Here is a 56,298-nt window from a genome sequence, read left to right on the forward strand (position 1 = left end):
TTTATCTGTTCTGGTGGTTTAATACTGTTTTAGCGATGGGCATTGCACTTCCGCTTAAGTTTACTGGTCCCCATGCCTTTGCTGTTTTGATCAGTACAGGTGCTGTCGGTGCTGTTTCCTATTTTGTGATGGTAACGACGGTCATGCGGGCATGGAAACTTTCGTGGCCAGGAATTAAGCCCCAATTTGGTTGGGGATTCAGCTGGATCGTGTTAGCAATTTTGATTATTGCTGACCTATGGTTTACAGTTTGGAATGCTTACGGAACTGGTGACCGTTGGCAAACAATTGTAACGTCATATCACTTAGTATGGAAACGACCAACCGGAACCTTTACGATGCAGGCTTTTGAAGCCGCAGTTGGTGAAGAAACACTGTGTCGGTTTGGATTTCTAGGTTGTTCATTGTATGCATTTCGTAAATTCACCAACCGGATCCCATATGCGGTCGTGTTGAGTTCCGCGTTATTTGCTTTAATTCACTATTTTAATTTGTTTGGTCAAAGTTTTTCAATGACCACGGTTCAGGTGCTCAGTGCTTTTTCATTAGGACTCTTTTATGCGGTGGTTTATCTTTATACTGGTCAACTGTGGATTCCGATGCTGATGCATTTTCTTTTGGATTGGACTAGTTTTACAGCTTCAAATTCAACCATGATGAGTGGAAATGCTGGGGCGATGGATAGGCTTACGTTAGTGCTTCAAATGATTCTCTTTATCGCAATCACTGTTTGGATGATGTTCGGAAAGCGTCGTCACGTGATGAAACGTCATGCAGACCGGCTGATCGGCGAAAATCAACATTTTGGTTTTCGACTTGAATTTAATTAAAAAACAACCTTCAGACTTGTGAAGCCTGGAGGTTGTTTTTAGTTATAAAAGAGTAAGCGGATTACATGGTTTCGCCCATTTTCTTGTATGAATCCATTCCGCCTAACCATAGTTGATCCATTGAAACACCACGTTCTTCCGCAAAGGCCTTCATTAAGGTCATATGGTTCATGAGGTGGTATTGTTTATCAGGATTCTTTGGATCGATGACCTTAATTTGTGCCATCATCCCGCCATCTTCATGTTCAATGATATGGCAGTGATACATGAAGACACCAGGAACATTGAACCAAACTTTAATGCGGACGTGTTCTTGAGGATTGACCACTACCGTATCTTTAAGTCCTGTTTCGTTTGGCAATGGGGCATGCCCATTTCTGGAAATTACTGTAAATGCACAACCGTGCATGTGATATGGGTGAATCATTCCGGGACGGTCATTAGTATTTTCAATGTCCCAGATTTGCACCTTATTCATCGGCATTTCATAGTCAATTCGATCCATCTTAAATTTCTTGCCATTCATCGCTACTGATTCATCACAACCATCAAGGGTTACATAGTGAATTCCGAGGTCTGGGTCCACTGCAGGGTCAGGAGTAGTGAAGAGCTGATTTGGAATTTTAGTATTGTCTGGTGTAAATTGGTGAATCCGGAAATGGATAAGTGGGGTATCATCACTGTACAAGATAACTTCATCACCTGGTTGATAGTTACCAAAGTCCACCACGATTTCTTGCCGTTCCGCTGCGGTAATCATTAGTTTGTTCATTTTAACTGGGTGGGGAAGGAGACTAAGATCACCAGCAATTTGGGTAAATGGTAAGTCATCAGAAAAGTGGAGTCGCCATTCACGACGGTTGGCTCCATCAAGAAAACGAAGGCGTACTTTCTGTGTTGTAACGTCAAAATAGGGATTAATTGTACCATTGATCATCGGGGTGGGACCCATTACGCCATCGGGATCATAATCTGCACGATAGTTCCACTGATTATCTTCGTGAAAACGGCGATCTTGGAGAATCACCGGAATATCATCAATACCATAATTTCGTGGTAATGGTAAGGAAGCTTCATGATCATCTTGAACAATCGCGGCAGCTGCGAGACCATGCCAGACTTGTTCCGCTGTGGATGGACATGGGTGGGCATGTAGCCAAACCATCGCTGCTGGTTGGTTGATTTTAAAGGTGATATCGCGACTTTCACCAGGGTAGACCGGTGCATGACAACCACCATCTTCAATTGGCCCTGGAATGGCTAATCCATGCCAGTGGAAAGTAGTTACTTCCGGTAGGTGGTTGACAAGGTGCATATGAATGGTTTTGCCCTTTTTGAAAATGACGGTTTTACCTAGTAAGGGAGCATTATATCCCCACGTTTTGGTTTTAGTGCCTGGTAACAGTTGGACAGCTCCGGTTTGTGCGGTAATCGTGTAGTACATATCGGTGGCAGTTTCCTGGTCAGGCTGCAGAATTTCTGGAATATTTAATGGCTGTTGTGGTGTCGTAGGTTCTTCTAGTGGAACGTAGCCACCATCGTGATAGTCATAGGCAGGTTCATCATAAAAATATTGATCAATAATTTGGTGTGCCATTTAAATTCCTCCTTAGATGATTACAAATTTATCATACTACGATTCAGGGGATTTGTTAGAATTATTTTGTGCTTTTTAAAAAAGGTTTAGGCAGTGCTAAAAAATATCATTTACAAAACGAAAATAAGTAGTAGTATGGTTATTGAAAACATGTTGAAATCGGTTGATTGCAATAATGGTCAGACTGATTTGTGAAGAGAGGGGAAAACAACGATGTTTGAAATTAAGCCAAAGACGTTTAAAAAAATCCTGGTAGGGGTTGATGATGCTCCTGATGCGCGTGCAGCATTCTCATATGCCGTTGATAAGGCTAAGCGGGACGGTGCCGAATTAGGGATTGTTTCAGTTTATGAAACCAATGATGTGAATGTTTACCAGGTCTTAGATAAAGACTATGTTCACTCTAGTCGTGAAGAATTAAAACAACGCATCAATGAATATGTTGAAGCCGCCATTGATTACGGAGTCGATCCAAAGAAGATTACCGCAATTATTGATGAAGGCGACCGTCCGGCTGAACGGATTTGTAATCACGTTATTCCCGAATTTCACCCGGATCTCTTAATTGTTGGTTCCATTGGTAAACCAGGTAACCGGCACACAGTGGGCTCACAAGCTTCCTATATGGTTAAGCATTCTGGAACCTCTGTTTTTGTGATTAGAACCGATTCAGAAGAATAATAGTTAAATTGATCAGTGATAAAAAACGTTGTCGCAGTGCAGACAACGTTTTTTATATGCAATCATAATTTAAAACTGTTCTAAAATATTTTGGCTTTTAATTCAAAAAACTTTATTTTTCTAAATGTTTAAATTATAATGATTCTAAAAACATTTTAAGGGAGTTAGAAAAATGGCAAAGAAATTGTCATTGTCACAAAAGATTAACGTTCTACGGGCGACAGTAATGGGAGCCAATGATGGCATTATTTCCGTTGCGGCGATTGTCATTGGGGTGGCAGCCGCTACTAATAATAGCTATTCAATCCTCATTGCGGGACTATCAGGAAGCCTTGCGGGAACAATATCGATGTGTATGGGTGAGTATGTTTCGGTTAGCAGTGAAAAGGATTCACAAAGGAAAGCTATTGCTGAAGAAAAAGAGCGTTTGAAGCTGAACTTTGCTGGTGAATATGACTATGTCAAACAAAAATACCTGGATCAAGATATTGATCCCAAACTAGCTGAACAGGCGACTAAAGAATTAATGGATAAGGATGCATTAGCAACCGGTGTTCAGGAGCGGTATGGTTTTAATCCGCGTGAATTTACAAGTCCCTATGCAGCAGCCATTTCATCTTTCATTTCATTTCCACTAGGGTCCATTTTACCGATGCTTGCCGTAACTCTCTTTCCACCCAAGCAACGAATTGTGGCCACGGTGATCGCGGTTACGATTGCACTAGTTATTACTGGTTATTTAGCGGCGGTTTTGAGTGATAATCCACGGCGAACCAAGTCGGTGGTGCGAAATACCATTTCAGGATTATTGACAATGGGAGTAACGTTCCTGATTGGAATGCTCTTAAAACGCTAGTGGAGGAATAATGAGCAATGGATATTAAAAAAACGAAGAAGCAAAAGCAGACCATGCAAGAAAAGTTGAATACCCTTCGTGCGGGAGTGCTAGGATCGAATGATGGTATTTTAACGGTTGTTGGAGTGCTTGTTTCGGCAGCGGCGGCCACAACTGACAAGTTTACAATTTTTATTGCGGGCTTATCTGACTTATTAGCCTGTGCCTTTTCAATGGCGTGTGGTGAGTATGCTTCAGTTAGTACTCAAAAGGATACTGAAACCTCAGCTGTGGATCGGGAAAGCCAACTATTAAAGACGGCATATCAAGATGAATTGGACGCAGTTACTCGCCATTACATGAATAAGGGAGTTTCGCAAAAAACTTCTACAGCGATTGCCAAGGATTTATTGGATAAAAAGCCATTAGAAACGATGGTGCGGGTGAAGTATGATATTGAACTAGGACATTATTTAAATCCATGGGATGCAGCTTTTGCATCCTTGTTTGCGGCTGCAGCAGGGGGATTATTACCATTAATGGCGATGACTTTTGTTCCAGGAACAGTTGCCAAATGGTCAATGACAATTTTAGCAGTGGCTTTAACTAGTGCACTGACCGGATTTATCAGTTCTAAATTAGGTAACGGACTGGTTAAATTAGCAGTTATTCGTAACATTGTGATTGGTTTGATCACCATTACGATTCACTATGGGGTCGGTAAATTATTCTAATAGTAAAAGGCGGTTGGCTTTATTGACATAGATGAATTTCATCATCGTTAGTATCAAACAGCTCTTCATTTTGTCCCCGTTTGCATTCCGCTTGCAGGGTAACATGACTAATGTTGTATTTATTTGTTAGCAGTTTTTCAATTTGATGATAGATCTGTTCACATTCACTAATTTTCATGTCTTGACAATTAATGTGTGCTGAAAAGATAATCCGGTGTTCATCCATTGACCAGGCATGAATATGGTGAATGTTTTCTACACCATCGATGGCCAAAATGTCCTTTTCAATTGCTGCATAATCAAGCTTTGGTGCGGACTGCATTAAGATTTCGATGGTCTTTTTAATAATGGGCCATGCTTCAAATGCGATGTAAAGAGCTACGGCAATCGTCAGCAGTGGGTCCAGCCACGGAACATTAATGTACATTAAAATAATGGCACCAATAATGACAGCAACCGAGGAAAGACTATCACTCAGGACATGGAGATAAGTAGCCTTGATATTGAGGCTATCATGGCTACCCTCATGCAACAGGACTGCCGATAATAGATTGGCGATTAAGCCGACAACGGCAACAATTAACATTACTCTACCATTAATATGAGTAGGTTTTTCTAAGCGCTGAATCGCTTCAACAATTAAAAAAATCGACATTACAATTAAAAAGAGGGCGTTGAGAAACGCCGAGAGAATTTCAGCCCGTCGGTATCCGAAAGTTCGCCGACTATTTTCCGGCCGTCCTGAAATGGTTTGGGCCACATAGCCCATCACAATGGATAGCGAGTCGCCAAGATTATGAAAAGCATCTGATAACAGTGCAAGGCTACCGGAAACGACTCCCCCAATGATTTCCACGACCGTAATGGTGGCATTTAGTAACGTCACAGCTAAGAACCGGCGACCATTAATTTCCCGTTTATTCATGAATGATGGCTCCTTCAATTAAATTTATAACAAAAAAGTTAGGTTCTCCAAACTTGCTGCCTTAATAATATGATATAATCATTTTGTGTTCAACTAAAAAAGTAAATTAAAACGAAAGAAGGCTGATGGCGATAAATGACGCCAATGAAAGAGGATTATCTCAAAATTATCTTTGAACTTGGCGGAGGCAAAAAGAAAGTCTCCAACAAAGATATTTCACTTGGTTTAGGAATTGCTGCGGGTTCCGTTACCGAAATGATTACTAAATTGTCTGATGAAGGCTTAGTAGCGCATGAACCTTATGCGGGGATTTCGTTAACTCCCAAGGGAACTCAATTAGCTGCAGAATTAGTCCGCAAACACCGCCTTTGGGAAACCTTCCTGGTTGATAAATTGGGTTATGATGTTGCGGACGTCCATCCTGAAGCGGAGGTCTTAGAACATAAAACGAGTGATCGCTTGGCAACGGCTCTTGATGATTTCTTGGGACATCCTGAAAATTGTCCGCATGGTGGGGTTATTCCATCTGCGGCTGGAGATTTTTCTGACGTTAGTCACCGCTTGTTAGCCGATGGTAAAGATGGCGAAGAAGTTGTGATTGAACGCTTCTTAGATAACCATGAGTTGTTGACATATTTAGCAGACTTGGGATTGAATTTGCATGATCATTTGAAAATTATTAAACATGAGCCTTTCGAAGGGCCAATTGTTGTGGAACGAGTCAATGATCAACGCCAAATTATGGTTTCATTTAAGGCTTCTCACAATATTTTTATTAACGAAGTTAAGTGATGGGGTCCTAAGCATAGGTACATCAACAATAAAGCATTATGAAGGGGGCGGCATTATTCCGCTCCTTTTTATTAGATAAAGCTATCATTTTACAAATAAAACGGGCATAATGAATGGTGGTTAAAAGAAAGGTGGTTGTAAGATGGCGTATAATCCAAAGCAATTGGCGGTTAACTGTTCACTATTGGCAGGGCAATTATTAATTGAAAATGGTGCAAACATGGAGCGGGTGAACGATACAATGTATCGAATTGCAGAAAATGCAGGATTACACGCTTTTCAAGCTTTTACAACTGTAACGGGGATTGTAGTTTCTGCCGAACATGAGTCAAATGCCCAAACGGTTGATATTCGGGCACGCCATAATGATTTAAGCAAAGTGGCCCGGGTAAATGAAATTTCGCGCTTGTTTGCCACCAAAAAAATTAGTTTAAGTGAAATGTATACTCAATTGAAGAAGGTTGATAAAGGAACTCCTCAGTTATCAATTACGACCCAATGTTTAGGGGCAGCAGTTTTAAGCTTAACGCTAATGATTGTTTTTACTGGTGATGTGAAGGATAGTTGGGCGGCCTTTTTAATCGGTGGTGCCTGTTATTGGATCTACCTTTACCTATTGCGTAAATTCAAGATTAAGTATATTGGTGAATTTGTTGCTTCCCTATTGATTGGCTTTCTAGCAGTCTTAACTACCAAGCTAGGCTGGACCGGAAATTTAAACGACATCATTATTGGTAGCGTGATGCCATTAGTTCCGGGAGTACCATTAACTAACGCGGCGCGGGATCTGGTGTCGGGTAATTTAATTAGTGGCCCGACGCGTGCCCTGGAGGCGATTATTACTGCAATGGCAATTGGTTGCGCAATTGTGATCGTTTTACGCTATGCATAGGAGGAATCTGTGATGGTTTTACATTTGATTTTAGAATTTCTCTTAGCTGATGTAGCGACGATTTGTTTTGGAATATTAATGAACATCCCTAAAAAAGCCTATCTTCCGGGAGGAATCATTGGTGGTGCTGTCTGGATCTTTTATATTATTATGTATTACCATCTTCACCTGGGACTGGCGATGAGCAATTTGCTATCTGCAATTGCTATTTCTATTTTGAGTTTAATGGCGGCTCGCCGTTTCCGTTTACCGATGATTATTTTTAATGTTCCAGCCTTGGTTTCTTTTGTGCCCGGCGGACAATCATATCAAGTGGTACGAAATTTTGTATTGGGAAATAATGGAGCAGCCATGTCATACTTGTATCAAGTAATTGTGATTGCTGGAGCGATCACACTCGGCTTTGGATTAGGGGACGTCATTAATGCAGCATTACATTATCGACCTAAAAAATGGAAAAATCGGTAATGATCTATTTAAGAACTACTTAGCTTTATTGGATTTGTGGTATACTCAACAAGACAAACTCAACAGGAGACGAAGTTATAATTATGTTAATTGAAAATGATTCCGGACGATGGAAACGCCTGGTTGTTAGTGGTGTATTATTCATCGTTGTTGCTGCAATGATTTATAAGAATTCAATGCTCAGTGGGACGATTGATACGGTTTTGCAGGCATTGTTTGCTAGTACTCATCCAAACGTTCATAGTGGTGGACGTTCTTTAATGGTCTTGATTAGCTTCTTAGGGAGCCCCAAGATGGACCTGGTTTGGACTTTTATTATTGCCTTTTTCTTATGGGGATTTAAGTATAAGATTCCGGCTCTGTGGGCCATTTGTACCGTCATCGGCGGTGATGTATTAGGGTTCATCGTGAAACACATCGTTAAGCGGGCACGTCCTGCGCAACACATGGCTAAAGACGATGGGTACAGTTTCCCTAGTGGACATGTTTTAGGATTTTTCTTAGTTGCCGCAGTTCTTTTCTTAGTTGTGATTCCGTTATTCCGGAGTGCAGCCTTACGGGTAATTTGTCAATTGCTATTAATTATCTTTGTAGCATTATTGGCTGTATCACGGGTGTATTTATTGGCTCATTATCCATTTGATACGATTGGAGCGATGCTGCTAGGTTACACTTGGTTACAAATTGCTGAATACCTGTATGTTGCATTTGCACCACGAATTAGTAGTTGGCGGATTGTTCATCATTCATATTATTAAAAAAGTCGGGGCCATCCCGACTTTTTTAATAATTTAGTAGCCACTCGTTGGCTAGCGTGACCCAATGGGCAACATGGGGTTGATCACCGTCTGGATGGTGTGCCACCAATTGATTTGCAATATCCATTCCATGGGGACCATGAGCAAAGATATGTATTTCCTGGGAAATATTATTTTTTTGAAGCATCATAGAATAATTAAACGCATTTTGGACGGGGACGAATGGGTCGTCCAATGTGTGCCAGATAAAAGTCGGGACGTTTGCTGCGTTAACATGATAACTGGCCGAGTATTTTCTGGGATTATCAGTCCATTGCGGTATGATTTTTTCATCAGGAAAGCCAGCATTGAGGTCGATAACTGGATAGCCAAGAACAATCTTGGTAGGCCGCATTTCTTCATTGGTAATTCCGCAAAGCTGGCTTAACCAAGAAGTTGACCAATAATCATTGTATAGGGCAGTAATATGACCGCCAGCTGAGAAGCCAAGGATAAAAAGACGTTTGTCGATAGACCATTCAACACGGTGATTCTTGACTAACTGTACAGCGGTTGCAAGATCTAATAATGGCTTTGGATAAAGTGGTTCGGCTTCATTCAAAAATGTATAGCGGAGGATAAAGACTTGGTAACCGTGTGCAGCAAAGGCAATCGCTGTTTTTTCGGATTCTGCGACTGGAATGTGGGTCATTGATCCGCCAGGGACGATAATAAGAGCGGGAAATTTTTGAAGCGGACTACCAGGAGTGGGTGTTTGCAGATAAGCAGTTAAAGTTGCTTTTGTGGAATAATTAGGATTATTCAGTTGGTATTGGGTTATTTTCATAAAAATTGACCTTTCACAGTTTGATAATTACAGGTAATTATAATGGAAAAACAACAGAATTTAAAATTGATCATCCATGCGAAACGATTAACGACTAAAGACATAACTGAGGTATTGAAGCTCCTTAATACTAGCGATGCAGCAAAAAATGCTGGGTTAAAGTTAATGGGAAATTCTACCGTTCAACGATGGGCATTAAACAATTGGTTAACTGATGATGAACTCTATGGGATTTTTGATGATCAAAAATTAATGGGAATCATTGCAATTTTTGGTAATGATGATGACGGAGAACTGGGGTACTTCATTGAACCGGGTTACCAAAATCGCCATATTATGACGAGAATGCTAAGCAAGGTGCTGCAGCGGACAGACTACCAAACGCTCTTTGCTCAAACAGCGATTGATAATCGAGCCTCCCAACAAGTACTAGAGAATAATCATTTCCAAAAAGAAAATGTTGAATTAACATCGGTTCAGTATCGATGGGTAAATGACTAAGGGTTGCTAGAAAAGTAAATTCATGTATAATATGAATGTTAAATGTAGAAGAGGATGCAGCTGTCATGAGTAATCATCGTTAATATTGGGCAAACAGTGACGATGAGTGAAAGGGGCGACTGCCGAAACCATAACTAGTTTGTCCTAGTTAAAGGTTGGGACGTAATGCGAAAGCTTGCGGACTGTCGTAAGAAGACTTACGGGGCGCTTCAAGAATTCCAGTTAAATATGGTCTTCTTTTGAGCGTACTCAAGAGAAGATTTTTTTTGTTTGGAGGATTATTGTGGCAAAAAATCAACAATCAACCGGTCAAGTTCACCGTTCATTAAAGACGCGTCACCTATCCATGATTGCGTTGGGAGGCTCAATTGGGACCGGACTTTTTATTGCAAGTGGGTCGGCGATTACTTCTGCTGGTCCTGGTGGGGCTTTAATTGCGTACACCATTATGGGAATCATGGTGTATTTCTTAATGACCAGTTTGGCAGAAATGGCGACGTATATTCCATTAACGGGTTCATTTGCTGCTTATGCAAGCAAGTTTGTAAGTCCGGCATTAGGTTTTGCACTGGGCTGGAATTATTGGCTGAATTGTGCCATTACTGTTCCTGTCGAGGCGACAACGGTTGGCTTGGTAATGAACTTTTGGTTTCCTCATATTCCCTCATGGGTGTTTAGCGGAATCACGTTTGCATTAATTTTTTTAATTAATTATTTATCAGTTAAGTCGTATGGCGAAACAGAGTTTTGGCTTGCGTTAGTTAAGGTTATCACGGTAGTGGTTTTCCTAATTGTGGGGGTATTAGTAATTCTTGGAATTATGGGTGGCCGCGGTCCTGTAGATTTGCAAAACTTTACGTATAAAAAGGCGCCGTTTGTCCATGGCATTTCTGGAATTGTGAATGTTTTTCTGGTTGCTGGTTTTTCTTTCCAAGGAACAGAAATGATTGGAATTGCTGCTGGGGAATCGGAAAATCCAGAAAAGAGTGTTCCTGAAGCAATTAAATCAACGTTTTGGCGGATCTTATTATTCTATATCTGCACCATTTTTGTAATTGCATGTATCCTGCCCTATACTGATAAAAATCTGCTCAGCTCAGATGTGACGGATATTGTAACCAGTCCATTTACGTTAGTCTTTAAGCGGGCGGGATTAGCTGCGGCAGCCAGTGTTATGAACACGGTTATTTTAGTCGCTGTACTTTCATCCGCTAATTCATGGATGTATGCTTCAACACGGATGTTATTCTCTCAAGCACGTGAAGGTTTTGCATGGCGGATGTTTGGCTATGTCAATAAGCGCGGAATTCCAATTTATGGCTTAGTTGGAACGACTGTGATTGGTTTACTGATTTGGTTTACTCAATTTATTGGCCCGCAAGCTTACAACTACTTGATTGGTGCTTCTGGGTTATCCGGTTTTATTGCTTGGCTCGGGATTGCCATTAGTCATTTCCGTTTCCGACGGGCGTTTATTAAGCAAGGTCACGACGTGAGTGAATTAACTTATCATGCTGCATTATTCCCGTTTGGGCCACTTTTTGCTTTTGGGTTATGTATTGTTGTCATTCTGTGCCAAAATCTAGATGCCTTTGTCAAGTTTGATTGGCAAAGCATTGCGGTTACTTACATGACAATTCCAGTATTTATCGTTCTATATTTGTACTACAAACTAAAGTATGGCAGCCATTTGATTCCGTTAGAAGAAGTAGATCTTTCACGGAAGACAAAGGGTGAAAGCTATGAAACGGAAGATAAATAAAGAGGTTGAAAATTTTATTTTCAACCTCTTTATTTTATAGGTGAACCTGGAACAAGGATAGCTTTTTGATGAACCATCGTCTGATTAATAAGTAAATATTTTTCAGCGCAGCGCATAAATTAATGATACAATGGTGCTTGTCGTTTTATAGAATTCAAATGGAGGAGCTATTCATTATGATCGTCTTAGCTGGAACAATTGGTGCAGGTAAAACAAGCTTAACTAAGCTACTTTCCCAACATTTAAATAGTCAGCCATTCTTTGAATCGGTTGATGATAATCCAATTTTGCCATTGTTTTATAAAGATCCACAAAAGTATGGCTTTCTTTTACAGATTTACTTTTTAAACCGACGTTTAGACGAAATTAAGGGTTCCTTTGATAATGACTTAAATGTATTAGACCGTTCGATTTTTGAAGATTCTTTGCTATTTAGGTTGAATGCTGATTTGGGCCGAGCCACACATACGGAATCGGATATTTATACTTCATTGCTTGATAAATATGATGGAAGAGTTACCTGACGAGCGTCATCAAAAGGCGCCAAATCTTTTAATTCATATTCAAGTGTCGTTTGAAACGATGCTGGATAGAATTAAGAAGCGTGGTCGTTCATTTGAACAGGTTGATACGGACCCCAGCCTATTTAATTATTATAAGGAACTTAATGCACGTTACCAAAAGTGGTATGACGAGTATGATCTAAGTCCGAAGATGGTAATTAATGGCGATCAGTATGACTTTGTTGAAGATTCGACAGCAGCAGATGAGGTTTTACAATTAATCGACCATAAGCTCGAATAGTTGAATCTTAAATAATGCTTGACGAGTAAAGTGAAGTAGCTTAAACTAACTAAAGTTACTTTTGTTTTGGAGGATTAGCTCAGTTGGGAGAGCATCTGCCTTACAAGCAGAGGGTCACAGGTTCGAGCCCTGTATCCTCCATTGATGCGGATATGGCGGAACTGGCAGACGCGCAAGATTTAGGTTCTTGTGTCTTTATGGCGTGGAGGTTCGAATCCTCTTATCCGCATTGGAAGGGAGTTACCGGAGGGTAGCTCTTTTTTATTGCAGTTTTATAATAAATTTTTGGTTTTATTATTGACGCCAATCAATAAAACTAGTATCATTAAAAACTGTTGAAAGAGATTAATACTTTATGCGGAAGTAGTTCAGTGGTAGAACATCACCTTGCCATGGTGGGGGTCGCGGGTTCGAATCCCGTCTTCCGCTTTTTTGCACCCATAGCGCAATTGGATAGAGTGTCTGACTACGAATCAGAAGGTTGCAGATTCGATTCCTGCTGGGTGCATTGTCTTATGCGTGGCAGAATTCTTAAAAGAATTTGCTACGCTTATTTTGTAAGACATCACCTTAATTTCGGAAATTAGCTCAGCTTGGTAGAGCGCTGCGTTCGGGACGCAGAGGTCGCAAGTTCGAATCTTGTATTTCCGATTTATACATAGTAAGAGCTGTTATAGAAAGGTAAAACCTTGATATAACAGCTTTTTTATTTAGTACATTTAAACGATTGAATTATTGCAAATGTTCGGGTAAAATAAAACATGTGTTCGCCAAGACGCTTTTATTGAGAAATAGGGAGCTGAATGAATTGTTCTATGTTGTTTATCAGTCACAAGCGGGAAATAAATGGTTTTGGACATTGGACAAGACTTTTTCTAAATCGAAACAAAGATTAATGAAGTATCAATCGAAAAAAGTGGCACTGCGGGCATTGAAAAACGCCTTAAAAAAATACCCTACTAAGTTTCGGACGCACCCTCTCCATAATTGTAAGATTGTAAATTCCGCTGATCCGACAGTTTCCTATTCACCATTGACAGATCTTGCATTGCCGGTTAGTTATTGCCTAGGAAGACGGTTAGGAGCAAATGATCCCTGGTTATTTTTAACTTCCAAGGGTACTTTTGCAGCATTTAATAACAATAAGAAATCCGTTTTTAATCATCTTGAAGACTGTCGAGCTAAGGCACTAGCTTATTACAAATCCGGAGAAGCCCAATTAGCAATTTTTGATGCTAATCAAGATAAATTAATTGAAACGATTCAACTAACGACTGCAATAAGTACTAAGTCAGAAGTGTCCAAAAAGGAAGTTATGGACGCATTGGATGTTTTACTGAGAGCAAGCAATTATGCTAAACAGCTAACTCAACAGGTTTTTATAATTGATCATTCGGAAATGATTGACTTAATGCATTTTATCGAATTCAGTCAACTCACCGATCAACAAAAGGTTCAATTAATTGATAAGATTCATTCCATTCGTCAAGAACGCAGAAAAATGAAAGATTTACTGGTCTTTTTAAAGGCAATCCGCGAAAATATTGACTTTAATAAGATTCTTAAGGAAATTGATGAAAGCAAAGTGTTGTTAGGGGATGAGCGTAGTTATACATTTCGAGATTCAAATTAAAAAAATGGTTAGACACCCTAAATAATGTATCGACTGAAAAAGTTTAATAAATTTTCTTTGATGGTGATTTAATGTAAAATAATAAAAAATATTTACTAGTGAGGAATATTAGATGAAGATCACTAAGAAAACTCGCGTGCGAGTTCTAAATACGACACTCCTTGGAATGTCAATATTGTCGTTTGCCTGGCTAATAATTACGCTAGGAGTTGCAATGGGCGAATTAGTTGCGGTAGGCCATGTTAATGATGTCGAAAATTTTTATTCGGATCATCTCATTGAGCGGTGGCTATTTGCAGTTCTTTTATGGGCGGTGACCACGGTCGCATATGTAATCCACAGTACAATGACTATTTGGTCATTGACCCAAAAAGACAAATCAGCCGCTTTAAATGATCATCAGCCAATGTTAAAGCCCAAACATGCTCGTGATGTTGAAGAACTTTGACAAACCGCTGTAATCATGGGAAAATGCATCCAGATTTGTTAACGGGAGGATTAAAATGAAAAAAAATAGTTACAGTGATTGGAACTTTTACACTGAGTATCTTGTTAGTTGCTTGTGGAAATCAAAATAATTCTGCTAATAATCACAGTCAAACGACAACTAGTTCACAATCTTCATCTAATCATAAGAGTGAGGATGCACAAAGCAGTAGCAGTACTAATCGTACTAACAAAAATCGAACGGTTGGTAGTTCGAGTCAACAGGCTGGTCAACAAAGTCAGAAAAATAAAGTAATGACTACCGAACAAGTAGTAGCTCGAGTTGCACAACTCAAAAATGTTAATTTAAACGGTGGCGACAAAATTTATGTAACGCCAACTAATACGCCCAATGTTTTTAAGATTTATATCAAAGGGGCTAATCAAGATCCGCAAGTAGATAGTATTGTGGATCACTATGTATATAATGGAAACACGGATGTGCTTTCACAAGCCACAGAACGTTAAAATAATCTTTGAGGATGTGAGCGAAGTTCTTGATTGCTTCGCCATCACGTCCTCATTTTATTTATAGTGAGAGTGAACGATCAGCCGAATAATTAATGGTATCTTATTAACAAAATTAACTATCTCGTCTTTTTAAAGCGTTTGCAAAATGATAAAATGAAGACGAACGCAAGTGAAAAGAGGGATTGTTATGGCCGTGAAGCAGCGTAGAGAAATTTTAGAAACTATCAAAAGAATTTGGATCGCCTTGGTTTATGGGATAATGTCAGCAGTTGGAATCAATATGTTTTTAATGCATGCGAATTCTTATTCATCTGGGTTGCTGGGATTATCGCAATTGCTACAAACGGTTTTCATGCTGTTTCATATTCACGTGAGCATGAGTCTGTTAATGGCAATCTTTAACATTCCGCTGTTTATTTTTGCTTGGCGGGTTTTTGGCATCCGGTACATTCTTTTCTTCGGATTAGCAGTCTTAGCAAATATTATCTTTTTAGCGGTTATTCCAAAAGTATCGCTAGTAACTGAACCGTTAACGAATACATTAGTGGGGGCATCACTAATTGGGATGAGCGTTGGATGGTGTTTTAATAATGGCTTTACAACTGGCGGGGTGGATATTCTCGTTACTTACTGTCAAAAAAGATTTCACAAAAATGTCGGAATGTTTGCAAATGTTATTAACGGCTTTATTTTACTGGGTGCAGTAATCTTTTTTGGCCCCGGACGGATAGTTTATAGTTTAATTGGCATGTTAGTTACCAATGGTTTGATGGACTACATGTACGTTTCACAAACGGATGTTAGTGTAACAATCTATACTAAACATGCAGCAAAGTTGATTAAGCCACTACAGGGATTTGCTCACGGAGCAACACTACTTCACGGTATTGGTACTTATACGGGTGAGCCAACGGATGTTATCTTAGTCGTTACTCCACGCGGCCAATTAGCATTTATTAAAAAAATGGTAAAGTCGTTAGACCCAGAAGGCTTTATCAGCATTCAACGCTCGGACGTGGAATTAGGTAAGTATCGTCATTATTCTATGTAAAAAAGCCGTATGAAAAGTGCCCTACAATCGTTAGACAAGAAATCTAACGATTGTAGGGCACATCACTTCGCTACGACTTTTTTCATTTAAGCATTAAAGTATTTATTATGTTCCCAACTAGAGACATTTGTTTTGTAAGCTAACAGTTCGCTCTTCTTAGAATTAACGAAGAAATCAACGAAGGTGTTTCCTAAGGCATTTACTAGGATGTCATCATTTTCCAGGTTAGCAATGGCTTGGTCTAGTGACCCAGGTAATTCAGTGATTTGTGCTTCATCCCGTTCGGCTGCATTCATTTTATAAATGTTTCGTTCGACTGGTGCGGGGGCCGCTAATTCATTTTCAATACCATCGGCACCAGCTGCCAAAATTGCGGCAATGAAAATGTAAGGGTTAGCAGATGGATCACCGGAGCGTAATTCTAGCCGAGCTACCTTTCCCCGACCGGCTGGAATACGAACAAGTGGGGTTCGGTTATCAGTTGCCCAAGCAATGTAAGTTGGTGCTTCATAGCCAGGAACCAATCGCTTATAGCTGTTAATAGTCGGGTTAGCAACTGCGGTAAATGCAGGCGCATGCTTTAAGAGTCCAGCGAGATAATGCAGGGCGGTTGATGATAATCCCTTTGTTCCTTCTGGATCATCAAAAGCGTTTTCGCTGCCTTTGAATAGTGATTGGTTGAAGTGCATTCCCGAACCATTGATCCCAGTAATAGGTTTTGGCATGAAGGTAGCAGCTAGGCCATGTTTTTTAGCAATTTCGCGGACTACTAATTTGAAGTATTGAATTTTGTCTGCGGTATGCAATGCATCGTCAAAGCGAAAATCGATTTCGTGTTGACCAGCCGCAGCTTCGTGGTGGGAAGCTTCAATAGAAAATCCCATCGCCATTAAAACGTTTGTGATGTCTCGGCGACATGCTTCACCTTCGTCTTTTGGTTCTGTGTCAAAGTAGAAGGCATCATCGTTAACGGTCATGGTTGGATGACCGTTTTCGTCCCGTTTAAATAAGAAGAATTCTGGTTCAGCACCGATATTTAAAGTGTCAAAGCCCATCTTTTTAACTTCAGCCAGATTCTTTTTCAGGATGCCTCGTGGATCACCAGCATAAGGGGTACCGTCAACATTGTAAACGTCACAAATGAGTGCGGCAGTTTTGTTAACGCCATCTGTCCATGGGTAAATCACAAACGTCGATGGATCTGGATATAGATACATGTCAGCGTGTTCGATGGGTAAGAAACCGTCAATGGAGGAACCATCAATTTTAATTTTGTTATTTAAGGCATCATCTAAAAGTGTAATTGGAATTTCAATATTTTTAAAAGCACCATCGGCATCGGAAAAGCTCATCCGAAGGTAGCGTACATCTTCATCCTTGGCGATCTTTTTTACATCATTTGCTGTTAACATAGTTTAATCTCCCTTATGCTTAAATTGGTCTAACAAAAAGTATGGTGCAATACTAATACGAAATTCGGCGACTGTGAATAGATGTGAAGAAAGCAAGTAAATCTTAAAGTGAAAGCGGTCTACCTAATTAAGATAATAATTTATCCACGGGAGTGGGGTTAATTAAATAAAGAACGAAAAAAAACAGCAAGGCGGAGATTGGGACCTTACTGGTTTAAAGGAGAAATGTATGATTGTGTAATCAGAACGGATCATTTGTAGGAGTAAAGAGTTACAATGCGTTAATTAGTTATCAAAATATTGCTTGTGTTCCCAATCGGTAACGTTGGTTCTGTAATCGTTAATTTCTTGTTGTTTGAGTGCTGTAAATTTATTAACGAAGTAGCTACCTAAGGCGTTCTTAATAACCTCATCATCATTCAAATCTTTAATCGCTTCACTAAGGGAACCTGGCAGTTCAGTGATGTTAGCGTCCTTCCGTTCTTGAGCGGTCATCTTGTAGATGTTTCGTTCAACCGGATCTGGTGCCATAATCTTGTTATTGATTCCATCAATCCCAGCAGCCAGTGCAGCGGCAATTGCAATGTATGGGTTAGCCGTTGGATCACCAGAGCGTAGTTCTAGCCGGGTCAGTTTACCCCGTCCAGCTGGCACCCGTACTAATGGAGTCCGGTTAGACGTTGACCAAGCAACGTATGTTGGTGCTTCATAGCCAGGAACGAGTCGTTTGAAACTATTGATTGTTGGGTTGGCAACGGCGGTAATCGCCTTAGCGTGAGCTAATACACCACCTAAGAAGTACAATGCTGTTTCAGAGAGTCCCTTCAAACCATCTGGATCGTCAAACATATTTTGACCATTCTTGAATAACGACATGTTGAGGTGCATTCCGGAACCATTAATTCCAGTAATTGGCTTTGGCATGAAGGTTGCACAGAGACCAAAGTCTTGAGCAATCCGTCGAATTGTCAGCTTGAAGTATTGAACGTTATCAGCAGTGTAGAGAGCTTTATCATATTTAAAGTCGATTTCGTGTTGACCAGCCGCAGCTTCGTGGTGATCAGCTTCAACTTCAAAACCCATTTGGGTTAACGTATTTGCGGTTTCGCGCCGGCAGGCTTCACCTAAGTCCTTTGGTTCAAGGTCAAAGTAGAAACCATCATCGTTAACTTTCATGGTTGGGTTACCATTCTCATCCGCCTTAAACAAGAAGTACTCTGGTTCTGCCCCAATGTCGAAGGTATCGAAGCCCATTTCTTTAACGGCATCGAGTTCCCGCCGCAGGATGCTCCGCGGATCGCCAATAAATGGGGTACCATCAACATTATGAACGTCACAGATCATCGATGCAGTCTTGTTTTTCTCGGCAACCCAAGGATAGATTTTCCACGTATTGGTATCAGGGTAGAGGTACATATCCGCATCTTCGATTGGTAAGAATCCTTTGATAGAAGATCCATCAATTTTAATCTTGTTATTTAATGCATCATCTAAGAGCGCAATTGGAATTTCGATGTTTTTCAGTGCTCCTAAAGCGTCTGAAAAGGTCATCCGTAAGTAACGAACGTTTTCTTCTTTAGCGAGTTTCCGAACGTCATCAGCTGTAATCATAATAAGTTACCTCCCCAATTAATTACTTATTTTCTTGAGTAAGCGTTTTATCTTCTTCCTTTAGGTACTGAGCAACTTCTTTACTCCACTTATCGTGATAGCGGTACATAATCAATGGCAAAATTCCAACGATTACAACCATAATTATGAGGGTAATTACATAAGTGGAACGAAGATGAGCAGGAGTTCCTTCGGCGGGGATGAAGGTAATGAAGAAGGCCATTAAAGTAATGAAAAAGCCAATTACTGCAACCACAATACTAAAAGTTCGACTATTACTCATTCGATAAGTTCGATGCAGATTTTCGTATTTATTCTTTAAAACAATGTATGCAACAATCATCATTAGGTAAACCATCAGGTATTGTGCGGTGGTTGCGGCCATGGAAACATTGAAGGCAAAATCTGCATTTTCACCACTATCGAAAGTGATCATTAATGCGGTAATGGTAACCACAATTGCTTGTAAAACGACAATCCGCATTGGGACGCCACGCTTGTTTGGTTTAGCAAAATACTTTGGCATGTATCCTTGACGAGCAGCAACAAATAAGCCTTGATTTGGACCAGCCAACCAATTACTTAATTCGCCAATAATGCCACAAGCGAGAAGGACGCCGACGATTTTACCAAGCAAATCACCAGGCAAGCCAATTGATGAAAGAAGATGTCCATAGGTGTAGACAAAGCCTGTACTATTTTGAATATCAGCTTTTGGCACTGTCATTGCAATGGAAAACGCACCAATTACGAAGTACATCATGGTGTCCATTCTGACAGTGATGTGAATCCATTGGTAGAACATTGCAGTCCAACCAGATTTTTCTCCAAGGGTACCTTTGACCCAGGTAAAAATACCGCCATCACCCCAACCATCAATTGAAGCCATTTCCCCAGTTTCTTGAGTAATTGGTAAAAACCAGAGAATGCCGGCGATAAGTAACCAGAATAATGAGGTTGCTCCGGCTTTGCCAAATGGGGCGAATTCGTCAACTGAGATCACAACAGAACATGACATGGCAAAGAGCTTGAGACCAGTTAACTGGTTATATTGCTTTGTACTATTATCTAATGTTTTGTCGTGGCTGAAATGCGGTCCGCTATGCGGACCAATAGCTGGAACATCAGCCATTATCACCATCTCCCACTAGAATTAAACACTAATGGTTTTCCCATTAGTAAAGGTGAAAACAAATCTTTTACTGTGTAAATCAAAACTGTCTTGAAAGGACCTTTCACCTTCAATTATTGACAAAAAACGTTAAATGTCACTATACATAATCTAAAATATGTCCATAAATCTAAACTTTTTCAAGCTGTAATGTCTAATATCTTAATTTTGTTAAGGAATATAGGCAGCTAACGAAGAAAAATAAAATATGATTAATTAATCACGACAGTAGATATTTTCACTTATAAAATCAATGTAACCGGTTACTTCCAATGGGTTCGACTTTTTTTGCAGAAATGAAATTAAGCATTATATGTAAAATAATTTTACAAAAAAGAAAAGTGTAAATTTAACATGAAACAACTATCGCTGCTTTATTTAAGTAAGTGAAAATGGTAACAAAAATTATTTGTTTTGGTTTTAACGTTCATGTCAAGCGTGGTCTGAAGTCAGGGGCGATTCTTAACTAATGGTCCATAATAATTTACAAAGAATGTTCAATATTTCACTTTATTTTTGCCGAAATTCTGCTATGATAATAGACGTAAACGATTTCAAACAAGGAAAAAGGAGATTTTTGCACTATGAAAGCTGCTGTTATTAATGATCCAGTAGACGGTTACGTTACTGTTAAAGATGTTCAATTACGTGATTTGAAGCCCGGCGAAGCATTAGTCGACATGGAATACTGTGGACTTTGCCACACTGACCTTCACTGTGCTGCTGGTGACTTCGGTAAGAAGCCTGGTCGGATTATTGGACATGAAGGGGTTGGTCGTGTATCAAAGGTCGCTCCTGGTGTTACAAGCCTTAAAGTTGGTGATCGGGTTTCAATCGCTTGGTTCTTCAAGGGCTGTGGCCATTGTGAATATTGTTTGACTGGTCGTGAAACTCTTTGTCGGAACGTTTTGAACGCTGGATACACTGCTGATGGTGCGATGGCTGAACAATGTATTGTTCCTGCTGATTACGCTGTTAAGGTTCCAGAAGGACTTGATCCAGTTGAAGCTACTTCATTAACTTGTGCTGGTGTTACTATGTACAAGGCTTTGAAGGTTGCCGACATTAAGCCTGGTCAATGGGTATCAATTGTTGGTGCCGGTGGTTTAGGTAACCTCGGAATTCAATTTGCCCACAACGTTTTTGGTGCACATGTAATTGCCGTTGATGGTAACCCTGACAAACTGAAGGCTGCTAAAGAAAATGGTGCTGAAATCTGCATTAACCGTCATGACAATAATGTTGATGAACAAATTCAAGAAAAGGTTGGCGGGGTTCATGCAGCTGTTGTTACTGCTGTTACCACTGCTGCCTTTGACCAAGCAGTTAACTCACTTCGTCCAGATGGTAAGCTAGTTGCCGTTGCCCTTCCACAAGGTGATATGAAACTAAATATTGCCAAGACTGTTCTTGATGGAATCATCGTTGCTGGTTCATTGGTTGGTACTCGTCAAGACTTAGCTGAATGTTTCCAATTTGGTGCCGAAGGTAAGGTTCACCCAATTGTTAAGACTCGGAAGCTTTCAGAAATTAACGACATGATTCAAGAATTGAAGGACAATAAAGTTGTTGGTCGGAACGTTGTTGACTTTGTTCACAACAAGGACTAATATTTAAAACAATTTAAAAACAGTTCGCAATGATAGATTGCGGGCTGTTTTTGTTGTCTTAAATATGACTCAATGATGAATTGGAATTGCTCTTTCATTGAAAAAGCTGTGTCTGTTATAATGTTATTAAGATTAAGGTCAATATTAGTCAGAGATGGGGATGAGAAAATGGAAGAGAAAAGTATCTCAGATATTATTGAGAAGTATTTAAAATCGATTTTAGCAGATGATGAAAAAGTAGAAATTCGTCGTTCTGAGATTGCTAATCATTTTGACGTTGTTCCATCGCAGATTAATTACGTCATCAAAACACGCTTTACATTGCAAAATGGTTATTTAGTACAAAGTAAGCGGGGTGGCGGTGGTTATATCCGGATTGAACGGGTTAATCTGATTGATGATGTTGATGTACTAGATATGCTCATCAATACAATTGGCCAATCGCTAACGGAAAATGATGCGTTTACGATTGTTCAAACATTGTATGCAGAAAAGGTTATCTCACGGCGAGAGGGTGACTTAATGTTAGCGGCGCTCTCAAAAGACACCCTTGGTGTAACTGCACGGCAAAATGCAGATCGACTGCGTGCTCGGGTGCTTATCGCTTTTTTAAATCGTCTTCGTTATGAAAGTTAACTGAAAGGAGAACGCTTATGGCAGATTATTTGTATACTCCTAATGCACAATCAGCTTTGAATATTGCTCAAGAACAGGCGCGTTACTTCAAACATCAAGCAGTTGGGACCGAACACCTATTACTGGCGTTGAGTTTAGAAAAGAATGGGGTTGCTGCAAATTTATTACGGCAGTTAAATGTTACAACGGATGATCTTCGGGAAGAAATTGAACGTTTTACAGGCTATGGAACGATGACTAATATGACTGCCGATAGCTATTTGCCATACTCTCCTAAAATGCGAGAGGTGCTCTCGGTAGCTGGCCAGTTAGCTCAACAGTTAGGCACTAACCAAATTGGAACCGAGCATTTGATGTTAGCCTTGCTCGGCGACAGTAATATTTTATCTTCGCGGATTTTAAATAGCCTGAACGTAGATGTTCCGCAAGCTCGCCGGACTCTTCTACGTCGGTTAGGGGTTAATAATGCTAAACAACGGTTTAATAATCAACCAAATAGTTCTCAAAGAAATGGCCGTAAGACTCCAACCCTCGATAAACTGGCACGTGATTTGACTAAAATGGCCCGTGATGAAGATCCGGATCCGGTGGTAGGCCGTGATCGTGAAATTAAGCGGGTCGTCCAAATTTTAAGTCGCCGGACTAAAAACAACCCAGTCTTAGTTGGTGAACCGGGTGTTGGCAAGACGGCGATTGTTGAAGGGCTGGCGCAGTTAATTGTTAAAGAAGAAGTTCCAGCTAATTTAATTGGTAGTCGACTAATGATGTTAGATATGGGGTCATTAGTTGCAGAAACTAAATATCGTGGTGAATTTGAAGATCGTCTAAAGAAAATCATTAATGAAATTTACCAGGACGGTAATGTGATCCTATTTATTGATGAATTACACACACTAGTTGGTGCTGGTGGTGCTGAAGGCGCGATTGATGCTTCTAATATTTTAAAGCCGGCGTTAGCACGTGGTGAATTGCAGTTAATTGGTGCGACAACATTAGATGAGTATCAAAAGCACATAGAATCTGATTCAGCACTTGAACGCCGCTTCGCAACTGTCACGGTCGACGAACCGACAAAAAAGGCTTCAGTGGAGATCTTACGGGGGATTCGGCCAAAATATGAAAAGTATCACCATCTAAAGATTACTGATCAGGCCTTAGAGGCGGCGGTAACATTGTCGGATCGGTATATTACTAACCGTTTTCTTCCAGATAAGGCAATTGACTTAATGGATGAAGCGGCTGCAATGAAACGGATTGATGGTCAAGGGCGAAATACTGCGTTTGCTAAGCAAATTCGTCAGCTGGATGAGTTACGTGATCAAAAAGAATTGGCAATCGAACAACAAGACTTTGATCAGGCGGCAAAATTGCGACAGCAAGAACTAAAACTAAAGGATAAGGTTGATCGTGAGCGGGATCACCGGCAAAAAATGGAAGCTCAAGATGAGTATTCACTACAAATTGACGATAATGATATTGCACAGGTGGTTTCAGAGTGGACGGGTGTGCCACTAACACAATTGAAGAAAAAAGAAAGCGATCGACTGGTGCACTTAGAAAAAGGACTTCATCAACGGGTGATTGGCCAAGATGAAGCCGTAACAGCTTTAGCACGGGCTATTCGTCGAGCACGGAGCGGGTTGAAGGATTCTCACCGACCAATTGGTTCGTTCATGTTCCTAGGCCCAACTGGTGTTGGTAAGACGGAACTAGCTAAGGCGTTAGCAGAAGAAATGTTTGGTTCGGAAGACAACATGATTCGTATCGACATGTCAGAATACCAAGAACGGTACAGTGCTAGTCGGTTAGTTGGAGCTGCTCCGGGATATGTTGGTTATGAAGAAGGTGGCCAATTAACGGAGAAAGTTCGGCAACATCCATATTCTGTCGTGCTGCTGGATGAGGTCGAGAAAGCAAATGTTGATATTTTTAATTTACTATTGCAAGTGTTAGATGATGGTTTCTTGACTGATTCGAAGGGTCGTAAAGTCGATTTTAGAAATACGATTTTAATTATGACTTCTAATTTAGGAGCTACCCAGCTTCGAGATGAAAAGACAGTTGGTTTTGGTGCTAAGGATCTTCAAGATAACTATGCAGCGATGGAAGCAGCTATTCAGGAACAGCTAAAGTTACATTTCCGGCCTGAATTTTTGAACCGGATTGATGAAACGATTGTTTTCCATTCTTTGACAAAGAATGATCTCCATCAAATTGTCAAATTACTATTAAAGGATTTAACCCAGCGGGTGGCAGAGCAAAATGTCACATTGAAATTTACTCCCGCCGCAATTAATCTGATAGCCCAAGATGGTTATAATCCAGAGTATGGTGCTCGACCACTACGTCGTTCCATTCAAACATTAGTAGAAGATCCACTTAGCTTAGCATTGCTTTCTGTTGAAATTGAGAATGCTGCTACGGTCACGGTGGGTGCTCGTCAAGGAAAACTAACTTTTACTAGTCAAAAAGCTGGTAGGAAACATCCGTTGGCTGTTCAATGATAAAGAACAGTAGATTTGATTAGGAAATAAAGTTCGCGAAAATTTATTGAAAAAATGAGTAAATAATGTACAATTATTTTGGCAAACTAAAATAGTTGGTATTTGGTTAAACTGAATATGAGAAAGGCTCGTTTGAAATATGAGAAGATCTGAACAATTAGCAAAAACCAGGACAGCAATTATGAAGACGGCAACTAAGTTGTTCTTGAATAATGGCTTTGGGGGGACGTCCACCCGTGATATTGCTAAAGAAATCGGAATTACCCAGCCCGCTTTATATCACCACTTTAACGATAAGGAAGTACTCTTTTTAGATGTAATGACTAGTCATGGAAGTCGGGTTCGTCAAGAAGTAAATAAGGTGATGCGGGAAAGCGAACTAAAAGGTGAAGAACGTTTATGGGAGTTAGCTAAGACCCTGTTGCGTCTGCATCCAAAAGATATCTATGAACAGTGGCAAAGCGCGGGGGATTTGCTTAGCCAAAGTTCAAAGCGAAAATTAAATGTAATTTTTATGATTGATTACATTGAGCCAGTTTCTGAATTCTTTAAGCAACCTGACATCAAGATGCGACCAGATGTGTTGCCGAAAGAAGCTGCGGAGCTATTTATTGCTAGTCTTAGTCCAATGTTTAATTCATTTCAAAAGTTTGGTGGCCGTTCTATTACGCAAGAACAACGTAACCGGATTATTTTAGATATCTTTATGAACGGATTGAATCAGCGTTAAGAAATCACGTTCAGATAAAAGAGGTTAGTTAATGAGCTAACCTCTTTTTTAGTGTCGCAACGGTTGACTTAGTCAGAAAAAACGATTATACTTTGAAAGTATTTAACTGTAAGTTCAACGGTTGTGATGATCTATTGTCCATTGCAATCCTTATAAATCCCAAAGGTAGTTGCCAGCTGCTTTTGGATTTTTTTTGCCCAAAAGTTGCATTTTATCCAAAATGTAATCAAAATGTAATATTTCGCAAGTTGAACTTACCCAACAAATTAGAGAGGTGAATACTTTGGCCGGACATTTAGTAAAATACGGTAAACACCGTACCAGTCGTAGTTATTCTCGGATTAAGGAAGTTCTTGATCTACCGAACCTGATTGAGATCCAAACTAATTCATATAATTGGTTTATGGATAAGGGTATCCGGGAAATGTTTAATGACATTATGCCAATCGATGATTTCCAAGGGAAACTTTCTTTGGAATTCGTTGATTATCAACTTATGGAACCTAAGTATACAGTTGATGAAGCACGTGAACATGACGCTAACTATTCAGCACCACTCCACGTCACATTACGCTTAACCAACCACGAAACTGGTGAAATTAAGTCACAAGATGTGTTCTTTGGTGATTTCCCACTAATGACTGATCAAGGGACTTTCATTATTAATGGTGCAGAACGGGTAATTGTTTCTCAATTAGTTCGTTCACCAGGGGTCTATTATAATGAAGAAACTGACAAGAATGGTCGGCCAAGTTATGGTGCCAACTTCATTCCTAACCGTGGTGCATGGTTGGAATACGAAACGGATGCTAAGGGAATTTCATATGTGCGGATTGACCGGACACGGAAATTACCATTAACAGAGTTAGTTCGTGCGCTGGGCTTTGGTTCAGATGATGAAATCATTGAAATGCTTGGTGGTAATTCTGACTCACTGAGCGCAACTCTGGATAAGGATGTTCATAAAGATGCTGAAGACTCCCGTGTTGAAGAAGCATTGAAAGATATTTATGAACGGTTACGTCCAGGTGAACCGAAGACTGCGGATTCTGCACGGAGTCTTTTGACCGCGCGTTTCTTTGATCCAAAGCGCTATGATATGGCACCAGTTGGACGTTACAAGACAAATAAGAAGCTTAAGATGAAGTATCGTTTGTTGGGACAAACCTTGGCTGAAACCTTGGCTGACCCAGAAACTGGTGAAATTTTAGCTAATAAGGGCGATGTAGTTACTAAAGAAGTCCTTAAAAAGTTAGAACCAGCTCTTGAAAGCGATGACTTTAAGATGGTGACGTACACACCTTCCGATGAAGCTGTAGTAACTGCACCAGTTAAGCTCCAAAAGATTCTGGTCTATTCTAAGAAGGACCCAGAACGAGTTGTGCCAATCGTTTCCAACGGCCATATTCCATTGGAACTCAAGCACATTCAACCGGCTGATATTATTGCTTCAGTAAACTACTTCTTTAATCTCCCAGAAGGAATTGGTTCAACTGATGATATTGACCACTTAGGTAACCGGCGGATTCGTTCTGTTGGTGAATTATTACAAAACCAATTCCGCATTGGTTTGGCACGGATGGAACGGGTTGTTCGTGAACGGATGTCAATCCAAGATATCAATACGGTTACTCCACAACAATTAATTAACATTCGTCCAGTTGTAGCTTCCATCAAGGAATTCTTTGGTTCATCTCAACTTTCACAATTCATGGACCAAACTAACCCACTGGGAGAATTGACTCATAAGCGGCGTCTTTCTGCCCTTGGACCTGGTGGTTTAACTCGTGATCGTGCTGGATATGAAGTTCGGGACGTTCACTATACGCACTATGGTCGGATGTGTCCAATCGAAACTCCTGAAGGACCAAACATTGGATTGATCAACAGTTTATCATCTTACGCACGAGTAAATAAGTATGGCTTTATTGAAACGCCTTACCGGCGGGTTTCTTGGGAAACTCATAAAGTTACGGATAAGATTGACTACTTAACAGCGGATGAAGAAGATAACTACATCATTGCGCAAGCTAACACTAAGCTAAATGATGATGGTTCATTTGCCGAAGATGAAATTATGTGTCGTGATAAAGATGACTATATTTCAACTACCGCTGAAAACGTTGATTACATGGACGTTTCTCCTAAACAAGTAGTTTCTGTTGCTTCTGCATGTATTCCATTCTTGGAAAACGATGACTCTAACCGTGCGTTGATGGGGGCCAACATGCAGCGGCAAGCTGTTCCGCTTATTAATCCTCATGCTCCTCTGATTGGAACGGGGATTGAATATAAGGCTGCTCATGACTCTGGGGTTGCCTTAATTGCTAAGTACTCTGGAACTGTTGAATATGTTGATGCACGTGAAATTCGTGTTCGTCGTGATGATGACACTCTTGATACTTACAAACTAATGAAATTCCGTCGTTCAAATGGTGGTAAGAACTATAACCAACGTCCAATTGTTACAGTTGGTGAACATGTAGATGCTGACGATATTTTGGCTGATGGTCCATCAATGGAACAAGGTGAATTGGCATTAGGACAAAATCCACTGATTGCATTCATGACTTGGCAAGGTTATAACTTCGAAGATGCCATCGCAATTTCTGAACGATTAGTGAAGGATGATGTTTATACATCAATTCATATCGAATCTTACGAATCAGAAGCTCGTGAAACTAAGCTAGGACCCGAAGAAATGACTCGCGAAATTCCAAATGTTGGTGCTGATGCATTAAAGAATTTGGATGAAAATGGTGTCGTTCGGGTTGGTGCTGAAGTTCATGATGGTGACATCTTGGTTGGTAAGGTAACACCAAAAGGGGTTACTGAATTATCAGCAGAAGAGCGTTTACTGCATGCGATCTTTGGTGAAAAGTCTCGTGAAGTACGTGATACTTCACTTCGGGTTCCTCATGGTGGTGGCGGAATTATCCAAGACGTTAAAGTCTTCACTCGTGAAAACGGGGATGAACTGTCACCTGGTGTAAACAAGATGGTCCGGGTCTACATTGCCCAAAAGCGGAAGATCCAGGTCGGGGATAAGATGTCCGGTCGGCATGGTAACAAAGGGACGGTTTCGATCGTTGTTCCTGAAGAGGACATGCCATACATGCCAGATGGAACACCAATCGATATCATGTTAAGCCCAATGGGTGTGCCATCACGAATGAACATTGGTCAGGTTATCGAATTACACTTGGGGATGGCAGCCCGTGAATTAGGGATTCACATTGCTACTCCAGTCTTCGATGGGGCCACTGATCAAGACGTTTGGGATGCTGTTAAGGAAGCCGGTTTGCCATCAGATGGGAAGACAATCCTTTATGATGGACGGACTGGTGAACCATTTGAACAACGAGTTGCCGTTGGTGTTATGCACTATCTGAAATTAGCTCACATGGTTGATGATAAGATCCACGCACGTTCAATTGGACCTTACTCATTAGTTACCCAACAACCACTTGGTGGTAAAGCCCAATTTGGGGGCCAGCGGTTCGGTGAAATGGAAGTTTGGGCCCTTGAAGCATATGGTGCATCTTACACCTTGCAAGAAATCTTGACTTACAAGTCAGATGACGTTGTTGGACGGGTTAATACTTATGATGCCATTATTAATGGTGATCAGATTCCAAAACCAGGTGTTCCAGAATCATTCCGGGTATTGGTTAAGGAACTTCAATCTCTTGGTTTGGACATGAAAGTGCTCGACAATAACCATGAAGAAGTACAACTTAAAAACATGGACGAAGATGTGATTGATGTTCGTAAATCAGCGCAACACGCCCAACAAAAACAACAAGAAACGGCAAATGCTGATCAATCAACGTCAGCTGAACCAAATGAAGCTAAGCAAGACTAAAAAAGGAGGACAGCCCTTTGATTGACGTCAATAATTTTGAAAGTATGCAGATCGGGTTGGCTTCACCTAACAAGATTCGTAGTTGGTCATACGGTGAAGTAAAGAAGCCAGAAACGATTAACTACCGGACTTTGAAGCCTGAAAAAGAAGGTCTGTTTGACGAACGAATCTTTGGTCCAACCAAAGATTATGAATGTGCTTGTGGTAAGTACAAGCGAGTTCGTTTTAAGGGATTAGTGTGTGACCGTTGTGGAGTTGAAGTTACTAGTTCTAAAGTTCGCCGTGAACGGATGGGACACATTGAATTAGCTGCTCCAGTATCACATATCTGGTATTTCAAGGGGATTCCATCACGGATGGGTCTCGTTTTGGACATGAGTCCACGGGCTTTGGAAGAAGTAATTTACTTTGCATCTTATGTTGTTCTGGACCCAGGTGACACTCCTTTAGAAAAGAAACAACTTTTGACGGAAGCAGAGTATCGTGATAAGAAGGCCGAATATGGTGACCGTTTCACCGCAGAAATGGGTGCAGAAGCGGTTCAGAAGCTCTTGAAGGATGTTGATCTTCAAAAAAAAGCTGACGAATTAAAGGCTGAATTGAAGGATGCAACCGGTCAAAAGCGGACACGAGCAGTTCGGCGTCTAGATATTTTGGAAGCATTCATTAAGTCTGGCAACAAGCCTGAATGGATGGTAATGGATGTTATTCCAGTTATGCCACCTGATTTACGGCCGATGGTTCAGCTAGAAGGTGGACGTTTTGCTACCTCTGATCTGAACGATTTATACCGGCGGGTTATTAACCGTAACAATCGTTTGAAGCGTTTATTAGAGTTAAATGCACCAGGTATCATTGTTCAAAATGAAAAGCGGATGCTCCAAGAAGCGGTCGATGCATTAATTGATAATGGTCGTCGTGGGCGTCCAGTTGCCGGACCAGGTAATCGTCCACTGAAATCTCTTTCACACTTGCTAAAGGGTAAGCAAGGACGTTTCCGTCAAAACTTGCTTGGTAAGCGGGTTGACTACTCTGGACGTTCAGTTATCGATGTTGGTCCATCATTAAAGATGAATCAAATGGGACTGCCAATTCCAATGGCGCTAGAACTATTTAAGCCATTTATCATGCACGAATTAACTAAACGTAACTTAGTTAATAACGTTAAGGCAGCCAAGCGTATGATTGATAAGCGTGATGATAAGGTATTTGATGTTCTGGAAGATGTTATTAAGGAACACCCAGTTCTTTTGAACCGGGCACCTACATTGCACCGTTTGGGTATCCAAGCCTTTGAACCAATTTTGGTTTCTGGTAAGTCCATGCGGTTACACCCATTAGTATGTACAGCCTACAATGCGGACTTTGATGGTGACCAAATGGCCATCCACGTTCCGCTTTCTGATGAAGCACGAGCCGAAGCTCGTTTGTTAATGTTAGCTGCCCATCATATTCTATCTCCTCGTGATGGGGAACCAATTGTGGCGCCTTCACAAGATATGGTTATTGGTAACTACTACATGACCACTGAAGATAAGGGTCGTGAAGGTGAAGGAATGATCTTCAAGGATGCTGATGAAGCAGAAATGGCTTATCGGAACGGTTATGTTGCATTACAAACTCGTGTTGGGGTGCAAGTGGCTGCTTACCCTGAAAAGCCATTTACGGATGATCAACGTAATAAGATCATGGTAACAAGTGTTGGTAAGCTGATTTTCAACAAGATCTTGCCAAAAGATTACACTTACATTAATGAACCAACTGATGATAACTTACAAAATGGGGTTCCTGATAAGTACTTCTTGGATAAAGGTGAAGACATTCATGATTACCTTGAAAATGCTCCACTTGTTCCACCATTCAAGAAGGGCTTCCTTTCAGATATCATTGCGGAAATCTACAAGATTTACAAAGTGACGGAAACATCTGAATTCCTAGATCGAATTAAGGATCTTGGTTATTATGAATCAACCATTTCTGGGTTAACGGTTGGGGTTGCCGATATTACCGACTTAAAGGAAAAGCCTGAAATTATTGAAAAAGCTCATAAGCAGGTTGCCTTAATTACTAAGCAATTCCGTCGTGGTTTAATCACTGATAATGAACGTTATGAACGGGTTATTGGTGTTTGGAACGACGCTAAGGATGAAGTTCAAGAAAAACTGATTGAGCATATGGATATCCATAACCCAATTAACATGATGTCCGACTCTGGGGCACGTGGTAACATTTCTAACTTTACTCAGCTTGCTGGGATGCGTGGACTGATGGCTTCACCATCTGGTAAGATCATGGAATTGCCAATTCTTTCTAACTTCCGTGAAGGATTGTCAGTGCTGGAAATGTTTATTTCCTCCCACGGTGCTCGTAAAGGGATGACTGATACGGCGCTGAAGACTGCCAACTCTGGTTACTTGACCCGGCGGTTAGTTGACGTTGCCCAAGACGTTATTGTACGAGAAGAAGATTGTGGAACTGACCGTGGCTTGGACGTTTCTGCAATTACCAATGGTAATGAAATGATTGAACCATTGTATGACCGAATCTTAGGTCGTTACACCATGAAGTCAGTCTTTGATCCTTCAACGGGTGAACGGATTGTTGGTAAGAATGTGCTGATTGATGAAGCAATGGCTCAAAAGATTGTTGATGCCGGGGTTAAGACGGTTACGATTCGTTCCGCCTTCACTTGTAACACTGAACACGGGGTTTGTGAACGGTGTTATGGTCGGAATGCCGCAACTGGTGACAAGGTTGAAGCAGGGGAAGCAATTGGTACAGTTGCTGCCCAATCAATTGGTGAACCTGGTACTCAATTGACTCTTCGGAACTTCCACACTGGTGGGGTTGCCGGAAATGAAGATATTACTCAGGGGCTTCCTCGTGTGCAAGAAATTGTTGAAGCGCGGAATCCAAAAGGTAAAGCAACGATTTCTGAAGTTACCGGTGAAGTTGAATCAATTGAAGAAAACCCAGCTGAACAAACTAAGGACATTACTGTTAAGGGTGAAAATGATACGCGGACTTACACTCTGCCAATCACGGCTCGTTTGCGTGTTGCTGAAGGCGACTTTATTCATCGTGGGGCTGCCCTTAACGAAGGTTCAATTGATCCGAAGGAATTAATTCGGGTTCGTGATGTTCTTTCCACGGAAACATACTTGCTGGCCCAAGTTCAAGGTGTTTACCGGATGCAAGGGATTGATCTGTTAGATAAGCACGTTGAAATTATGATTCGTCAAATGATGCGTAAGGTTCGGGTCATGGATCCTGGTGATACTGATGTTCTTCCAGGCGAATTAATGGATATTAGTCAATTCCGTGATGCTAACTACAAGACATTAATTTCAGGTGGCATTCCAGCAACTGCCCGTCCGGTAATTCTTGGGATCACGAAAGCCGCACTTGAAACGAACAGTTTCTTATCTGCGGCGTCCTTCCAAGAAACGACGCGGGTTCTTACCGATGCTGCTATTCGTGGCAAGGAAGATCCACTTGTCGGTCTGAAGGAAAATGTTATTATTGGTAAGATTATTCCGGCTGGTACAGGTATGAGTGCTTACCGAAACATCAAGCCAAAGGAAGTTAGTGTTGGAGCAACTGCCGATAGTGCAGTGACTACAATGCCAAATGGTTCTATCCGTGAAATGGAAGAGCAAATGAAAGAAAATGACAATCAGTAATTTTCTTTAAATATCGATAAGACGTGAGTCAAGATGGCTCACGTCTTATTTTTTGCTTGTGTTTTCCTTAATAAAAGTGCTAATGTTATAAAGTTAATAGTGGGAGGAGATCAATTGGAAAAATATCAGATTGAAATTCCAAAATCAGCGGTGAAACAGCTAGAATTAGATGGAACAGAGTATTCAATGCGGCTAGAGCATAATTCGATTTTGGTCCGGCCGGCCAATGTTGCTGATTTAATTCCGCAGATTCATTTTTGGTGGTATGGAAGCTTAGCATTTTTATCTGCCGCTTGTTTTTTATTTTATATGCTTAATCAGCATTATCATGTGGTGCCTTTGAGCGGAAATTATTCAATTGCTACGGCATCGATTTTGCTAAATGCGATCTGTGGCACATTAGTATTTGCGATTACATTCATTATGCAGAAAATTCGGGGTACCGGGCCTGCCCGGTCCTTTTCTTGGCGAAGTTTACCCCCACTAATTGTTGCATGTTCAATGATTATTGTATTTATTATGCAGGCCGTATATTGGTTATTTGGCGAACTTTTTAAGGGGCTAATGCTTGATATATATACATCGACAGTGTTGGTGTTTATTGCTGAAGCAGTCGTTAATTATTTAATGATTAACTTAGCAATGACGATTTCACCGGGGATCATTACTAATTTGATGACCATTATGATTGTTGGTGGTGTCGGTTTTTCAATGTTGACTAATTCAACCAAAAATTGGTGGCGCCATAATTTTAGCTTTTTGGGAACTAACCAGAATAATACTCACTTTTCGTTTAATATCACGTTAGTTTTTTCAGGATTATTATTGATAATTTTGATCGATTATCTTTTCGTTAATTTAAACCATAAATATCATGGGTGGAAAGTTAACACATTGCGTGGCTTATTGTACGCGCTTGGTGGTTGTATTGGTTGCATTGGTCTTTTTCCTAATAATCCACAGTTCCACGTATTTCATGATCGAATTGCAATGTGGCTTGTGTACTTATTATTAATTTTGATTGCTACCGTGCGTTGGATTCTACCAGAAGTAACCAAAGAGTTCTTAAAAGTTTCTTATATGATTGGTGGGGTAATTGCGGTTGACTACATTGTCTTCGAAGCCTTTACTTATTTGTCATTAACCGCTTTTGAATTGATTGCATTTATTTTGGCGTTTGCTTGGGTTTTGTTATTACTTCAATATATTGAAAACTTGGTTAATAATAACGTCCAGATTTTTCCCGTTACCATTAAAGTGGTCGATGCTCAATCTGAAAAATAGTTGTATTAATTTAACACGTCCTAAAGCAGGGCGTGTTTTTTTATAATGAGGCTTAAAAATAGTCCTAACCAAAGAAAGGGAAGAAGTGGGATCGGAGCATGGCGATAGAGTTTGGGATGAAAGATGGAAAAGAGACAAGCGAAAAGGACTGCCTGTGTAGAAATATATGGTCCACAACTTAAGGTGGTCATGATAATAAAATCAATATCACCATTACCAATTTGAGAGTAAAAATATCCCATCATCCAAAAAAGAGCGTAAAGGAGGACGGTGATATGACTAGGATTAATAACGTTTAAGTAATGAAGTAGCCAGATACTAAGTATCAAGTAACCATTAAATTCGTGGGTAAACCAATCCTGAGTACACGTAATAATCATGCATGAATCAACAATTAAAAAAATGATTAAATCTTGTATGGAAAAAATGGGGAACTCAGCCCAGAAAAATGCTCCAACCACCTCACATATAAACCAATAGTAATTAATCCGTTTTCCGCAGTAGTGACACTTACCAAGTTGAAGTAGGTAACCGATAAGTGGAATCAAATAGTACCAGCTAATTTTGTTTCGACAATGATCGCAAACGGAATAGGAACCTAAAGTAGAATTCAGATCGAAAATATTACGCCAGGTCCACGTCGTTAAAAATGAAGACCAGCAGGTACCAAATAATAGTAAAATGATAATCATGATGTCACCTCATTTTTAAATTACGAAAAAGGACCACTAATTCATGAAAAATCCTCGCGAATATCATTTGACAACGGGCACACCACATGTTAAATTAGTCAAGGTGCTTTTGTTAGCAGCGATTGTGTCTGTCGTTGGACAGACGAACGTCCGCGATAGCACAAATTAAATAACCATCCATTTTTTATAACCAAAAAAGAACCACCTGGATGTGTGGACTTAAATCAAAGAAAGGGGATTAATTATGCCTACAATTAATCAACTGGTTCGTAAGGGCCGGAAGAGCCACAAGGACAAGTCAAAATCACCTGCCTTGGGCTTTGTTTACAACAGTTTCAAGAAGGAAGAAGTTAAGACACCATCACCACAAAAGCGTGGGGTCGCCACTCGTGTTGGTACAATGACACCAAAGAAGCCTAACTCAGCTTTGCGGAAGTATGCCCGTGTTCGTCTTTCAAACTTGATTGAAGTAACGGCTTACATTCCTGGGATCGGTCACAACCTTCAAGAACACTCAGTTGTTTTAATTCGTGGTGGTCGTGTTAAGGACTTGCCAGGGGTTCGTTACCACATTATCCGTGGGACACTTGATACCGCCGGTGTTGAAGGTCGTCGTCAAAGCCGTTCTAAGTACGGTGCTAAGAAGCCTAAGGACTAATCTGCAAAGGGAGGAAATAGGAAATGCCTCGTAAAGGACATATTGCAAAACCAGAAGTATTACCAGATCCAATTTACAACTCAAAGCTGGTAACTAGTATGATTAACCACTTGATGTTAGACGGTAAGCGTGGTACTGCTTCCAAGATCTTATATCAAGCATTTAACGAAATTAAAGATCAAACTGGTAATGATCCAGTTGAAGTATTTGAACAAGCAATTGAAAATGTTCAACCAGCACTTGAAGTTAAGGCACGGCGGATTGGTGGTTCTAACTACCAAGTTCCAATTGAAGTTCGTCCAGACCGTCAACGGACACTGGCTCTTCGTTGGTTAACTCAATTCGCACGTCTTCGTGGTGAACACACCATGGTTCAACGGTTAGCTGCTGAAATTATTGATGCATCTAACAATGCTGGAGCCTCCATCAAGAAGAAGGAAGATACACTGCGGATGGCCGAAGCAAACCGGGCATTTGCACATTACCGCTGGTAATAAATTGAAACTGGTCGTCGACCAAGTTTCGCTGAGGGCGACGCAATATACTAATAACGTCACCCTTTTTTTAAAGAAAGATTTGAAGGGAGATACACAAAAAGATGGCTAACAAACGTGAATATCCACTTGGCAAGACCCGTAACATTGGTATCATGGCTCACATTGATGCCGGTAAGACCACAGCTACTGAACGGATCCTTTACTACACTGGTAAGATTCACAAGATTGGTGAAACCCATGATGGTGCTTCACAAATGGACTGGATGGATGAAGAAAAGGAACGTGGTATTACGATCACTTCTGCTGCTACTACGGCGGTTTGGAAGGATAATCGGATTAACATCATTGATACCCCAGGACACGTTGACTTTACTGTCGAAGTTGAACGGGCATTGCGGGTTCTTGATGGTGCCGTAACGGTTTTGGATGCTCAAGCAGGGGTTGAACCACAAACAGAAACTGTTTGGCGTCAAGCGGATGACTTTGATGTTCCACGGATTGTTTTTGCAAACAAGATGGACAAGATGGGTGCTAACTTTGATTATTCTGTTCAAACTATTAAAGATCGTTTGAACGTTACCCCATTGCCAATTCAATTGCCAATTGGTGCTGAAGATGACTTCGCAGGTGTAGTTGACCTTGTTAAGATGGTTGCCTATGTTTATGACGAAGATAAATTAGGTGCTAACTGGGATACTGTTGACATTCCTGATGATCTCAAGGATGAAGCTGAAAAGCGTCATGATGAAATGCTTGAAACATTAGCTGATGTTGATGACAACATCATGGAAAAGTACCTTGATGGTGCTGATATTTCTGTTGATGAAATTAAGGCTGCTATCCGTAAGGCAACCCTTTCACAAGAGTTATTCCCTGTTTTAGCTGGTTCAGCATACAAGGATAAGGGTATCCAAATGATGCTTGATGCAGTTATCGATTACTTGCCATCACCATTGGATGTTAAGCCATTTGTTGCCCATGATGCGGATGGCAACGAAGTTGAATTAACAGCTGGTGATGACAAGCCATTTGCTGCTTTAGCATTTAAGATTGCAACTGACCCATTTGTTGGTCGTTTGACATTCTTACGGGTTTACACCGGTTCACTTCAATCAGGTTCATATGTTTTGAACGCAACTAAGGATAAGCGTGAACGGATTGGTCGTTTGCTTCAAATGCACTCTAACCAACAACACGAAATTCCTGAAGTGTTCTCTGGTGATATTGCAGCAGCAATTGGTTTGAAGAACACCACAACTGGTGACTCATTAACTGATCCAGATCATCCATTACAACTTGAATCAATGGACTTCCCAGAACCTGTTATTCAGGTGTCTGTGGAACCTAAGTCCAAGGCCGACCAAGACAAGATGGATAAGGGGCTGCAAAAGCTTGCTGAAGAAGACCCAACGTTCAAGACGGAAACCAACCCTGAAACCGGTGAAACTTTGATTGCTGGGATGGGTGAATTACACTTGGACATCATTGTTGAACGTCTTCGTCGTGAATTCCATGCTGAAGTAACGGTTGGTAAGCCACAAGTTTCTTACCGTGAAGCATTCACTAAGCAAGCTAGTGCTCAAGGTAAGTTCGTTCGTCAATCTGGTGGTAAAGGTCAATACGGTGATGTATGGATCGAATTTACACCACTTGAAGAAGGTAAGGGCTTTGAATTTGAAGATGCCATCGTTGGTGGGGTTGTTCCTCGTGAATACATTCCAGCCGTTGAACAAGGATTGAAGGAAGCCATGGAAAACGGTGTTCTTGCCGGTTACCCATTAGTTGACATGCATGCTAAGCTCTATGATGGTAGTTACCACGAAGTCGACTCTTCTGAAGCGGCATTTAAGGTTGCTGCATCACTTGCTTTGAAGAATGCTGCTAAGAAGGCTGATCCAGTAATCCTTGAACCAATCATGAAGGTTGACATTGTTACTCCAGAAGATAATCTGGGTGACGTTATGGGTCACGTTACTGCTCGTCGTGGTTCTATTGATGGAATGGAAGAACGTGGGAATGCTCAACTTGTTCATGCCTTTGTCCCATTATCAGAAATGTTTGGTTATGCCACTACGCTTCGTTCAGCAACTCAAGGTCGGGGTACATTCACAATGACCTTTGATCACTACTCAGCTGTTCCAAAGTCTGTTCAAGAAGATATTATCTCCAAGAATGGTGGCAACAACTAATAATTTGATTTAAAAAGTTCGTACAAATCGTACGGGCTTTTTTTGTATCCAAAATTTTGTAACAGTTTTTTAACACAAAAATTGAAATTAATTATGCAAAACCCTTGCGGCGTCAATGATTCTCTAGTATTATGGTTAAGTGCTTGAATTTACCAAGGGAGTAGTATGCTCTAGAGTGTAAGTTTAAGATCACAGGCGATGAAGTGGAAGGTTGCGACACACCCGGCCGCTTTGCCACAGGATGTGGCGGTAATTTCCATGGAGCTAGTCAAATTTTAAATCTGACGAAGGAGGGAACATAATGGCAAAACAAAAGATTCGTATTCGTTTAAAGGCTTATGAACACCAAGTTTTAGACCAATCAGCTGATAAAATCGTTGAAACTGCTAAGCGTACTGGTGCTCAAATTTCAGGCCCAATTCCGTTACCAACTGAACGGACTTTATACACGGTGCTTCGTTCACCACACAAGTTCAAGAAGTCACGGGAACAATTTGAAATGCGGACCCACAAGCGTTTGATTGACATCGTTGATCCTACGCCTAAGACGGTTGACTCATTAATGAAGCTTGACCTGCCTAGTGGTGTTGACATTGAAATTAAGCTTTAATTAAAGCGTTAAACGACAAAATAAATCAAAATAAATTGGAGGTGTACTCATGACCAAAGGAATCTTAGGTAAAAAAGTCGGAATGACTCAAGTATTCACTGACAATGGTGAACTAGTTCCTGTTACTGTAATCGACGTTACACCAAACGTTGTTATGCAAATTAAGACTGTCGAAAATGATGGTTACAATGCTGTACAACTTGGTTTCGATGACAAACGGGAAATCTTGAGTAACAAGGCTGAACAAGGTCATGCAGCAAAAGCAAACACGGCTCCTAAGCGCTTCATCGGTGAAATCCGCGACGCTGAATTAGGAGACGACATTAAAGTTAGAGACGAAGTTAAGGCGGACATTTTCGCCGAAGGTGAAACAGTTGATGTAACTGGTATCACTAAGGGTCATGGTTACCAAGGTAACATCCATAAGGATGGTCAATCTCGTGGACCTATGGCACACGGTTCTCGTTACCACCGTCGTCCTGGTTCATTAGGTGCAATTATTAACCACGTTTTCAAGGGTAAGAAGCTCCCAGGTCGTATGGGTGGCAATACTCGTACTATGCAACACTTACAGGTTGTAAAGGTTGATACTGAAAACAATGTATTGCTCATTAAGGGTAATGTCCCAGGTGCCAACAAATCATACGTAACTATTAAAAACTCAGTTAAGGCTAACACTAAGAAGAGCCTTAGCAAGCAACACAATAATTAAGAAAGGAGGAAGTAAATTATGACTAGCGTTGCATTATTCAACCAAGATGGTAGCCAAAATGGCAATATTGATTTAAACGATGCAATTTTTGGTGTTGAAGTTAACGAAAATGCAGAATATGAAGCAATTATTCGTCAACGTGCTTCACTTCGCCAAGGGACACACGCAGTTAAGAACCGTTCAGCAGTTCGCGGTGGTGGTAAGAAGCCATGGCGTCAAAAGGGTACTGGACGTGCTCGTCAAGGTTCTATCCGTTCACCACAATTCCGTGGTGGTGGAATTGTATTTGGGCCTACTCCACGTTCATACAACTACCGTTTACCTCGCAAGGTTCGTCAACTTGCTATTAAATCAGCTCTTTCTCAAAAGGTTGCAGATGATAAGTTTGTTGTAGTTGATTCAATTAACTTTGATGCACCAAAGACGAAAGAATTTGCTAGTGTATTAGACAACTTAAAGGTCAACGAAAAAGTGTTGATCGTTGTAACTGACGATGATAAGAATGCGGAATTATCAGCACGGAACCTGTCAAAGGTTAATGTCGTTACACCTGCTGGTGTGAACATTTTAAACGTTGTTGACGCTCAAAAGATCGTCATTACTAAGTCAGCTCTTTCTCAAGTAGAGGAGGTGCTCGCATAATGGAAGCACGCGATATTATCTTACGTCCTGTTATTACAGAAGCATCTACTGCTGCAATGGACGATAAGCGTTACACATTTGATGTTGATTTACGAGCAACTAAGACACAAGTTAAGAATGCTGTCGAAGAAATCTTCGATGTTAAAGTTGTCAAAGTTAACATTATGAACATTAAGGGGAAGCAAAAGCGTCAAGGCCGTTACGTTGGCTACACTAAGCGTCGTCGTAAGGCTATTGTTCAACTTTCTGCTGACTCAAAGGAAATTAAGTTGTTTGCAGAAGACAACAACTAAACTTAAAAGTTAGGAGGAAAAAATAGTGGGAATTCGTAAATATAAAGGAACCACTAACGGTCGCCGTAACATGAACGGATTTGACTTCGCTAACATTACGAAGACTACTCCAGAAAAGTCATTGTTAGCACCTTTAAAGCATACCGCAGGCCGTAACAGTCAAGGTAAAATGACTGTTCGTCACCGTGGTGGTGGTACAAAGCGTCAATACCGTATCATTGACTTTAAGCGGAACAAGGATAACGTTCCAGCAACTGTTAAAGCAATTGAATATGATCCAAATCGTACTGCTAACATTGCATTGTTAGTATATGCTGACGGAACCAAGTCATACATTTTGGCACCTAAGGGACTTGAAGTTGGTATGACTGTAGAGTCTGGTCCAGAAGCAGATATTAAGGTTGGTAATGCTCTTCCATTGAAGAACATTCCGGTTGGTACTGTTATTCATAACATTGAATTGAAACCAGGAAAGGGTGGACAATTAACTCGTTCCGCTGGTGCTTCAGCTCAATTACTTGGTAAGGAAGAAAAGTATGTTTTAGTACGTCTTTCTTCTGGTGAAGTTCGGATGGTATTAGCAACTTGCCGTGCTACTATCGGTTCAATTGGCAATGAAGAACGTGCTTTGCTTATTAAGGGTAAGGCAGGACGTAACCGTTATGCGGGTCGTCGTCCACATGTTCGTGGTTCTGTTATGAACCCTAATGATCACCCACATGGTGGTGGTGAAGGTAAGCAACCAGTTGGTTTACCATCTCCACTTTCTCCATGGGGTAAGAAGACTGTTGGTAAGAAGACGCGTTCACACAAGGCTCGTTCCAACAAGTTCATCATTCGTGGTCGCAAGCGTGGTCCACATACTCGTTAATTTTAATTTGATAATACCTGAGAGGAGGTACAAATATGGCTCGTAGTTTGAAAAAAGGACCTTTTGCTGACGCATCATTGCTAAAAAAGGTCGAAGCACAAGCCGATAACGAAAAGAAATCAGTTATCAAAACCTGGTCTCGTCGTTCTACGATTTTCCCAAGCTTCATTGGATACACCTTTGCTGTTTATGATGGTCGTAAGCATGTGCCAGTTTACGTGCAAGAAGATATGGTTGGTCACAAGCTTGGTGAATTTGTTCCAACACGGACTTTCCATGGTCATGTATCTGATGACAAGAAGACTAAAGCTAAGTAATTAAGGAGGGAATTGAGTAATGGCTGAAAACGTTACTTCAGCTAAGGCAACTGCTAAGATGGTCCGTGTATCATCTCGGAAGGTTCGTTTAGTTTTAGATACTATTCGTAATAAGAGCGTTGCTGAAGCATTTGCTATTCTGAAGTTCACTCCTAATGGTGCTGCTTCAGATGTTGAAAAAGTATTGAAATCTGCTGTTGCAAACGCTGAAAATAATTTTGACCTTGATCGTGCTTCATTGGTTGTTTCAGAAGCTTTTGCAAACGAAGGACCAACCCTTAAGCGGTTCCGTCCACGTGCTAAAGGTTCTGCTTCTCCAATTAATAAGCGGACAAGTCATATTACAGTGGTTGTTACAGAAAAATAGGAGGAATGAATAGTGGGTCAAAAGATTAATCCTAATGGTTTCCGTGTTGGGGTCATTCGTCCATGGAGTGCTAAGTGGTACGCTGACAAAAAGCACTACGCTGAATACCTAAACGAAGACCTTCGGATCCGTAAATATATCGAAAAGCGACTTGCTGATGCCTCTGTCTCAACCATCGAAATTGAACGTGCCGCAAATCGCGTTAACGTTTCAATCCATACCGCTCGTCCTGGGATGGTAATCGGTAAAGGTGGTTCAGAAGTTGAAGCACTTCGCCTTGAATTAAACAAACTAACTGGTAAGCGTGTTCACATCAATGTTGTTGAAATTAAGAAGCCTGATTTGGACGCTCACTTGGTTGGTGAAAACGTCGCACAACAACTTGAAAATCGAATTGCCTTCCGTCGTGCAATGCGTGGAGCTATGCAACGCGCAATGCGTGCTGGTGCAAAGGGTATTAAGATCCAAGTTGCTGGTCGTTTAAATGGTGCAGACATGTCACGTGTTGAATCATACTCTGATGGTACTGTTCCATTGCATACACTTCGTGCAGATATTGATTACTCATGGGATGAAGCTCGTACTACCTATGGTGCTTTAGGTATTAAGACCTGGATCTACCGTGGTGAGGTTCTTCCTGAAAAGAAGAATAATTCAAAAGGAGGGAAGTAAAACATGCTAGTACCAAAGCGAGTTAAACACCGTAAGGTTCAACGTGGTCACCTTCGTGGTGAAGCCAAGGGTGGTAAGACGGTCGCTTTCGGTGAATACGGTTTGCAAGCATTGGATTCACATTGGATTTCAAACCGTCAAATCGAAGCTGGTCGTATCGCAATTACCCGTTACATGAAGCGTGGTGGTAAGGTATGGATTAAGATCTTCCCACACCTGTCATACACTAGCAAGGGTGTTGGTGTCCGGATGGGTAATGGTAAAGGTGCTCCCGAAGGTTGGGTTGCCCCTGTTAAGCGTGGCAAGGTATTGTTTGAAGTTGCAGGTGTTTCTGAGGAAGTTGCACGTGAAGCTTTACGCCTTGCCGGTACCAAGATGCCAGTTCGTACTAAGATTATCAAACGTGAGGAAGTAGGTGGACAATCTCATGAAGAGTAAAGATTTTGTAAAAGAACTGAATGGATTAACCACTGATCAATTGCTTAGCCGTGAAAAGGAATTGAAGGAACAATTGTTTAACTTACGTTTCCAATTAGCAACCGGCCAGTTGGAAAACACTGCAAGTCTTAAGAACGTTCGCAAGGACATTGCTCGGGTTAAGACAGTTCTTCGCCAACAAGAATTAAATAAATAAGAATACGAAAAGGAGGATTAGCGCATGAGTGACGAACGTAATGCACGTAAGGTGTACCAGGGTCACGTTGTTTCAGATAAGATGGACAAGACCATTGTTGTCTCAGTTGATACTTACAAGAGTGCTCCAATTTATGGTAAGCGTGTAAAGTACTCAAAGAAATTTTATGCCCATGATGAAAACAATGAAGCTCACACTGGTGACACCGTTCAAATCATGGAAACTCGGCCGCTTTCTGCAAAGAAGCGTTTCCGGCTTGTTAAGGTTGTCAAGAAGGCAGTTATTCTTTAGTGCTTTCTATTGCAATCCAATTTAATTCGTATTCTAATTCTTATAAAAAGATGGAAGGAGGACATTAACCGTGATTCAACAAGAAAGTCGGTTGAAGGTCGCTGATAACTCTGGTGCCCGTGAGATTTTAGTAATCAAGATTCTTGGCGGTTCCCGAGTTAAGACCGGTAATATTGGTGATATTATTGTTGCTACTGTTAAACAAGCAACACCAGGTGGCGTTGTCAAAAAGGGTGACGTTGTCAAAGCTGTTGTTGTACGGACTAAACATGGTCTGCACCGTAAGGATGGTTCATACATCAAGTTTGATGAAAACGCTGCTGTTTTGATTAACAACGACAAGAGCCCTAAGGGTACCCGTATTTTTGGCCCAATCGCTCGTGAGTTACGTGATGACGACTTCATGAAGATCGTTTCACTGGCCCCAGAAGTTCTTTAAGATTACCCAAAATAAGGAGGTGCACTACCACATGTTTTTAAAGACAGGTGACAAAGTTCGCGTCATTACCGGTAAGGACAAGGGTAAGGAAGGTACTATCAAGAAGACCCTTGCTAAAGAAAACCGTGTAATCGTTGAAGGAATTAACAAAATTAAAAAACACCAGAAGCCAAGTAATTCTAACCCAAATGGTGGGATTGTTGACACTGAGGCGCCAATTCAAGCATCAAATGTGATGTTAATTGATCCATCAACTAACGAACCAACTCGTGTTGGCTTCAAAGTTGTTGACGGCAAGAAAGTTCGGATTGCCAAGAAGTCTGGTAAGCAAATCGATTAATATAAAAAGAAAGGAGGAAAATATTTCTCATGGAAAACCGTTTAAAGGCTAAGTACGAAAATGAAGTTCGTCCATCATTAATTGAAAAGTTTAATTACTCTTCTGTAATGGCTGCTCCTAAGATCGAAAAGATCGTTCTTAACATGGGTGTTGGTGATGCAACTCAAAACTCAAAGAACCTTGATGAAGCAGTTGAAGAATTAGGTTTAATCGCTGGTCAAAAGCCTATGATTACTAAGGCAAAGAAGTCCATTGCCGGTTTCCGTTTACGTGAAGGTATGAAGATTGGTGCCAAGGTTACATTACGTGGTGAACGTATGTATGACTTCTTGGACAAGTTAGTTAACGTTTCACTTCCTCGTGTTCGTGACTTCCATGGTGTTTCAAATAATTCATTTGATGGTCGTGGTAATTACACACTTGGTGTACGTGAACAATTAATTTTCCCAGAAATTAATTATGATAACGTTAAGCGTGTTCGTGGTTTAGATATTGTTATTGTTACAACCGCAAACACCGATGAGGAATCACATGAATTATTGGCACAATTGGGTATGCCATTCGCTAAGTAAAAGGGAGGTTTCACAAAAGTGGCTAAAAAATCAATGATTGCTAAGTGCAAGCGTCCAGCTAAGTTCTCATCACGTGAATATACACGTTGTGAGCGTTGCGGCCGTCCGCACTCAGTTTACCGTAAATTCCACCTATGCCGGCTTTGCTTACGCGACCTTGCCCATGAAGGTAAAATCCCTGGCATGAAGAAGGCTAGTTGGTAAACAATTCGACAAAAGGAGGAAAAACATCGATGTCTATGAGTGATCCAATTGCAGATTTCTTAACTCGTATTCGTAATGCTAACATGGCACACCACGAAACAGTTGAAGCACCTGCATCAAAGATGAAGAAGGACATTGCTGAAATCTTAAAACAAGAAGGTTTTGTACGCGATGTTGAATATGTTGATGACAACAAGCAAGGCATCATCCGTGTATTCTTAAAGTATGGTCAAGATGGCGAACAAGTAATTTCTGGCTTGAAGCGTATTTCTAAGCCAGGTCTACGGACTTACGTTAAGGCTGACGCGGTACCAAAGGTTCTGAATGGTTTAGGCATTGCTATCATCTCAACATCAAATGGTGTTGTTACTGATAAAGTTGCTCGTGCCAAGAAGGTCGGCGGCGAAGTTATTGCTTACGTTTGGTAAAAAGAATAGTCGATAGGAGGTGTATTTATGAGTCGTATTGGTTACAAGGAAATTGACTTGCCAGAAGGCGTTGAGGTTTCACAAAAGGGTAGTGTTGTTACTGTTAAGGGACCAAAGGGGACTTTAACTCGTGAAATTTCACCACTAATTACGATGACCGTTGATGGCAACGTCGTAAAGTTCGACCGTTCCAGTGATGATAACCGTAACCGTTCATTACATGGTACTACCCGAGCTAATGTTAATAACATGGTTGAAGGGGTTGTTAATGGTTACTCCAAGACCTTGAAGCTTGTTGGAGTTGGTTACCGTGCACAAATGAAGGGTAAGACATTAGTTTTAACTGTTGGCTATTCCAACCCTGTTGAAGTTGATGTTCCTGAAGATCTTGAAGTAAAAGTTCCTAACAATACTACTATTGAAATTAGTGGTATTAATAAAGAAGAACTTGGAGAATTTGCGGCTTATGTACGTTCAATTCGTTCACCAGAACCTTACAAGGGTAAGGGGATTCGTTACGAAAATGAACACATTATCCGTAAGGAAGGTAAGACTGGTAAGTAATAACTTATTAGTTAGACAATCATATATAATATAGAGGTGACAGTTGTGATTTCAAAACCAGATAAGAACAAAGTCCGTCAACGTCGTCATAAGCGCGTTCGCGGCAAAATCTCTGGTACTGCAGAGCGCCCACGTTTAAGTGTTTACCGTTCTAACAAAAACATTTACGCTCAAGTTATTGATGACGTAAAGGGTGTGACGCTCGCAAGTGCCTCAACTTTAGACAGTGAAGTTAGCGGCAAGACTAAGTCAGAAAAGGCTGCAGGTGTTGGTGCATTAGTTGCAAAGCGTGCTAATGAAAAGAATATCACTAACGTCGTATTTGATCGTGGGGGTTACCTTTACCATGGTCGTGTTCAAGCCTTGGCTGAAGCTGCTCGTGAAAACGGACTGCAATTCTAAAAGAAGGAGGAAAAACCCGTAATGGCTAAATCAACTTATATTGACCCAGCTAAATTAGACCTTGATGATCAAGTTGTAGCTATCAACCGGATTACTAAGGTTGTTAAAGGTGGTCGTCGGATGCGGTTTGCTGCCTTAGTCGTTGTCGGTGATCGGAATGGTCACGTTGGCTTCGGTACTGGTAAGGCGCAAGAAGTTCCTGAAGCAATTCGTAAGGCTTCTGCTGCGGCTCAAAAGAACTTGATTGAAGTACCAAAGGTTGGTACAACAATTCCACACGAAGTTATTGGTACTTTTGGCGGTGGTAAGATTATGCTTAAGCCTGCTGTTGAAGGTTCTGGGGTAGCTGCTGGTGGTGCCGTACGTAACGTTATGGAACTAGCTGGTATTGATGATGTTACTTCAAAGCGTTTGGGCTCTAATACGCCAATTAATGTTGTGCGTGCAACGTTTGAAGGCTTGAAGTCATTGAAGAGTGCCGATGAAGTTGCTAAGCTTCGTGGTGTTTCAGCTGAACACCTCGATGAATAATAGGAGGACAAAATAATGGCTAAAGTTAAAGTTACTTTAATCCGGAGTGCTGCCCACCGTGAACCAACTCAACGTCGGACAGTTAAGGCATTAGGCCTCGGTAAGTTACACAGCTCCGTTATTCTCCCAGATAACGCAGCTACTCGTGGTGCAATTTTTAAAGTTGCTCACCTGGTTTCAATTGAAGAAGTTAAGTAATACATTTTTATACAAGGAGGTGCAACCTAATGAAATTAAATGAATTAAAGCCTTCTGAAGGTTCCCGTTTTAAGCGTCTTCGTAAGGGACGTGGGTTATCATCAGGTCATGGTTTTACTTCTGGTCGTGGTACTAAAGGTCAAAAGGCTCACGGCAAGACCCGTCTTGGATTTGAAGGGGGTCAAATGCCTCTGTACCGGCAAAAACCAAAGCGTGGTTTTACTAGTATGAATCATAAGGACTATGCTTTAGTTAACTTAGCAGCGCTTAATAAGTTTGATGATGGTGCTGAAGTTACTCCTGACACATTAGTTGAAGCTGGTATTGTTAAGAACGCTAAGAATGGTGTTAAGGTTCTTGGTAGTGGTAAGTTGGCTAAGAAGCTAAATGTAAAAGCTAACAAGTTCTCTGCTTCAGCTGTAGAGGCAATTGAAGCTGCTGGTGGTAAGACTGAGGTGATCTAATGTTCACAACCGTCAAAAATGCATTTAAGGTTAAGGAAATTCGAAGTAAAATTCTGTTTACCTTATTTGTATTGATTGTTTATCGGTTAGGTGCATCCATCACTGTTCCAGGTGTTAATGCTGCTGCATTAGCGCAAATTTCCTCAACTGGATTAGCTTCAATTTTGAATACGTTTAGTGGTGGTGGATTGGAAAATTATTCCGTCTTTGCAATGGGAGTTTCTCCTTATATCACTGCACAAATTGTTGTTCAGTTGTTGCAAATGGACATCGTGCCAAAATTTGTTGAATGGAGTAAGCAAGGGGAAGTTGGTCGTCGGAAACTGAATCAGGCAACAAGATGGTTAACAATCCTTTTAGGTTTCATCCAGTCAATCGGAATTACGGCCGGATTCAATGCATTAAGCACTATTAAATTGGTGAACAATCCGGGTGTGAGAACATATTTAACAATTGGTTTGATTTTAACTGCCGGGACAATGTTTGCTACGTGGCTTGGTGATATGATTACCGAGCGGGGGTTAGGAAACGGTGTTTCGATGTTAATCTTTGCCGGAATTGTTGCACAATTTCCGAAGGGATTACAGCAGTTATGGGATGACCAAATTGTTGGCGAATCCGGATCAGCATTATGGGCTGGAATTGGTTTTATTGCAGTGGTCGCACTTTGTTTGTTGATCATCGTTGCTTTTGTAACGTGGGTTCAACAAGCAGAACGGCGTTTACCAATTCAATATACAAGAAGGACGACTACTTTGCCAAAAAGTAGTTATTTACCGTTGAAAATCAACGTTTCTGGAGTGATTCCGGTTATCTTTGCTGGATCATTTATTTCGACTCCACAGACGATTTTAATGGCTTTTCAACGAACACACGGTGGCGATTCTTGGTATCAAATAATGACGAATATTTTTAATATGCAGTCAGGGCCAGGGATTACATTGTATACATTACTTATTATCATTTTCACTTTCTTCTATGCTTTTGTGCAGGTTAACCCTGAAAAGTTAGCTGAGAATTTACAGAAACAAGGAAGTTATATTTCTGGTGTTTGGCCAGGTAAGGGAACACAGACTTTTGTTTCCCACCTGTTAATGCGGCTTTCAACAGTCGGCTCCCTTTTTCTAGGAATTATTTCATTAATTCCATTGATTGCAAGTAATGTGTGGAACCTTAGCCAGTCAATTGGTTTAGGTGGTACTAGTTTGTTGATCGTTGTTCAAATTGCTTTGGATGTAAACCGGCAATTAAATGGATTAACAATGAAACGTGAATATATTGGATTTATCCATGATTAAGTAGGAGGACACTGCTATGAGTATGAACCTCGTTTTGATGGGTTTGCCAGGTGCCGGTAAAGGTACTCAAGCTCAAAAGATTGTTGAAGACTTCGATATCCCGCATATTTCGACTGGTGATATTTTTCGTGCAGCGATGAAAAATGGAACGCCGATGGGCAAAGAAGCTAAGAAGTATATCGATAAAGGTGAACTGGTTCCAGATGAAGTTACAAATGGAATTGTCGAAGAACGGTTAGCCAATGATGATACTAAAGATGGCTTCATGTTGGATGGCTTTCCTAGAAATCTTGTTCAAGCGAATGCTTTGAACAAGATGCTGGAAAACAAAGGTCGTTGCTTAGATGCCGTGATTAACATTCACGTTGAACCTGATGTTCTAGTTGATCGTTTATCAGGTCGATTCATTTGTAAGAATTGTGGTGCTACTTATCATAAGTTGTACAACCAACCTAAGGTAGAAGGGACTTGTGATGTATGTGGTCATCATGAGTTCTTCCAACGTGATGATGATAAGCCCGAAACGGTTAAGAATCGTCTTGATGTTAATATTAAGTTGAATACACCATTAGTTGATTTTTATGAAAAGCAAGGGATTTTGCATCAAATCAATGGTGAACAAGATATTGATAAGGTTTATCAAGATGTTAAGCAAGTATTAGAAAACCTTACAAAGTAGATTGCGACGATACTCTTGCGCAAAACAACGGTCTATGTTAAACTATGCAAGGTTTATCTGGCTCGTAGTGGGTAGCGTTTAAGCAACCCACCTTTTTACGTAATTTTAAGTCCGGCAAGGAGGAACCATTCAGTGGCAAAAGCTGATGTAATCGAAGTCGAAGGTAAAGTGACTGAAACTTTACCGAATGCAATGTTTAAAGTTCAACTGGAAAATGGGGTAGAAATTTTAGCTCACGTTTCTGGTAAGATTCGGATGCACTACATTAAAATTTTACCTGGAGACCGTGTTAAGGTTGAAATGTCCCCTTATGATCTGACCAAGGGTCGGATTACTTTCCGGTTTAAATAGGTCTTAGTCTATACCAGAGGAGGATTTTCATAATGAAAGTACGACCATCAGTAAAAAAGATGTGCGATAATTGTAAGATTGTTAAGCGTCGTGGTCGGGTTATGGTTATTTGCTCTAACCCTAAACATAAGCAACGTCAAGGTAAGTAATTTTTAAGGAAACGGAGGTGTAAAAATGGCTCGTATTGCTGGTGTCGATTTACCTCGTGATAAGCGAATTGTAATCGGCTTAACATACATTTATGGTATTGGTAACTCAACTGCACAAAAGATTTTGGCAGATGCTGGCGTGTCTGAAGATGTTCGTGTACGTGATTTAACACCGGATCAAGAAGAAAAGATTCGTTCACAAGTTGAAAACATCAAGGTTGAAGGTGATCTTCGCCGTGAAGTTTCATTAAACATCAAGCGTCTACAAGAAATTGGTTCTTACCGTGGGATGCGTCACCGTCGTGGTTTACCTGTTCGTGGTCAACACACGAAGAATAATGCACGTACTCGTAAGGGTAAGGCAGTTGCAATTGCTAACAAGAAGAAATAATTAAGTAAAGGAGGTTAGTTAGTTTATGGCAGTCAAAAAAACGCGGAAGCGTCGTGCAAAGAAGAATGTTGAAACTGGTGTTGCTCACATTCACTCAACATTTAACAACACTTTAATTATGATTACTGATGTCCAAGGTAACGCTGTTGCCTGGTCGTCAGCAGGTGTTTTAGGCTTTAAAGGTAGTCGGAAGTCCACTCCATTTGCTGCACAAATGGCATCTGAGGCGGCTGCAAAGCAAGCAATGGAACATGGTATGAAGACTGTTGAAGTTGCTGTAAAGGGTCCAGGTTCTGGTCGTGAATCTGCTATTCGTGCACTTCAAGCAACTGGTCTTGAAGTTACTGCAATTCGTGATGTAACTCCAGTACCACATAACGGTTCTCGTCCTCCAAAGCGTCGTCGTGTTTAATAGTGCATCATTAACGGCGGTGTTTAAGCCAGATGCCTTTTTGGGAAATACGATCCACGTTTTGAAAGGGGTACTAGAGTAGAATGATCGAATTTGAAAAACCAAACATTCACAAAGTTGAAGAAACCGATAATTACGGTAAGTTTGTTGTAGAACCACTTGAACGTGGTTATGGGACAACCCTCGGGAACTCTCTTCGTCGTGTTATGCTTGCTTCATTACCGGGAGCTGCAATTACCAGTATTAATATTGATGGTGTATTGCATGAATTTAGCACTGTTGAAGGGGGTACGGAAGACGTTACTCAAATCATTTTGAACTTAAAGAAGGTATCCTTGCGGATTGACTCTGAAGATCAAAAGAATTTGGAATTAGACGTTAAAGGTCCTGCAGAAGTAACAGCCGGGGACATCCAAGGTGATGGCGACGTTACTGTTTTGAATCCAGATCTCCACATTGCAACAGTCGCGGATGGTGCAGAATTGCATATTCAAATGACTGCTGATAAGGGGCGTGGATACTCCTCTGCTGATGATAATAAGGCACGGATGGATTTAGCGATTGGAGTTTTACCAATTGATTCCATCTATACCCCAATCGAACGTGTAAATTACACCGTTGAAAACACTCGGGTTGGTCAAAATAATGACTATGACAAGTTGACTCTTGATGTTTGGACCAATGGTTCATTAACACCAACAGAGGCTGTAAGTCTTGCTGCTAAGATTCTGACGTCACACTTAACAATGTTTGTTAACTTAACTGAAGAAGCTCAAAGCGCCCAAGTTATGGTTGAACGGGAAGAATCACATCAAGAAAAGGTACTTGACAAAACAATTGAAGAACTTGATCTATCAGTACGTTCATACAATTGTCTTAAGCGGGCAGATATTCAAACCGTTAAGGACTTAACTGAAAAAACTGAGGCTGATATGATGAAGGTTCGTAATTTAGGACAAAAATCACTTGATGAAATTAAGATCAAGCTAAATGAACTTGGTGTTGGATTTCGCCAGGAAGATTAATTTTTAATTTAAAAGGAGGGAGCACTTCATGAGTTACCGTAAGTTAGGACGTACAAGTTCACAACGTAAAGCTTTATTACGTGACTTAACTACTGATTTAATTGTTAATGGTTCAATTAAGACTACTGAACCAAAGGCAAAAGAAGTTCGTAAGACCATGGATAAAATGATCACTCTTGCTAAGCGGGGTGACCTAGCATCACGTCGTAAGGCAGCGGCATTTGTTCGCAATGTTGTTGCAGACGTAAAAGAAGATGGCGATGATATTAAGGTACAATCAGCTCTTCAAAACCTGTTTGAAGAAATTGGGCCTAAGTACGCTGATCGTAATGGTGGTTACACACGGATTTTGAAGACCATGCCACGTCGTGGTGATGGTGCTCAAATGGTTATTTTAGAACTTGTTTAGTAGTTTAATTAAATAATCGTAATAAAGAATCACTATGATTGCTGGTATAAAGCGTTATGATGATGGGATTTTTCCTTAGTCTAGCTTGAATGTGAGAAATCACGCACCACAATTGTAAGTGATTTTTTTTATACATATAAATGGATCTTTTGGTAAAATAAAACCAGCAATCTAACGGAGGGAAAAGAACATGGCAATTGTTGATGTCCATGATGTGTCTTACACATACCCTGGCAATCATGAAGCGACATTAAAGAATGTTTCGGTTGCTTTTAACCAAAATGAGTGGACAACCATTATCGGGCATAACGGAAGTGGGAAAAGCACCCTTGCACGCTTGATCGATGGCCTATTACCCCTCGACAAAGGATCCATTGTAGTTGATGGAGTTTCGGTAAATGAAGATCATTTGTCAGATATTCATCAAAAAATCGGGTTTGTTTTTCAAAATCCTGAAAATCAATTTGTTGGGACTACGGTTGAAGATGATGTTGCATTTGGTTTGGAAAATCATCAGGTACCTAGAAATGAGATGCAATTCCGCATTAATCAAGCTTTAGCTGATGTAGCGATGCAGAGTTATGCCCATAAAGAGCCGGGAATGTTATCAGGCGGTCAAAAGCAACGGGTGGCGATTGCTGGAATCCTCAGCCTTCGTCCAAAAATATTAATTTTTGATGAAGCAACTAGCATGCTAGATCCAGTGGCCCGCCAAACTGTTTTGCAGTTGTTACAGCGATTAAAAGTTGAGAAGGGCTTTACGATTATCGCAATCTCTCATGATCCAATTGAAGCAACCTATGCCGATAATATTGTGATTATGGATCAAGGGCATGTGGTTGCTCATGGACGATCTACAGACATTTTGGGTAATTATAATCTACTTAATAAGTATCAGTTAACATTACCGTTTACTGAGCAACTAAAAAGAGCTTTACTGGCTCGAGGGATGCAATTACCTGCAGAGTACATGACTGAGGAGCAAATAATTAAATGGGTAAGCCAGTAATTAATATTCAAAAACTAAACTATATTTATGGTGGTAAAACGGCATTTGCTTATCAGGCCCTGCATAATATCAACTTAGATATTATGGAGAATGAAATAACAGCAATTGTGGGTCAAACAGGTAGCGGAAAGTCTACCCTGATGCAGCTGGTTGATGGATTATTGGTACCTACTTCAGGTAAAATTCAGGTAAACGGGATGGCAGTGACTAGCCAATCCAGTAAAGGTGATTTTACTAAATTGCGTCAGCAGATTGGTTTTGTCTTCCAATTTCCTGAGTCGCAACTATTTGCGGACACTGTTTTGCAAGATGTAATGTTCGGACCATCCAATTTAGGCATGTCACCAGATCAAGCGCGGAAGCAAGCAATCGGTGCACTCCAGTTGCTGAAATTTCCAAGTGATTTGTTTGAGCAGTCACCTTTTCAACTTTCTGGCGGACAAATGCGTCGGGTTGCGATTGCAGGGGTTCTGGCAATGAAACCGAAAATTTTAATTTTAGATGAACCAACTGCTGGTTTAGATCCAAATGGTCAGTATGAACTCATACAGTTAATAAAGCAGCTTCATGAGCAGGGAACCACGATCATTTTTATCACTCACCAGATGGAACAGGTAGTTCAGTATGCCGATCGAGTAGTAGCATTGCAAAATGGGAAAATTGGTTTTGAAGGGACACCACGCCAATTATTTGATAATCAGGATTTAGTAAATGAAATTGGTCTGGCAGAGCCACATCCATTGAATTTTGCTCGTAAATTAGAGAAACAGGGACTTTCACTACATACTCCGTTAACGATAACCGAACTAGCGGATCAAATTGTTAGCATAAAAAAGGAAAAGGATGATTAATGATGGGAAATAAAGTGATTTTTGGTCGGTATGTGCCAACGACTTCTTTAATTCATCATCTTGATCCACGATTTAAATTTATTGCCTGTTTTTGGTATGTAATTTTAGTTTTTTTTGCAAATAATTTGTGGACTAATTTGTGGTTAGGCTTGGTTTTGCTTTTTATTATTCGGCTTAGTCACGTTGCATTGAAAATGTACTGGGCGGGAATTAAACCGTTAATGTGGATTATTGTAATTACTGCTGCAGTTCAATTATTTTTTTCAACCGGTGGTCATGTCTACTGGCAATGGCATTTCATGAGCATTACCTCTGTTGGTGTGATTCAATCTTTATACTTGATTCTTCGCTTTGCGTATATCATTACAATTTCAACTGTATTAACGGTGACCACGACCACATTGCAACTGGCGGATGCGATTGAGAGTTTGATGAAACCGTTGAAGCATTTAAAGGTGCCGGTCAATCAGATTGCAATGATGCTCTCCATTGCGTTGCGTTTTATTCCGACTATCATGGATGAAGTCACCACAATTATGAATGCCCAGCGTGCTCGTGGAATGGATTTTTCTACTGGTAATCTTTATCAACGGGCTCGGAAGTTGGTTCCAGTAATGATCCCATTATTTGTTTCTTCTTTTAAACGAGCTGAGGAATTGGCCATTGCAATGGAAGCTCGGGGGTATAGCCCAGATGGTCAACGAACTAAATATCGACTCTTGGTGTGGCACCACCAAGATACGGTAGCGGTTGTAATTCTGCTTTTGATCACAGTAATCCTTGTTACTTTAAGAATATTTTGATAGGAGCTAGCTTTGATTCGTTACAAAATTACCTTTGCATATGATGGAACTAATTTTTCGGGATTTCAAATACAGCCACATAAACGGACAATTGAGCAAACATTGAAAACAATTGTCAACCGAATGGCTAAAAATCCTGATCCAGCCATTTCAATTATTGGTTCTGGGCGAACGGATGCTGGTGTCCATGCCTTAAACCAAGTTGCCCACTTTGATTTTCCTTATCATATTCCAGAGCAGTCAATGGTGCGGGCTTTGAACAGTCAGTTACCTTTAGACATTATTGTTAAAAAAGCCGAAATTGTTTCAAATGAATTTCATGCACGATACAATGCTCACCGAAAAAGGTACCGCTGCCGTGTAACTCAAGGGGAGTTTGTTGATCCGTTTAAGCGTAATTACACTGCCCACTTTAAATATCCCGTAGATATTGCACACATGAATCGAGCGGCACAAGATTTGGTTGGAACACATGATTTTACCAGTTTTGTTGCTTCTGGCTCGCAAGCGAAAAGTAATATCCGGACGATTTATGAAGCCAAAGTTTACTATGAAGATCATGATCACGAAGTTATCTTTGAGTTTGTGGGGAATGGTTTTTTGTATAACCAAGTCAGGATCATGGTGGCCTTATTATTAGAGATTGGTAGCGGGCAACGCCCAGTTGATGATGTCCAGCGTGTATTAGCGGCACGTGATCGGCAAGAGGCACGGATGACTGCGCCCGCCAGTGGTTTGTATTTGGTTAACGTAGATTATGGTGGGAATAACTTGAATAAACC

64 protein-coding genes, 5 tRNA genes, 1 pseudogene and 1 riboswitch (2 of these 71 only partly in view) are annotated in these 56,298 nt (G+C 40.7%); of the genes and pseudogenes, 63 read left to right on the forward strand and 7 right to left on the reverse strand.

Going from position 1 to position 56,298, the window contains the following annotated elements:
• Nucleotides 1–830: the 3' portion of a CPBP family intramembrane glutamic endopeptidase gene (locus AC1EKL_RS03040; protein WP_480188341.1), read on the forward strand. Its footprint begins 394 nt before the window's first position; only the last 830 of its 1,224 coding nucleotides appear in the window; the start codon falls outside the window, past its left edge; the stop codon is at nt 828–830.
• 61 nt (nt 831–891) lie between these two features.
• On the opposite strand, the gene AC1EKL_RS03045 is transcribed toward AC1EKL_RS03040, so the two are convergent.
• On the reverse strand, nt 892–2,427 hold the full coding sequence (locus tag AC1EKL_RS03045; RefSeq protein WP_480188340.1) for a multicopper oxidase family protein: 1,536 nt from the start codon (nt 2,425–2,427) through the stop codon (nt 892–894).
• A gap of 213 nt (nt 2,428–2,640) precedes the next feature.
• Between AC1EKL_RS03045 and AC1EKL_RS03050 the strand changes: the two genes are divergently transcribed.
• The 3 genes from AC1EKL_RS03050 (at nt 2,641) to AC1EKL_RS03060 (ending at nt 4,677) form a co-directional block, all read left to right on the forward strand.
• Nucleotides 2,641–3,108 carry a universal stress protein gene (locus AC1EKL_RS03050; protein WP_480188339.1) on the forward strand — a complete coding sequence of 156 codons (468 nt, stop codon included), beginning with the start codon at nt 2,641–2,643 and terminating at the stop codon, nt 3,106–3,108.
• Between the two features lie 172 nt (nt 3,109–3,280).
• A complete protein-coding gene (locus AC1EKL_RS03055) occupies nt 3,281–3,964 on the forward strand; it encodes a VIT1/CCC1 transporter family protein (RefSeq protein WP_480188338.1) in 684 nt (227 codons plus the stop codon).
• A gap of 17 nt (nt 3,965–3,981) precedes the next feature.
• On the forward strand, nt 3,982–4,677 hold the full coding sequence (locus tag AC1EKL_RS03060; RefSeq protein ID WP_480188337.1) for a VIT1/CCC1 transporter family protein: 696 nt from the start codon (nt 3,982–3,984) through the stop codon (nt 4,675–4,677).
• Between the two features lie 19 nt (nt 4,678–4,696).
• Here the strand turns inward: AC1EKL_RS03060 and AC1EKL_RS03065 are convergent, their stop codons facing one another.
• On the reverse strand, nt 4,697–5,602 hold the full coding sequence (locus AC1EKL_RS03065) for a cation diffusion facilitator family transporter (protein ID WP_480188336.1): 906 nt from the start codon (nt 5,600–5,602) through the stop codon (nt 4,697–4,699).
• Between the two features lie 135 nt (nt 5,603–5,737).
• On the opposite strand from AC1EKL_RS03065, the gene AC1EKL_RS03070 reads away from it, so the two are divergent.
• The 4 genes from AC1EKL_RS03070 (at nt 5,738) to AC1EKL_RS03085 (ending at nt 8,512) form a co-directional block, all read left to right on the forward strand.
• Complete coding sequence (locus AC1EKL_RS03070) at nt 5,738–6,394, forward strand: metal-dependent transcriptional regulator (protein WP_480188335.1); 657 nt, start codon at nt 5,738–5,740, stop codon at nt 6,392–6,394.
• A gap of 142 nt (nt 6,395–6,536) precedes the next feature.
• Nucleotides 6,537–7,286, forward strand: coding sequence for a threonine/serine exporter family protein (locus AC1EKL_RS03075; RefSeq protein WP_006916585.1), 750 nt, complete (start codon nt 6,537–6,539; stop codon nt 7,284–7,286).
• A 12-nt stretch (nt 7,287–7,298) separates the two neighbouring features.
• Entirely contained in the window at nt 7,299–7,754 is a 456-nt protein-coding gene (locus AC1EKL_RS03080; protein ID WP_480188333.1) for a threonine/serine exporter family protein, read from the forward strand.
• 83 nt (nt 7,755–7,837) lie between these two features.
• A complete protein-coding gene (locus tag AC1EKL_RS03085) occupies nt 7,838–8,512 on the forward strand; it encodes a phosphatase PAP2 family protein (protein ID WP_480188332.1) in 675 nt (224 codons plus the stop codon).
• A gap of 25 nt (nt 8,513–8,537) precedes the next feature.
• On the opposite strand, the gene AC1EKL_RS03090 is transcribed toward AC1EKL_RS03085, so the two are convergent.
• Nucleotides 8,538–9,338, reverse strand: a complete 801-nt coding sequence (locus AC1EKL_RS03090; RefSeq protein WP_480188331.1) for a lp_1002 family arylesterase — start codon at nt 9,336–9,338, stop codon at nt 8,538–8,540.
• Nucleotides 9,339–9,380: 42 nt separating this feature from the next.
• Between AC1EKL_RS03090 and AC1EKL_RS03095 the strand changes: the two genes are divergently transcribed.
• From AC1EKL_RS03095 to AC1EKL_RS03150, 12 genes and pseudogenes are all read left to right on the forward strand, one after another.
• The gene (locus AC1EKL_RS03095) at nt 9,381–9,839 is read left to right on the forward strand and encodes a GNAT family N-acetyltransferase (RefSeq protein ID WP_480188330.1); all 459 of its coding nucleotides are present in this window, start codon (nt 9,381–9,383) and stop codon (nt 9,837–9,839) included.
• 40 nt (nt 9,840–9,879) lie between these two features.
• A riboswitch (Lysine riboswitch) is annotated at nt 9,880–10,057 on the forward strand.
• Between the two features lie 128 nt (nt 10,058–10,185).
• Nucleotides 10,186–11,601 carry an amino acid permease gene (locus AC1EKL_RS03100; protein ID WP_480188482.1) on the forward strand — a complete coding sequence of 472 codons (1,416 nt, stop codon included), beginning with the start codon at nt 10,186–10,188 and terminating at the stop codon, nt 11,599–11,601.
• A gap of 176 nt (nt 11,602–11,777) precedes the next feature.
• Nucleotides 11,778–12,405: pseudogene (locus AC1EKL_RS03105) on the forward strand (deoxynucleoside kinase).
• A gap of 68 nt (nt 12,406–12,473) precedes the next feature.
• A tRNA-Val gene (locus tag AC1EKL_RS03110) sits at nt 12,474–12,546 on the forward strand.
• A 5-nt stretch (nt 12,547–12,551) separates the two neighbouring features.
• Nucleotides 12,552–12,634 (forward strand) — tRNA-Leu (locus tag AC1EKL_RS03115).
• A 128-nt stretch (nt 12,635–12,762) separates the two neighbouring features.
• Nucleotides 12,763–12,834, forward strand: a tRNA-Gly gene (locus AC1EKL_RS03120).
• Between the two features lie 5 nt (nt 12,835–12,839).
• Nucleotides 12,840–12,913 (forward strand) — tRNA-Arg (locus tag AC1EKL_RS03125).
• 69 nt (nt 12,914–12,982) lie between these two features.
• Nucleotides 12,983–13,056: transfer RNA gene (locus tag AC1EKL_RS03130), tRNA-Pro, on the forward strand.
• Between the two features lie 157 nt (nt 13,057–13,213).
• Entirely contained in the window at nt 13,214–14,038 is an 825-nt protein-coding gene (locus AC1EKL_RS03135; RefSeq protein WP_480188329.1) for a hypothetical protein, read from the forward strand.
• 112 nt (nt 14,039–14,150) lie between these two features.
• A complete protein-coding gene (locus AC1EKL_RS03140; RefSeq protein WP_480188328.1) occupies nt 14,151–14,486 on the forward strand; it encodes a hypothetical protein in 336 nt (111 codons plus the stop codon).
• Between the two features lie 74 nt (nt 14,487–14,560).
• The gene (locus AC1EKL_RS03145; protein ID WP_480188327.1) at nt 14,561–14,992 is read left to right on the forward strand and encodes a hypothetical protein; all 432 of its coding nucleotides are present in this window, start codon (nt 14,561–14,563) and stop codon (nt 14,990–14,992) included.
• Between the two features lie 190 nt (nt 14,993–15,182).
• The gene (locus tag AC1EKL_RS03150) at nt 15,183–16,046 is read left to right on the forward strand and encodes a YitT family protein (protein ID WP_480188326.1); all 864 of its coding nucleotides are present in this window, start codon (nt 15,183–15,185) and stop codon (nt 16,044–16,046) included.
• Between the two features lie 86 nt (nt 16,047–16,132).
• Here the strand turns inward: AC1EKL_RS03150 and glnA (AC1EKL_RS03155) are convergent, their stop codons facing one another.
• From glnA (AC1EKL_RS03155) to AC1EKL_RS03165, 3 genes are all read right to left on the reverse strand, one after another.
• Nucleotides 16,133–17,458 (reverse strand): type I glutamate--ammonia ligase, encoded by a 1,326-nt coding sequence (glnA, locus tag AC1EKL_RS03155; protein WP_480189946.1) that lies wholly within the window; start codon nt 17,456–17,458, stop codon nt 16,133–16,135.
• Nucleotides 17,459–17,743: 285 nt separating this feature from the next.
• Nucleotides 17,744–19,069, reverse strand: a complete 1,326-nt coding sequence (gene glnA / locus AC1EKL_RS03160; RefSeq protein WP_480188324.1) for a type I glutamate--ammonia ligase — start codon at nt 19,067–19,069, stop codon at nt 17,744–17,746.
• Nucleotides 19,070–19,091: 22 nt separating this feature from the next.
• Nucleotides 19,092–20,201 carry an amino acid permease gene (locus tag AC1EKL_RS03165; protein ID WP_480188323.1) on the reverse strand — a complete coding sequence of 370 codons (1,110 nt, stop codon included), beginning with the start codon at nt 20,199–20,201 and terminating at the stop codon, nt 19,092–19,094.
• 623 nt (nt 20,202–20,824) lie between these two features.
• On the opposite strand from AC1EKL_RS03165, the gene adhP reads away from it, so the two are divergent.
• The 7 genes from adhP to AC1EKL_RS03200 all read left to right on the forward strand — a co-directional run bounded on the left by adhP (nt 20,825) and on the right by AC1EKL_RS03200 (nt 34,552).
• Complete coding sequence (gene adhP, locus AC1EKL_RS03170; protein WP_464465149.1) at nt 20,825–21,850, forward strand: alcohol dehydrogenase AdhP; 1,026 nt, start codon at nt 20,825–20,827, stop codon at nt 21,848–21,850.
• Nucleotides 21,851–22,018: 168 nt separating this feature from the next.
• Nucleotides 22,019–22,486 carry a CtsR family transcriptional regulator gene (locus AC1EKL_RS03175; RefSeq protein WP_480188322.1) on the forward strand — a complete coding sequence of 156 codons (468 nt, stop codon included), beginning with the start codon at nt 22,019–22,021 and terminating at the stop codon, nt 22,484–22,486.
• 17 nt (nt 22,487–22,503) lie between these two features.
• Nucleotides 22,504–24,990 carry an ATP-dependent Clp protease ATP-binding subunit gene (locus tag AC1EKL_RS03180; RefSeq protein ID WP_480188321.1) on the forward strand — a complete coding sequence of 829 codons (2,487 nt, stop codon included), beginning with the start codon at nt 22,504–22,506 and terminating at the stop codon, nt 24,988–24,990.
• Between the two features lie 139 nt (nt 24,991–25,129).
• Complete coding sequence (locus AC1EKL_RS03185) at nt 25,130–25,720, forward strand: TetR/AcrR family transcriptional regulator (protein ID WP_480188320.1); 591 nt, start codon at nt 25,130–25,132, stop codon at nt 25,718–25,720.
• A 274-nt stretch (nt 25,721–25,994) separates the two neighbouring features.
• The gene (gene rpoB, locus AC1EKL_RS03190) at nt 25,995–29,585 is read left to right on the forward strand and encodes a DNA-directed RNA polymerase subunit beta (RefSeq protein ID WP_480188319.1); all 3,591 of its coding nucleotides are present in this window, start codon (nt 25,995–25,997) and stop codon (nt 29,583–29,585) included.
• A gap of 17 nt (nt 29,586–29,602) precedes the next feature.
• Nucleotides 29,603–33,268 carry a DNA-directed RNA polymerase subunit beta' gene (rpoC, locus tag AC1EKL_RS03195; protein WP_480188318.1) on the forward strand — a complete coding sequence of 1,222 codons (3,666 nt, stop codon included), beginning with the start codon at nt 29,603–29,605 and terminating at the stop codon, nt 33,266–33,268.
• Nucleotides 33,269–33,382: 114 nt separating this feature from the next.
• Nucleotides 33,383–34,552 carry an ABC transporter permease gene (locus AC1EKL_RS03200; RefSeq protein ID WP_480188317.1) on the forward strand — a complete coding sequence of 390 codons (1,170 nt, stop codon included), beginning with the start codon at nt 33,383–33,385 and terminating at the stop codon, nt 34,550–34,552.
• 20 nt (nt 34,553–34,572) lie between these two features.
• On the opposite strand, the gene AC1EKL_RS03205 is transcribed toward AC1EKL_RS03200, so the two are convergent.
• Nucleotides 34,573–35,244, reverse strand: coding sequence for a prepilin peptidase (locus AC1EKL_RS03205; RefSeq protein ID WP_480188316.1), 672 nt, complete (start codon nt 35,242–35,244; stop codon nt 34,573–34,575).
• 244 nt (nt 35,245–35,488) lie between these two features.
• On the opposite strand from AC1EKL_RS03205, the gene rpsL reads away from it, so the two are divergent.
• From rpsL to truA, 36 genes are all read left to right on the forward strand, one after another.
• Complete coding sequence (gene rpsL, locus AC1EKL_RS03210) at nt 35,489–35,902, forward strand: 30S ribosomal protein S12 (RefSeq protein WP_006916608.1); 414 nt, start codon at nt 35,489–35,491, stop codon at nt 35,900–35,902.
• 23 nt (nt 35,903–35,925) lie between these two features.
• Complete coding sequence (rpsG, locus tag AC1EKL_RS03215; RefSeq protein WP_480188315.1) at nt 35,926–36,396, forward strand: 30S ribosomal protein S7; 471 nt, start codon at nt 35,926–35,928, stop codon at nt 36,394–36,396.
• 104 nt (nt 36,397–36,500) lie between these two features.
• Complete coding sequence (gene fusA, locus AC1EKL_RS03220) at nt 36,501–38,588, forward strand: elongation factor G (protein WP_480188314.1); 2,088 nt, start codon at nt 36,501–36,503, stop codon at nt 38,586–38,588.
• A 301-nt stretch (nt 38,589–38,889) separates the two neighbouring features.
• The gene (gene rpsJ / locus AC1EKL_RS03225) at nt 38,890–39,198 is read left to right on the forward strand and encodes a 30S ribosomal protein S10 (RefSeq protein ID WP_006916612.1); all 309 of its coding nucleotides are present in this window, start codon (nt 38,890–38,892) and stop codon (nt 39,196–39,198) included.
• A 49-nt stretch (nt 39,199–39,247) separates the two neighbouring features.
• Complete coding sequence (gene rplC / locus AC1EKL_RS03230; protein ID WP_480188313.1) at nt 39,248–39,910, forward strand: 50S ribosomal protein L3; 663 nt, start codon at nt 39,248–39,250, stop codon at nt 39,908–39,910.
• Nucleotides 39,911–39,928: 18 nt separating this feature from the next.
• Nucleotides 39,929–40,552, forward strand: coding sequence for a 50S ribosomal protein L4 (gene rplD, locus AC1EKL_RS03235; protein ID WP_480188312.1), 624 nt, complete (start codon nt 39,929–39,931; stop codon nt 40,550–40,552).
• Complete coding sequence (gene rplW / locus AC1EKL_RS03240; protein ID WP_006916615.1) at nt 40,552–40,845, forward strand: 50S ribosomal protein L23; 294 nt, start codon at nt 40,552–40,554, stop codon at nt 40,843–40,845. Before rplD ends, rplW begins: the two co-directional genes overlap by 1 nt.
• 25 nt (nt 40,846–40,870) lie before the next feature.
• Nucleotides 40,871–41,716 (forward strand): 50S ribosomal protein L2, encoded by an 846-nt coding sequence (gene rplB / locus AC1EKL_RS03245; RefSeq protein ID WP_480188311.1) that lies wholly within the window; start codon nt 40,871–40,873, stop codon nt 41,714–41,716.
• Nucleotides 41,717–41,751: 35 nt separating this feature from the next.
• Nucleotides 41,752–42,033, forward strand: a complete 282-nt coding sequence (gene rpsS, locus AC1EKL_RS03250; RefSeq protein WP_480188310.1) for a 30S ribosomal protein S19 — start codon at nt 41,752–41,754, stop codon at nt 42,031–42,033.
• Nucleotides 42,034–42,052: 19 nt separating this feature from the next.
• Entirely contained in the window at nt 42,053–42,400 is a 348-nt protein-coding gene (gene rplV / locus AC1EKL_RS03255; RefSeq protein WP_006916619.1) for a 50S ribosomal protein L22, read from the forward strand.
• A gap of 12 nt (nt 42,401–42,412) precedes the next feature.
• The gene (rpsC, locus tag AC1EKL_RS03260) at nt 42,413–43,072 is read left to right on the forward strand and encodes a 30S ribosomal protein S3 (protein WP_006916620.1); all 660 of its coding nucleotides are present in this window, start codon (nt 42,413–42,415) and stop codon (nt 43,070–43,072) included.
• 3 nt (nt 43,073–43,075) lie between these two features.
• A complete protein-coding gene (gene rplP, locus AC1EKL_RS03265; RefSeq protein ID WP_006916621.1) occupies nt 43,076–43,510 on the forward strand; it encodes a 50S ribosomal protein L16 in 435 nt (144 codons plus the stop codon).
• Nucleotides 43,500–43,706, forward strand: a complete 207-nt coding sequence (gene rpmC / locus AC1EKL_RS03270; protein WP_006916622.1) for a 50S ribosomal protein L29 — start codon at nt 43,500–43,502, stop codon at nt 43,704–43,706. The genes rplP and rpmC overlap by 11 nt, the downstream gene beginning before the upstream one ends.
• 24 nt (nt 43,707–43,730) lie before the next feature.
• Entirely contained in the window at nt 43,731–43,997 is a 267-nt protein-coding gene (rpsQ, locus tag AC1EKL_RS03275; RefSeq protein WP_464465157.1) for a 30S ribosomal protein S17, read from the forward strand.
• Nucleotides 43,998–44,067: 70 nt separating this feature from the next.
• Nucleotides 44,068–44,436, forward strand: coding sequence for a 50S ribosomal protein L14 (gene rplN / locus AC1EKL_RS03280; RefSeq protein ID WP_006916624.1), 369 nt, complete (start codon nt 44,068–44,070; stop codon nt 44,434–44,436).
• A gap of 31 nt (nt 44,437–44,467) precedes the next feature.
• Nucleotides 44,468–44,776, forward strand: coding sequence for a 50S ribosomal protein L24 (gene rplX / locus AC1EKL_RS03285; protein ID WP_464465158.1), 309 nt, complete (start codon nt 44,468–44,470; stop codon nt 44,774–44,776).
• 29 nt (nt 44,777–44,805) lie between these two features.
• A complete protein-coding gene (gene rplE, locus AC1EKL_RS03290; protein ID WP_480188309.1) occupies nt 44,806–45,348 on the forward strand; it encodes a 50S ribosomal protein L5 in 543 nt (180 codons plus the stop codon).
• An 18-nt stretch (nt 45,349–45,366) separates the two neighbouring features.
• The gene (locus tag AC1EKL_RS03295) at nt 45,367–45,552 is read left to right on the forward strand and encodes a type Z 30S ribosomal protein S14 (RefSeq protein WP_006916627.1); all 186 of its coding nucleotides are present in this window, start codon (nt 45,367–45,369) and stop codon (nt 45,550–45,552) included.
• A 29-nt stretch (nt 45,553–45,581) separates the two neighbouring features.
• Nucleotides 45,582–45,980 (forward strand): 30S ribosomal protein S8, encoded by a 399-nt coding sequence (gene rpsH, locus AC1EKL_RS03300; protein ID WP_006916628.1) that lies wholly within the window; start codon nt 45,582–45,584, stop codon nt 45,978–45,980.
• Between the two features lie 27 nt (nt 45,981–46,007).
• The gene (gene rplF / locus AC1EKL_RS03305; protein WP_480188308.1) at nt 46,008–46,544 is read left to right on the forward strand and encodes a 50S ribosomal protein L6; all 537 of its coding nucleotides are present in this window, start codon (nt 46,008–46,010) and stop codon (nt 46,542–46,544) included.
• A gap of 36 nt (nt 46,545–46,580) precedes the next feature.
• A complete protein-coding gene (rplR, locus tag AC1EKL_RS03310; protein WP_040455851.1) occupies nt 46,581–46,946 on the forward strand; it encodes a 50S ribosomal protein L18 in 366 nt (121 codons plus the stop codon).
• Between the two features lie 21 nt (nt 46,947–46,967).
• Nucleotides 46,968–47,477, forward strand: coding sequence for a 30S ribosomal protein S5 (gene rpsE, locus AC1EKL_RS03315; RefSeq protein WP_480188307.1), 510 nt, complete (start codon nt 46,968–46,970; stop codon nt 47,475–47,477).
• Between the two features lie 15 nt (nt 47,478–47,492).
• A complete protein-coding gene (gene rpmD, locus AC1EKL_RS03320; RefSeq protein WP_006916632.1) occupies nt 47,493–47,675 on the forward strand; it encodes a 50S ribosomal protein L30 in 183 nt (60 codons plus the stop codon).
• Between the two features lie 29 nt (nt 47,676–47,704).
• The gene (gene rplO, locus AC1EKL_RS03325; protein ID WP_006916633.1) at nt 47,705–48,139 is read left to right on the forward strand and encodes a 50S ribosomal protein L15; all 435 of its coding nucleotides are present in this window, start codon (nt 47,705–47,707) and stop codon (nt 48,137–48,139) included.
• Nucleotides 48,139–49,437 carry a preprotein translocase subunit SecY gene (gene secY / locus AC1EKL_RS03330; RefSeq protein ID WP_480188306.1) on the forward strand — a complete coding sequence of 433 codons (1,299 nt, stop codon included), beginning with the start codon at nt 48,139–48,141 and terminating at the stop codon, nt 49,435–49,437. The genes rplO and secY overlap by 1 nt, the downstream gene beginning before the upstream one ends.
• A gap of 16 nt (nt 49,438–49,453) precedes the next feature.
• A complete protein-coding gene (locus AC1EKL_RS03335) occupies nt 49,454–50,116 on the forward strand; it encodes an adenylate kinase (protein ID WP_480188305.1) in 663 nt (220 codons plus the stop codon).
• A gap of 132 nt (nt 50,117–50,248) precedes the next feature.
• Complete coding sequence (gene infA, locus AC1EKL_RS03340) at nt 50,249–50,467, forward strand: translation initiation factor IF-1 (protein ID WP_006916636.1); 219 nt, start codon at nt 50,249–50,251, stop codon at nt 50,465–50,467.
• Between the two features lie 32 nt (nt 50,468–50,499).
• A complete protein-coding gene (rpmJ, locus tag AC1EKL_RS03345) occupies nt 50,500–50,616 on the forward strand; it encodes a 50S ribosomal protein L36 (protein ID WP_006916637.1) in 117 nt (38 codons plus the stop codon).
• Nucleotides 50,617–50,641: 25 nt separating this feature from the next.
• The gene (rpsM, locus tag AC1EKL_RS03350; RefSeq protein WP_006916638.1) at nt 50,642–51,007 is read left to right on the forward strand and encodes a 30S ribosomal protein S13; all 366 of its coding nucleotides are present in this window, start codon (nt 50,642–50,644) and stop codon (nt 51,005–51,007) included.
• Between the two features lie 25 nt (nt 51,008–51,032).
• Nucleotides 51,033–51,419 carry a 30S ribosomal protein S11 gene (rpsK, locus tag AC1EKL_RS03355; RefSeq protein ID WP_006916639.1) on the forward strand — a complete coding sequence of 129 codons (387 nt, stop codon included), beginning with the start codon at nt 51,033–51,035 and terminating at the stop codon, nt 51,417–51,419.
• An 83-nt stretch (nt 51,420–51,502) separates the two neighbouring features.
• The gene (locus AC1EKL_RS03360; protein WP_480190196.1) at nt 51,503–52,444 is read left to right on the forward strand and encodes a DNA-directed RNA polymerase subunit alpha; all 942 of its coding nucleotides are present in this window, start codon (nt 51,503–51,505) and stop codon (nt 52,442–52,444) included.
• Nucleotides 52,445–52,472: 28 nt separating this feature from the next.
• Complete coding sequence (gene rplQ / locus AC1EKL_RS03365; protein WP_006916641.1) at nt 52,473–52,853, forward strand: 50S ribosomal protein L17; 381 nt, start codon at nt 52,473–52,475, stop codon at nt 52,851–52,853.
• A gap of 190 nt (nt 52,854–53,043) precedes the next feature.
• Entirely contained in the window at nt 53,044–53,862 is an 819-nt protein-coding gene (locus AC1EKL_RS03370) for an energy-coupling factor transporter ATPase (protein WP_480188303.1), read from the forward strand.
• Entirely contained in the window at nt 53,847–54,713 is an 867-nt protein-coding gene (locus AC1EKL_RS03375; RefSeq protein WP_480188302.1) for an energy-coupling factor transporter ATPase, read from the forward strand. The genes AC1EKL_RS03370 and AC1EKL_RS03375 overlap by 16 nt, the downstream gene beginning before the upstream one ends.
• Nucleotides 54,714–54,715: 2 nt before the next feature.
• Entirely contained in the window at nt 54,716–55,516 is an 801-nt protein-coding gene (locus AC1EKL_RS03380; RefSeq protein ID WP_480188481.1) for an energy-coupling factor transporter transmembrane component T family protein, read from the forward strand.
• A 12-nt stretch (nt 55,517–55,528) separates the two neighbouring features.
• On the forward strand, nt 55,529–56,298 hold the 5' portion of the coding sequence (gene truA / locus AC1EKL_RS03385; protein WP_480188301.1) for a tRNA pseudouridine(38-40) synthase TruA. It continues 19 nt past the right edge of the window; only the first 770 of its 789 coding nucleotides appear in the window; its start codon is at nt 55,529–55,531; the stop codon falls past the right edge of the window.

The organism is Limosilactobacillus sp. C0001E2 (genome assembly GCF_056590915.1).

What these genes read in the sequence shown, in the direction of transcription:
- AC1EKL_RS03085 (WP_480188332.1), top strand. Translation starts at nt 7,838, where the DNA reads ATGTTAATTGAAAATGATTCCGGACGATGGAAACGCCTGGTTGTTAGT.
- rpmD (WP_006916632.1), top strand. Translation starts at nt 47,493, where the DNA reads ATGGCTAAAGTTAAAGTTACTTTAATCCGGAGTGCTGCCCACCGTGAA.
- AC1EKL_RS03140 (WP_480188328.1), top strand. Translation starts at nt 14,151, where the DNA reads ATGAAGATCACTAAGAAAACTCGCGTGCGAGTTCTAAATACGACACTC.
- rpsH (WP_006916628.1), top strand. Translation starts at nt 45,582, where the DNA reads ATGTCTATGAGTGATCCAATTGCAGATTTCTTAACTCGTATTCGTAAT.
- rplV (WP_006916619.1), top strand. Translation starts at nt 42,053, where the DNA reads ATGGCTGAAAACGTTACTTCAGCTAAGGCAACTGCTAAGATGGTCCGT.
- rplX (WP_464465158.1), top strand. Translation starts at nt 44,468, where the DNA reads ATGTTTTTAAAGACAGGTGACAAAGTTCGCGTCATTACCGGTAAGGAC.
- rpmC (WP_006916622.1), top strand. Translation starts at nt 43,500, where the DNA reads ATGAAGAGTAAAGATTTTGTAAAAGAACTGAATGGATTAACCACTGAT.
- fusA (WP_480188314.1), top strand. Translation starts at nt 36,501, where the DNA reads ATGGCTAACAAACGTGAATATCCACTTGGCAAGACCCGTAACATTGGT.
- glnA (WP_480188324.1), bottom strand. Translation starts at nt 19,069, where the DNA reads ATGATTACAGCTGATGACGTTCGGAAACTCGCTAAAGAAGAAAACGTT.
- AC1EKL_RS03335 (WP_480188305.1), top strand. Translation starts at nt 49,454, where the DNA reads ATGAGTATGAACCTCGTTTTGATGGGTTTGCCAGGTGCCGGTAAAGGT.
- rpsL (WP_006916608.1), top strand. Translation starts at nt 35,489, where the DNA reads ATGCCTACAATTAATCAACTGGTTCGTAAGGGCCGGAAGAGCCACAAG.
- AC1EKL_RS03065 (WP_480188336.1), bottom strand. Translation starts at nt 5,602, where the DNA reads ATGAATAAACGGGAAATTAATGGTCGCCGGTTCTTAGCTGTGACGTTA.
- rplO (WP_006916633.1), top strand. Translation starts at nt 47,705, where the DNA reads ATGAAATTAAATGAATTAAAGCCTTCTGAAGGTTCCCGTTTTAAGCGT.
- AC1EKL_RS03050 (WP_480188339.1), top strand. Translation starts at nt 2,641, where the DNA reads ATGTTTGAAATTAAGCCAAAGACGTTTAAAAAAATCCTGGTAGGGGTT.
- rplC (WP_480188313.1), top strand. Translation starts at nt 39,248, where the DNA reads ATGACCAAAGGAATCTTAGGTAAAAAAGTCGGAATGACTCAAGTATTC.
- rplF (WP_480188308.1), top strand. Translation starts at nt 46,008, where the DNA reads ATGAGTCGTATTGGTTACAAGGAAATTGACTTGCCAGAAGGCGTTGAG.
- AC1EKL_RS03075 (WP_006916585.1), top strand. Translation starts at nt 6,537, where the DNA reads ATGGCGTATAATCCAAAGCAATTGGCGGTTAACTGTTCACTATTGGCA.
- AC1EKL_RS03180 (WP_480188321.1), top strand. Translation starts at nt 22,504, where the DNA reads ATGGCAGATTATTTGTATACTCCTAATGCACAATCAGCTTTGAATATT.
- rpsQ (WP_464465157.1), top strand. Translation starts at nt 43,731, where the DNA reads ATGAGTGACGAACGTAATGCACGTAAGGTGTACCAGGGTCACGTTGTT.
- rplD (WP_480188312.1), top strand. Translation starts at nt 39,929, where the DNA reads ATGACTAGCGTTGCATTATTCAACCAAGATGGTAGCCAAAATGGCAAT.
- AC1EKL_RS03360 (WP_480190196.1), top strand. Translation starts at nt 51,503, where the DNA reads ATGATCGAATTTGAAAAACCAAACATTCACAAAGTTGAAGAAACCGAT.
- AC1EKL_RS03100 (WP_480188482.1), top strand. Translation starts at nt 10,186, where the DNA reads ATGATTGCGTTGGGAGGCTCAATTGGGACCGGACTTTTTATTGCAAGT.
- glnA (WP_480189946.1), bottom strand. Translation starts at nt 17,458, where the DNA reads ATGTTAACAGCAAATGATGTAAAAAAGATCGCCAAGGATGAAGATGTA.
- AC1EKL_RS03370 (WP_480188303.1), top strand. Translation starts at nt 53,044, where the DNA reads ATGGCAATTGTTGATGTCCATGATGTGTCTTACACATACCCTGGCAAT.
- AC1EKL_RS03375 (WP_480188302.1), top strand. Translation starts at nt 53,847, where the DNA reads ATGGGTAAGCCAGTAATTAATATTCAAAAACTAAACTATATTTATGGT.
- AC1EKL_RS03205 (WP_480188316.1), bottom strand. Translation starts at nt 35,244, where the DNA reads ATGATTATCATTTTACTATTATTTGGTACCTGCTGGTCTTCATTTTTA.
- AC1EKL_RS03045 (WP_480188340.1), bottom strand. Translation starts at nt 2,427, where the DNA reads ATGGCACACCAAATTATTGATCAATATTTTTATGATGAACCTGCCTAT.
- AC1EKL_RS03185 (WP_480188320.1), top strand. Translation starts at nt 25,130, where the DNA reads ATGAGAAGATCTGAACAATTAGCAAAAACCAGGACAGCAATTATGAAG.
- AC1EKL_RS03070 (WP_480188335.1), top strand. Translation starts at nt 5,738, where the DNA reads ATGACGCCAATGAAAGAGGATTATCTCAAAATTATCTTTGAACTTGGC.
- rpsM (WP_006916638.1), top strand. Translation starts at nt 50,642, where the DNA reads ATGGCTCGTATTGCTGGTGTCGATTTACCTCGTGATAAGCGAATTGTA.
- rpmJ (WP_006916637.1), top strand. Translation starts at nt 50,500, where the DNA reads ATGAAAGTACGACCATCAGTAAAAAAGATGTGCGATAATTGTAAGATT.
- AC1EKL_RS03175 (WP_480188322.1), top strand. Translation starts at nt 22,019, where the DNA reads ATGGAAGAGAAAAGTATCTCAGATATTATTGAGAAGTATTTAAAATCG.
- AC1EKL_RS03060 (WP_480188337.1), top strand. Translation starts at nt 3,982, where the DNA reads ATGGATATTAAAAAAACGAAGAAGCAAAAGCAGACCATGCAAGAAAAG.
- rplW (WP_006916615.1), top strand. Translation starts at nt 40,552, where the DNA reads ATGGAAGCACGCGATATTATCTTACGTCCTGTTATTACAGAAGCATCT.
- AC1EKL_RS03380 (WP_480188481.1), top strand. Translation starts at nt 54,716, where the DNA reads ATGGGAAATAAAGTGATTTTTGGTCGGTATGTGCCAACGACTTCTTTA.
- secY (WP_480188306.1), top strand. Translation starts at nt 48,139, where the DNA reads ATGTTCACAACCGTCAAAAATGCATTTAAGGTTAAGGAAATTCGAAGT.
- rpsJ (WP_006916612.1), top strand. Translation starts at nt 38,890, where the DNA reads ATGGCAAAACAAAAGATTCGTATTCGTTTAAAGGCTTATGAACACCAA.
- rplQ (WP_006916641.1), top strand. Translation starts at nt 52,473, where the DNA reads ATGAGTTACCGTAAGTTAGGACGTACAAGTTCACAACGTAAAGCTTTA.
- AC1EKL_RS03090 (WP_480188331.1), bottom strand. Translation starts at nt 9,338, where the DNA reads ATGAAAATAACCCAATACCAACTGAATAATCCTAATTATTCCACAAAA.
- rpsE (WP_480188307.1), top strand. Translation starts at nt 46,968, where the DNA reads ATGGCTAAATCAACTTATATTGACCCAGCTAAATTAGACCTTGATGAT.
- rpsK (WP_006916639.1), top strand. Translation starts at nt 51,033, where the DNA reads ATGGCAGTCAAAAAAACGCGGAAGCGTCGTGCAAAGAAGAATGTTGAA.
- rplP (WP_006916621.1), top strand. Translation starts at nt 43,076, where the DNA reads ATGCTAGTACCAAAGCGAGTTAAACACCGTAAGGTTCAACGTGGTCAC.
- adhP (WP_464465149.1), top strand. Translation starts at nt 20,825, where the DNA reads ATGAAAGCTGCTGTTATTAATGATCCAGTAGACGGTTACGTTACTGTT.
- AC1EKL_RS03165 (WP_480188323.1), bottom strand. Translation starts at nt 20,201, where the DNA reads ATGGCTGATGTTCCAGCTATTGGTCCGCATAGCGGACCGCATTTCAGC.
- rpsG (WP_480188315.1), top strand. Translation starts at nt 35,926, where the DNA reads ATGCCTCGTAAAGGACATATTGCAAAACCAGAAGTATTACCAGATCCA.
- rpsS (WP_480188310.1), top strand. Translation starts at nt 41,752, where the DNA reads ATGGCTCGTAGTTTGAAAAAAGGACCTTTTGCTGACGCATCATTGCTA.
- AC1EKL_RS03150 (WP_480188326.1), top strand. Translation starts at nt 15,183, where the DNA reads ATGGCCGTGAAGCAGCGTAGAGAAATTTTAGAAACTATCAAAAGAATT.
- rplE (WP_480188309.1), top strand. Translation starts at nt 44,806, where the DNA reads ATGGAAAACCGTTTAAAGGCTAAGTACGAAAATGAAGTTCGTCCATCA.
- AC1EKL_RS03080 (WP_480188333.1), top strand. Translation starts at nt 7,299, where the DNA reads ATGGTTTTACATTTGATTTTAGAATTTCTCTTAGCTGATGTAGCGACG.
- AC1EKL_RS03055 (WP_480188338.1), top strand. Translation starts at nt 3,281, where the DNA reads ATGGCAAAGAAATTGTCATTGTCACAAAAGATTAACGTTCTACGGGCG.
- AC1EKL_RS03095 (WP_480188330.1), top strand. Translation starts at nt 9,381, where the DNA reads ATGGAAAAACAACAGAATTTAAAATTGATCATCCATGCGAAACGATTA.